This is a genomic window from Amycolatopsis sp. WAC 04197 (assembly GCF_003947475.1).
GTDB classification, from domain to species: Bacteria; Actinomycetota; Actinomycetes; order Mycobacteriales; family Pseudonocardiaceae; genus Amycolatopsis; species Amycolatopsis japonica.
Genome location: NZ_QHJK01000007.1, coordinates 111872 through 168442, shown reverse-complemented (window position 1 = coordinate 168442; position 56571 = coordinate 111872). Strand labels below are relative to the sequence as shown.

General features: G+C 69.7%; 53 protein-coding genes (2 of these 53 only partly in view). 21 read left to right on the top strand and 32 right to left on the bottom strand.

The window, feature by feature from the left end; all coding sequences use genetic code 11:
* Nucleotides 1–1327 carry the 3' portion of a cobyrinate a,c-diamide synthase gene (locus tag DMC64_RS24905; RefSeq protein ID WP_125735495.1) on the top strand. 8 nt of this gene lie to the left of the window's left edge, so the window shows 1327 of its 1335 coding nt (coding positions 9–1335); its start codon lies beyond the left edge, outside the window; it ends in the stop codon at nt 1325–1327.
* The gene (gene cobC / locus DMC64_RS24900; RefSeq protein WP_125735494.1) at nt 1320–2339 is read left to right on the top strand and encodes an Rv2231c family pyridoxal phosphate-dependent protein CobC; all 1020 of its coding nucleotides are present in this window, start codon (nt 1320–1322) and stop codon (nt 2337–2339) included. The genes DMC64_RS24905 and cobC overlap by 8 nt, the downstream gene beginning before the upstream one ends.
* Here cobC and DMC64_RS24895 read toward each other — a convergent pair.
* Entirely contained in the window at nt 2320–3204 is an 885-nt protein-coding gene (locus tag DMC64_RS24895; RefSeq protein WP_125735493.1) for an NAD(P)-dependent oxidoreductase, read from the bottom strand. The genes cobC and DMC64_RS24895 overlap by 20 nt on opposite strands.
* Before the next feature lie 64 nt (nt 3205–3268).
* Between DMC64_RS24895 and DMC64_RS24890 the strand changes: the two genes are divergently transcribed.
* Entirely contained in the window at nt 3269–3655 is a 387-nt protein-coding gene (locus tag DMC64_RS24890; protein WP_125735492.1) for a MerR family transcriptional regulator, read from the top strand.
* Nucleotides 3656–3737: 82 nt separating this feature from the next.
* Nucleotides 3738–4433, top strand: coding sequence for a hypothetical protein (locus DMC64_RS24885; protein WP_233629798.1), 696 nt, complete (start codon nt 3738–3740; stop codon nt 4431–4433).
* Here the strand turns inward: DMC64_RS24885 and DMC64_RS24880 are convergent.
* The 3 genes from DMC64_RS24880 to DMC64_RS24870 are packed head-to-tail and all read right to left on the bottom strand — an operon-like array spanning nt 4346 to nt 6717.
* The gene (locus tag DMC64_RS24880) at nt 4346–5092 is read right to left on the bottom strand and encodes an adenosylcobinamide-GDP ribazoletransferase (RefSeq protein ID WP_125735491.1); all 747 of its coding nucleotides are present in this window, start codon (nt 5090–5092) and stop codon (nt 4346–4348) included. The two genes, DMC64_RS24885 and DMC64_RS24880, sit on opposite strands and share 88 nt — an antisense overlap.
* Nucleotides 5089–6102 (bottom strand): nicotinate-nucleotide--dimethylbenzimidazole phosphoribosyltransferase, encoded by a 1014-nt coding sequence (cobT, locus tag DMC64_RS24875; RefSeq protein WP_125735490.1) that lies wholly within the window; start codon nt 6100–6102, stop codon nt 5089–5091. Before cobT ends, DMC64_RS24880 begins: the two co-directional genes overlap by 4 nt.
* Before the next feature lie 9 nt (nt 6103–6111).
* Nucleotides 6112–6717 (bottom strand): bifunctional adenosylcobinamide kinase/adenosylcobinamide-phosphate guanylyltransferase, encoded by a 606-nt coding sequence (locus DMC64_RS24870; protein ID WP_037346667.1) that lies wholly within the window; start codon nt 6715–6717, stop codon nt 6112–6114.
* Nucleotides 6718–6753: 36 nt separating this feature from the next.
* Between DMC64_RS24870 and DMC64_RS24865 the strand changes: the two genes are divergently transcribed.
* Together DMC64_RS24865 and DMC64_RS24860 are read left to right on the top strand one after the other, a co-directional pair.
* Nucleotides 6754–7686: a cobalamin biosynthesis protein gene (locus DMC64_RS24865; protein ID WP_125735489.1), complete on the top strand. Its 933-nt coding sequence runs from the start codon at nt 6754–6756 to the stop codon at nt 7684–7686.
* Nucleotides 7683–9143: a cobyric acid synthase gene (locus DMC64_RS24860; protein ID WP_125735488.1), complete on the top strand. Its 1461-nt coding sequence runs from the start codon at nt 7683–7685 to the stop codon at nt 9141–9143. The genes DMC64_RS24865 and DMC64_RS24860 overlap by 4 nt, the downstream gene beginning before the upstream one ends.
* Before the next feature lie 62 nt (nt 9144–9205).
* On the opposite strand, the gene DMC64_RS24855 is transcribed toward DMC64_RS24860, so the two are convergent.
* Together DMC64_RS24855 and DMC64_RS24850 are read right to left on the bottom strand one after the other, a co-directional pair.
* Complete coding sequence (locus tag DMC64_RS24855; RefSeq protein WP_125735487.1) at nt 9206–9970, bottom strand: CbtA family protein; 765 nt, start codon at nt 9968–9970, stop codon at nt 9206–9208.
* Between the two features lie 15 nt (nt 9971–9985).
* Nucleotides 9986–10192 (bottom strand): CbtB-domain containing protein, encoded by a 207-nt coding sequence (locus DMC64_RS24850; RefSeq protein WP_034312940.1) that lies wholly within the window; start codon nt 10190–10192, stop codon nt 9986–9988.
* 202 nt (nt 10193–10394) lie between these two features.
* On the opposite strand from DMC64_RS24850, the gene DMC64_RS24845 reads away from it, so the two are divergent.
* Nucleotides 10395–11288, top strand: a complete 894-nt coding sequence (locus DMC64_RS24845) for an ROK family protein (RefSeq protein WP_125735791.1) — start codon at nt 10395–10397, stop codon at nt 11286–11288.
* Here the strand turns inward: DMC64_RS24845 and DMC64_RS24840 are convergent.
* The 4 genes from DMC64_RS24840 to gltB form a co-directional block, all read right to left on the bottom strand.
* Nucleotides 11278–12063, bottom strand: coding sequence for a DeoR/GlpR family DNA-binding transcription regulator (locus DMC64_RS24840; RefSeq protein ID WP_125735486.1), 786 nt, complete (start codon nt 12061–12063; stop codon nt 11278–11280). The genes DMC64_RS24845 and DMC64_RS24840 overlap by 11 nt on opposite strands.
* Before the next feature lie 128 nt (nt 12064–12191).
* Nucleotides 12192–13604, bottom strand: coding sequence for a Dyp-type peroxidase (locus tag DMC64_RS24835; protein WP_125735485.1), 1413 nt, complete (start codon nt 13602–13604; stop codon nt 12192–12194).
* Nucleotides 13605–13921: 317 nt separating this feature from the next.
* The gene (locus tag DMC64_RS24830; RefSeq protein ID WP_125735484.1) at nt 13922–15373 is read right to left on the bottom strand and encodes a glutamate synthase subunit beta; all 1452 of its coding nucleotides are present in this window, start codon (nt 15371–15373) and stop codon (nt 13922–13924) included.
* Nucleotides 15366–19904, bottom strand: coding sequence for a glutamate synthase large subunit (gene gltB / locus DMC64_RS24825; protein ID WP_125735483.1), 4539 nt, complete (start codon nt 19902–19904; stop codon nt 15366–15368). The genes DMC64_RS24830 and gltB overlap by 8 nt, the downstream gene beginning before the upstream one ends.
* Before the next feature lie 551 nt (nt 19905–20455).
* Between gltB and DMC64_RS24820 the strand changes: the two genes are divergently transcribed.
* Entirely contained in the window at nt 20456–21091 is a 636-nt protein-coding gene (locus DMC64_RS24820) for a YigZ family protein (RefSeq protein ID WP_125735482.1), read from the top strand.
* Here DMC64_RS24820 and DMC64_RS24815 read toward each other — a convergent pair.
* From DMC64_RS24815 to DMC64_RS24805, 3 genes are all read right to left on the bottom strand, one after another.
* Nucleotides 21088–21666 (bottom strand): GNAT family N-acetyltransferase, encoded by a 579-nt coding sequence (locus DMC64_RS24815; protein ID WP_125735481.1) that lies wholly within the window; start codon nt 21664–21666, stop codon nt 21088–21090. The genes DMC64_RS24820 and DMC64_RS24815 overlap by 4 nt on opposite strands.
* A 41-nt stretch (nt 21667–21707) precedes the next feature.
* Complete coding sequence (locus DMC64_RS24810) at nt 21708–21977, bottom strand: hypothetical protein (protein WP_037346685.1); 270 nt, start codon at nt 21975–21977, stop codon at nt 21708–21710.
* A gap of 132 nt (nt 21978–22109) precedes the next feature.
* Entirely contained in the window at nt 22110–22589 is a 480-nt protein-coding gene (locus DMC64_RS24805) for an Lrp/AsnC family transcriptional regulator (protein WP_016332097.1), read from the bottom strand.
* 112 nt (nt 22590–22701) lie between these two features.
* Here DMC64_RS24805 and DMC64_RS24800 point away from each other — a divergent pair, with 112 nt between their 5' ends.
* A complete protein-coding gene (locus DMC64_RS24800) occupies nt 22702–23760 on the top strand; it encodes a Glu/Leu/Phe/Val dehydrogenase dimerization domain-containing protein (RefSeq protein ID WP_125735480.1) in 1059 nt (352 codons plus the stop codon).
* Here DMC64_RS24800 and DMC64_RS24795 read toward each other — a convergent pair.
* From DMC64_RS24795 to DMC64_RS24765, 7 genes are all read right to left on the bottom strand, one after another.
* A complete protein-coding gene (locus DMC64_RS24795) occupies nt 23702–24952 on the bottom strand; it encodes an ABC transporter substrate-binding protein (RefSeq protein ID WP_125735479.1) in 1251 nt (416 codons plus the stop codon). The two genes, DMC64_RS24800 and DMC64_RS24795, sit on opposite strands and share 59 nt — an antisense overlap.
* Nucleotides 24949–26106 carry a branched-chain amino acid ABC transporter permease gene (locus DMC64_RS24790; protein WP_125735478.1) on the bottom strand — a complete coding sequence of 386 codons (1158 nt, stop codon included), beginning with the start codon at nt 26104–26106 and terminating at the stop codon, nt 24949–24951. The genes DMC64_RS24795 and DMC64_RS24790 overlap by 4 nt, the downstream gene beginning before the upstream one ends.
* On the bottom strand, nt 26099–26977 hold the full coding sequence (locus tag DMC64_RS24785) for a branched-chain amino acid ABC transporter permease (protein ID WP_125735477.1): 879 nt from the start codon (nt 26975–26977) through the stop codon (nt 26099–26101). Before DMC64_RS24785 ends, DMC64_RS24790 begins: the two co-directional genes overlap by 8 nt.
* Complete coding sequence (locus DMC64_RS24780) at nt 26974–27750, bottom strand: ABC transporter ATP-binding protein (protein ID WP_199755084.1); 777 nt, start codon at nt 27748–27750, stop codon at nt 26974–26976. Before DMC64_RS24780 ends, DMC64_RS24785 begins: the two co-directional genes overlap by 4 nt.
* Nucleotides 27747–28556, bottom strand: a complete 810-nt coding sequence (locus DMC64_RS24775; protein WP_043848629.1) for an ABC transporter ATP-binding protein — start codon at nt 28554–28556, stop codon at nt 27747–27749. Before DMC64_RS24775 ends, DMC64_RS24780 begins: the two co-directional genes overlap by 4 nt.
* Before the next feature lie 179 nt (nt 28557–28735).
* Nucleotides 28736–29350, bottom strand: coding sequence for a response regulator (locus DMC64_RS24770; RefSeq protein ID WP_370324691.1), 615 nt, complete (start codon nt 29348–29350; stop codon nt 28736–28738).
* Nucleotides 29347–30525, bottom strand: a complete 1179-nt coding sequence (locus tag DMC64_RS24765; protein ID WP_125735475.1) for a GAF domain-containing protein — start codon at nt 30523–30525, stop codon at nt 29347–29349. Before DMC64_RS24765 ends, DMC64_RS24770 begins: the two co-directional genes overlap by 4 nt.
* Nucleotides 30526–30620: 95 nt before the next feature.
* Here DMC64_RS24765 and DMC64_RS24760 point away from each other — a divergent pair, with 95 nt between their 5' ends.
* Nucleotides 30621–33386 (top strand): FAD-binding and (Fe-S)-binding domain-containing protein, encoded by a 2766-nt coding sequence (locus DMC64_RS24760; protein WP_125735790.1) that lies wholly within the window; start codon nt 30621–30623, stop codon nt 33384–33386.
* On the opposite strand, the gene DMC64_RS24755 is transcribed toward DMC64_RS24760, so the two are convergent.
* On the bottom strand, nt 33366–33914 hold the full coding sequence (locus tag DMC64_RS24755; RefSeq protein WP_125735474.1) for a hypothetical protein: 549 nt from the start codon (nt 33912–33914) through the stop codon (nt 33366–33368). The two genes, DMC64_RS24760 and DMC64_RS24755, sit on opposite strands and share 21 nt — an antisense overlap.
* A 52-nt stretch (nt 33915–33966) precedes the next feature.
* Here DMC64_RS24755 and DMC64_RS24750 point away from each other — a divergent pair, with 52 nt between their 5' ends.
* Both DMC64_RS24750 and DMC64_RS24745 read left to right on the top strand, forming a co-directional pair.
* Nucleotides 33967–34518: a TetR/AcrR family transcriptional regulator gene (locus tag DMC64_RS24750; protein WP_158634254.1), complete on the top strand. Its 552-nt coding sequence runs from the start codon at nt 33967–33969 to the stop codon at nt 34516–34518.
* Between the two features lie 45 nt (nt 34519–34563).
* Nucleotides 34564–35766 (top strand): cytochrome P450, encoded by a 1203-nt coding sequence (locus DMC64_RS24745; protein ID WP_125735472.1) that lies wholly within the window; start codon nt 34564–34566, stop codon nt 35764–35766.
* On the opposite strand, the gene DMC64_RS24740 is transcribed toward DMC64_RS24745, so the two are convergent.
* Together DMC64_RS24740 and DMC64_RS24735 are read right to left on the bottom strand one after the other, a co-directional pair.
* Complete coding sequence (locus DMC64_RS24740; RefSeq protein WP_125735471.1) at nt 35747–36649, bottom strand: aminoglycoside phosphotransferase family protein; 903 nt, start codon at nt 36647–36649, stop codon at nt 35747–35749. The genes DMC64_RS24745 and DMC64_RS24740 overlap by 20 nt on opposite strands.
* Before the next feature lie 40 nt (nt 36650–36689).
* Nucleotides 36690–37256 carry a TetR/AcrR family transcriptional regulator gene (locus DMC64_RS24735; RefSeq protein ID WP_037346711.1) on the bottom strand — a complete coding sequence of 189 codons (567 nt, stop codon included), beginning with the start codon at nt 37254–37256 and terminating at the stop codon, nt 36690–36692.
* A gap of 112 nt (nt 37257–37368) precedes the next feature.
* On the opposite strand from DMC64_RS24735, the gene DMC64_RS24730 reads away from it, so the two are divergent.
* From DMC64_RS24730 to DMC64_RS24720, 3 genes are all read left to right on the top strand, one after another.
* The gene (locus DMC64_RS24730; protein WP_016332111.1) at nt 37369–38559 is read left to right on the top strand and encodes a cytochrome P450; all 1191 of its coding nucleotides are present in this window, start codon (nt 37369–37371) and stop codon (nt 38557–38559) included.
* Nucleotides 38560–38561: 2 nt separating this feature from the next.
* Entirely contained in the window at nt 38562–38777 is a 216-nt protein-coding gene (locus DMC64_RS24725; protein WP_016332112.1) for a ferredoxin, read from the top strand.
* 85 nt (nt 38778–38862) lie between these two features.
* Nucleotides 38863–40068: a GNAT family N-acetyltransferase gene (locus tag DMC64_RS24720; RefSeq protein WP_233629797.1), complete on the top strand. Its 1206-nt coding sequence runs from the start codon at nt 38863–38865 to the stop codon at nt 40066–40068.
* Here DMC64_RS24720 and mtnA read toward each other — a convergent pair.
* Nucleotides 40065–41030 (bottom strand): S-methyl-5-thioribose-1-phosphate isomerase, encoded by a 966-nt coding sequence (gene mtnA, locus DMC64_RS24715; RefSeq protein ID WP_125735469.1) that lies wholly within the window; start codon nt 41028–41030, stop codon nt 40065–40067. The genes DMC64_RS24720 and mtnA overlap by 4 nt on opposite strands.
* A gap of 57 nt (nt 41031–41087) precedes the next feature.
* Between mtnA and DMC64_RS24710 the strand changes: the two genes are divergently transcribed.
* Nucleotides 41088–41486, top strand: coding sequence for a RidA family protein (locus DMC64_RS24710; protein WP_037346722.1), 399 nt, complete (start codon nt 41088–41090; stop codon nt 41484–41486).
* A gap of 334 nt (nt 41487–41820) precedes the next feature.
* Here DMC64_RS24710 and DMC64_RS24705 read toward each other — a convergent pair whose 3' ends face one another.
* Nucleotides 41821–42615 (bottom strand): PIG-L family deacetylase, encoded by a 795-nt coding sequence (locus tag DMC64_RS24705; RefSeq protein WP_125735468.1) that lies wholly within the window; start codon nt 42613–42615, stop codon nt 41821–41823.
* A gap of 371 nt (nt 42616–42986) precedes the next feature.
* Here DMC64_RS24705 and DMC64_RS24700 point away from each other — a divergent pair, with 371 nt between their 5' ends.
* From DMC64_RS24700 to DMC64_RS24685, 4 genes are all read left to right on the top strand, one after another.
* Entirely contained in the window at nt 42987–44204 is a 1218-nt protein-coding gene (locus DMC64_RS24700) for an ROK family transcriptional regulator (RefSeq protein ID WP_125735467.1), read from the top strand.
* A 279-nt stretch (nt 44205–44483) separates the two neighbouring features.
* Nucleotides 44484–44669, top strand: coding sequence for a lasso RiPP family leader peptide-containing protein (locus DMC64_RS24695; protein ID WP_199755083.1), 186 nt, complete (start codon nt 44484–44486; stop codon nt 44667–44669).
* Nucleotides 44670–44675: 6 nt separating this feature from the next.
* Nucleotides 44676–46502 carry an albusnodin/ikarugamycin family macrolactam cyclase gene (locus DMC64_RS24690; protein WP_125735466.1) on the top strand — a complete coding sequence of 609 codons (1827 nt, stop codon included), beginning with the start codon at nt 44676–44678 and terminating at the stop codon, nt 46500–46502.
* Nucleotides 46499–47191, top strand: coding sequence for a lasso peptide biosynthesis B2 protein (locus tag DMC64_RS24685; protein WP_125735465.1), 693 nt, complete (start codon nt 46499–46501; stop codon nt 47189–47191). Before DMC64_RS24690 ends, DMC64_RS24685 begins: the two co-directional genes overlap by 4 nt.
* 51 nt (nt 47192–47242) lie before the next feature.
* Here DMC64_RS24685 and DMC64_RS42725 read toward each other — a convergent pair whose 3' ends face one another.
* The 3 genes from DMC64_RS42725 to DMC64_RS24675 form a co-directional block, all read right to left on the bottom strand.
* A complete protein-coding gene (locus DMC64_RS42725) occupies nt 47243–47383 on the bottom strand; it encodes a hypothetical protein (protein ID WP_158634253.1) in 141 nt (46 codons plus the stop codon).
* 526 nt (nt 47384–47909) lie between these two features.
* Nucleotides 47910–48599 (bottom strand): dienelactone hydrolase family protein, encoded by a 690-nt coding sequence (locus tag DMC64_RS24680; protein WP_125735464.1) that lies wholly within the window; start codon nt 48597–48599, stop codon nt 47910–47912.
* Nucleotides 48596–49480, bottom strand: coding sequence for an arginase family protein (locus tag DMC64_RS24675; RefSeq protein ID WP_125735463.1), 885 nt, complete (start codon nt 49478–49480; stop codon nt 48596–48598). Before DMC64_RS24675 ends, DMC64_RS24680 begins: the two co-directional genes overlap by 4 nt.
* A gap of 76 nt (nt 49481–49556) precedes the next feature.
* Between DMC64_RS24675 and DMC64_RS24670 the strand changes: the two genes are divergently transcribed.
* Nucleotides 49557–50909 carry a TrpB-like pyridoxal phosphate-dependent enzyme gene (locus DMC64_RS24670; RefSeq protein WP_125735462.1) on the top strand — a complete coding sequence of 451 codons (1353 nt, stop codon included), beginning with the start codon at nt 49557–49559 and terminating at the stop codon, nt 50907–50909.
* Between the two features lie 69 nt (nt 50910–50978).
* On the opposite strand, the gene DMC64_RS24665 is transcribed toward DMC64_RS24670, so the two are convergent.
* The 4 genes from DMC64_RS24665 to araD form a co-directional block, all read right to left on the bottom strand.
* Complete coding sequence (locus DMC64_RS24665; RefSeq protein WP_233629796.1) at nt 50979–52193, bottom strand: GGDEF domain-containing protein; 1215 nt, start codon at nt 52191–52193, stop codon at nt 50979–50981.
* Nucleotides 52194–52333: 140 nt separating this feature from the next.
* Nucleotides 52334–53545 carry an MFS transporter gene (locus tag DMC64_RS24660; protein WP_125735461.1) on the bottom strand — a complete coding sequence of 404 codons (1212 nt, stop codon included), beginning with the start codon at nt 53543–53545 and terminating at the stop codon, nt 52334–52336.
* An 85-nt stretch (nt 53546–53630) separates the two neighbouring features.
* Nucleotides 53631–55433 (bottom strand): VanW family protein, encoded by a 1803-nt coding sequence (locus DMC64_RS24655; RefSeq protein ID WP_125735460.1) that lies wholly within the window; start codon nt 55431–55433, stop codon nt 53631–53633.
* Nucleotides 55434–55582: 149 nt separating this feature from the next.
* Nucleotides 55583–56571: the 3' portion of an L-arabinonate dehydratase gene (gene araD, locus DMC64_RS24650; RefSeq protein WP_125735459.1), read on the bottom strand. It continues 730 nt past the right edge of the window; the window shows 989 of its 1719 coding nt (coding positions 731–1719); the start codon falls outside the window, past its right edge; it ends in the stop codon at nt 55583–55585.

Below are 56571 nucleotides of genomic sequence, written 5' to 3'. Positions count from 1 at the left end.
CCGCGTGGTCGTCGCCGCGCCCGGCTCCGGGCACGGCAAGACCACGATCGCCGCGGGTCTGATGGCGGCGTTGCGCGCGCGGGGGCTGAAGGTGTCCGGGCACAAGGTCGGGCCCGACTTCATCGACCCGAGCTACCACGCGCTGGCGACCGGGCGGCCGCCGCGCAACCTCGACCCGTTCCTCCAGGGCGAGGACCGGCTGATCCCGTTGCTGCGGCACGGTTCCGCCGGTGCCGACATCGCCGTCATCGAAGGCGTGATGGGCCTGTTCGACGGCGCGCTCGGCACCGAGGGGTACGCCTCGACCGCGCACGTCGCCCGGTTGCTGGACGCGCCGGTGGTGCTCGTCGTGGACGCGTCGGCCGCGTCGCGCAGTGTCGCCGCGACCGTGCTCGGGTTCGCGCAGTACGACACCCGTGTCCGGCTCGCCGGTGTCATCCTCAACAAGCTGGGCTCGCAACGGCACGCGGACGAGATCGTCACCGCGCTGGAGGCGACCGGCGTCCCGCTGCTGGGAACGTTGTACCGCAACGAAGAGATCCACGCGCCCAGCCGTCACCTCGGCCTGGTCCCGGCGGCGGAACGGGCGAGCGAGTCCGAACGTCTGCTGCCGGAGCTGGCCGCGTGGATCAGCGAAGGCGTGGATCTCGGCGCGATCGTGCAGGTGGCGCGCTCGGCTTCCCGCCTTTCGGGGGAGCCCTGGCGGCCGCCTTTCGCGGTCGAGGGGCGACGTTCGGTGGTCGCCGCGGCGGCGGGTCCGGCGTTCACCTTCCGCTACACCGAGGCCGTCGAACTGCTCGCCGCCGCCGGTGTCGACGTCGTCGATGTCGATCCCTTGCAGGACAAGGAACTCCCCGAAGGCTGCGCCGGGCTGTACTTCGGCGGCGGCTTCCCCGAGGTGCACGCCGAAGAGCTTTCGGCGAATCTCCCGCTGCGGACGGCGATCGCGCGAGCCGTCGGTGACGGAATGCCCGTCGTGGCGGAATGCGCGGGGCTGTTGTACCTGTGCCAGGACATCGACGGGACGCCGATGACCGGCGTCCTCGACGCGTCGGCCACCATGACGAAACGCGGGAAACTCGGGTACCGCAAGGCTTTCTCGCCCGCCGACAGTGTGCTCGCGGTCGCCGGGCAGCGCGTCACCGGGCACGAATTCCACCGCACGATCATCGAACCCGGCAGCGGCCCGACCCCGGCCTGGGGCTGGGACCGCACTCCGGACGGTTTCGCGTCGGCGTCCCTGCACGCGTCGTATCTGCACGTCCACTGGGCGGGCTACCCCGAACTCGCCGAGCGGTTCGCCGCCGCGGTGCGCGCCCATGGCTGACTACGACCTCTGGCATCACGGCGATCGCGAGGTCGGCGAGGGGCTCGTCGACCTCGCGGTCAACGTCCGCCTGCCGGCGCCGCCCGCCTGGCTGCGCGCCGAACTGGCGGCGGCACTGGACGATCTGGCCGCTTATCCGGACGTCACCGCCGCCACGGCCGCGGTCGCCGCCCGGCACTCGCTGCCCGAGTCCCGGGTCCTGGTGACCTCCGGCGCGGCCGAGGCGTTCACGTTGCTGGCCACGGCGTTGCGGCCGTCGTGCGCGGTGGTCGTGCACCCGCAGTTCACCGAACCCGAAGCCGCCCTGCGCGCGGCCGGCCATGCCGTGCACCGGGTGGTGCTGTCGCCCGACGACGGTTTCCGGCTGGGTGACGTCCCGGAGGAAGCCGATCTGGTCTTCGTCGGGAACCCCACGAACCCGACTTCCGTCCTGCATCCGGCCGCGGATCTGCTCGCGCTGGGCCGCCCCGATCGCTTGGTCGTCGTCGACGAGGCATTCCTCGACGCCGTCCCCGGTGAGACCGAAAGTGTTGCGGGGCAACCGGGTTTCGTCGTCCTCCGCAGCCTGACGAAGACGTGGGGGATCGCCGGGCTGCGTGCCGGGTACGTCCTGGCGGATGAGTCCATTGTGGACCGTTTGCGCGCGGTCCAGCCGCCGTGGTCGGTGTCGTCGCTGGCCGCCGTCGCCGTGGTGGCGTGCTGCCGTCCGGCGGCGTTGGAGGAAGCCGAGAAACTGGCCGTGGCGGCGGAAGCGGACCGGGAGTACCTGGTTTCGGGCTTGACCGCTTTGGGGGTCGAGGTGCTGGGGGAGCCCCGGGGGCCGTTCGTGCTCGTGCGGCTGCCGGGTGCCGACGACGTTCGGGAACGGTTGCGGGCGAATGGGTTCGCCGTCCGGCGTGGGGACACCTTCCCGGGGCTGGACGGGCGGTACCTGCGGATCGCGGTGCGGGACCGGGAGACGGTGGACCGCTTCCTGGCGGCGCTCGCGGCGGTCAGGCGGTTCCCCGCTTGAGGATCTCGATCACCGAGGAGTAGCCGCTCTTGCCGAACCCCGCGGCGACCGCCCGGTCCAGCAGTTCCTTGTTCCCAGCCGGGATCCCGGCGTCGACTCGCTGCTCGTCGCTGGTGCCGATGATGTGCTTCAGCGTCGTCACGTTCATTTCCAGGGAAGCGAGCTCGCCGGGATACTCACCCTTGTCGATGGTGGGCGCCTCGGCCTTGATGATCCCGCCGATCACCGAGGGCAGGAACCAGTCCACCGCGATCTCCGTGAACTCGGCCGCCCCGACCCCGGCACTGCCGACCAGCGCGGCGGCGTGCAGGAAACCGTTCAGGGACGAGTACATCATGCTCAGCAACGCGGTGTTGTACAGCACGGCGAGGCCCGGGTCCGTGCCGAGATGGGTCGGATCGCCCAGATCGGCCAGGGTCTCCTTGTGCGTCTCGAAAATCTCGGTGGGGCCGCTGTAGAGGAAGAGCGAGCCGGTGTGCCCGACCAGGGGCGGAGGAACCATGATCGCGCCGTCGAGGTAGCCGATTCCGTGTTCTTCCGCCCACTGGGCGGCCTCGCGTGCCTCCTTCGGCGTGCCGGAATTCAGGTTCACCACCACGCGGCCGCGCAAGGCTTCCCGCGCGGGGCCGAGCGCGGAGTAAAGCGCGTCATAGTCGGCGAGGCAGACCACGAGCAGACGGCTCGCGGACACCGCGTCCACGATGTCGTCCGCCTGCCGCGCGCCTTTCGCCACCAAGGGGGCGGCCTTGCCGGGGGAGCGGTTCCACACGGTCACGTCGTGACCGCGGTCGAGCAGGGCGGCGGCGAGCGCGGCGCCCATCGGGCCGAGCCCGACGACGGTCACCGGGAGGTTCTGATCGGTCATGGGGCAAGGCTAAAGTCTCTCATCGATGTGAGAGTCAACTCCTGATCGTGTAATGGTTGTTCTCATGCGGATCGGTGAGCTGGTGCGGCGGACGGGTGTGCGGGAACGGTTGCTCCGCTATTACGAGGAACAGGGCCTCCTGCATCCGGTGCGAAGGCCGAGTGGTTACCGCGAATATTCGGAAGCGGATGTCGCGCGGGTGCGCAACATCCGCACCCTGCTGTCCGCGGGGTTGGGCACCGCGACCATCGCCGGCGTGCTGCCGTGCATGGTCGATCTGGGGGACGGCCTGGCGCCCGCCTGCGTCGATCTGCTGCCCGAGCTGTACCGGGAGCGGGACCGGATCACCGCGGCGATCGACGAGATGACGGCGACGCGGAAGGTACTGGACGGCATCATCGCGGCGACCATCCCACACGCCGACGAAGTCGCCGAAGCCTTGGGCTCGTGAGTGGTAAGTGTCGTTAGAACGCGACTTACCACTCACGACCAACTCGGCCAAAGTGCACGGCGGCTTCTGGTTGGATAGGCGAGTGAACTTCGTGATCGGCGTCTTCGATCTCTTCGCCTACACCATCCCCGGCGCGCTGTACGTCGCGTTCTTCGGTTACCTCGGGGCGAAGCTCCACATCCTGACGGCGGCGAGCGTCGGCGGCGTGCCGACCGTGGTGCTGGTCGTCGTGATCGTGGTCCTGAGTTTCCTGTTGGGCTATTTGGCCTATCCCCTCGGGGAAACGCTGGAGCGGATCGTGCCGCGCAGGCGGGACCGGGACGCCGCCGTGGAGTTCGTGCGCCGGATGCCCGCGGCCAAGGACCGCGCGTTCCTGAAGGAGAGCCCGCATCTGCTGCTGTGCGCGCTGCAACTGCACGACAAGGAGGTCGCGGCCGACGTCACGCGGCTGCGCGCGTCCGGGCTGATGGTGCGCAACTGCGCGCCGCCGTTGCTGTTCGGCGCCGTCGCCGCGATCGTCGACATCTTCGCGGGCAAGCATCCGTTCATCGCCGCCGTGATCGCGGCGCTGCTGCTGTTCGCGTCGGTCACTTTGGTCTCCCAGGGCCGCAAACTCGGCTTGTGGGCCGGGATGAAGACCTTCGAGTTGTGCTTCTGGCTGCCGGAGATCGACGAGAAACTGACGGTTCCTCAGAACGACGAAGCCAGCAAAACCCCCGCGACGGAGACCTCGACACAAGCCCCGAGCACGTCCCCGGTGACCCCGCCCAGCCGCTGAACGCACCGCGCCAGCAGCGCGGACGCGGCCAGATATCCCAGCGCCACCGCGGCGAGCCCTTGCCACCACGGCAACGCCAGCGCCGCCGCGCCCGCCAGTACGGCGAAGACCGCGGCCGCCGCCCACACCGGCACCGAACCGGCGACGGTCGCGCCCAGCCCTTCCGGCCGGGCCGACGGGACACCACGCGCGCAGCACAGCGAGAGCACGCCGCGTCCGGCGACGACCGCGACGGCGGCCGCCGCGATCCCGTGCCCGGCCGAGATCGCCCCGGCCAGCGCGCCGACCTGGACGAGCAGCACCAGCACCAGGGTCGCGATCCCGGTCGGCCCGGAATCCCCGCGCCGCATGACCTCCAGCGCCCGAGCACGGTCGTAGGAAGCGCCGAGACCGTCGGCAGTGTCGGCGAGCCCGTCCAGATGGAGCCCGCGGCTGCCGAGCGCCACCGCGCCCAGCGCGAGCGCCGCCGACGCGAACGCGGGCAGACCGATCAGCCCACCCAGGAAGACGATCAGCGAAGCGACGGCCGCGAGCGGCACGACGGCCAGCGGGCCGAGCACCATCGCCCCGCCCGCCACCCGCCGGTCGATCACTCCCGGCGCCGGCACTCGGACGGTGGTCAGGGTGCCGACGGCCATTTTCAGCGCGTCGGCGATCAAGCCAGATCCGCCAGCAGACCCATGTCCGCGAGGATCGCCCGTGCCGCCCTCAGCACCGGTACCGCCTGCACGGCGCCGCTGCCCTCGCCGAGCCGCAGCCCGAGGTCGAGGATCGGCTCCAGGTCGAGCGCCTTCAACGCGTACGCCTGCGATGGTTCGGTCGAGCGGTGCCCGGCCAGCCACCACTGCTCGGCACCCGGCGCGATCTCGCGGGCGACGAGCGCCGCGGCCCCGGAGAACACGCCGTCGAGCAGCACCGGCACCCCGCGAACCGCCGCCTGCACGAGAAAGCCCGCCGTCGCGGCGAGACAGGCGCTGCCGAGCGCGGTCAGCAGTGCGAAGGGGTCTTTCGTCGCGCCGGCCCTGATCAACGCGGCCTCGACGACCGCGAGTTTCCGCGCGCGCCCGGCCTCGTCGATCCCGGTGCCCGTGCCGACGACGTCTTCCGGGAAGAGACCGAGCAGCGAGGCGACCACGGCCGCGCAGACCGTCGTGTTGCCGATCCCCATGTCACCGGGGATGAGCAGATCCGCGCCGCCGTCGATCTCCTCGTCCGCGATCGCCAGCCCGTGCTCGAACGCCGTCCGCGCCTCGCCCTCGGAGAGCGCGTCCTCGACGTCGATCGCGCCGGAACCCCGCCGGACCTTGTGCGCGGTGACCTCGGCGGGCACGTCCGCGCCGTCCCAGTCCACCGCGATGTCCAGCACCCGCACCTTCGCCCCGGCGAGCCCGGCCAGCACGCTGACCCCGCTCTTCCCGGCGAGGAACACCCGGACCATCGCCGCGGTGACCTCGCGCGGATACGCCGACATCCCGGAAACCCCGTGGTCCCCGGCGAAGACGACCACCCGGACGTCGTCGAGCGGCCGCGGCGGGACGACACCGTGCGCCGCGCTGAGCCACGCGGCCAGGTCTTCGAGCCGTCCGAGTGAACCGAGCGGTTTGACCAGTCCGTCCAGTCTGGCGCGCGCGGCGGTCGCGGCGGCGGCGTCCGGGGTGGCGATACGCATGGGGACTCCCTAGGGCAGGTCGAGCATCCGTCCGGCGACGACCAGCACGGTCCGGTCGGACACGGCGGACACCCGGTTGTTCAACGCGCCCAGCACATCACGGAACACGCGTCCGGACACCGTCGCGGGCACCACACCGCTGCCGACCTCGTTGCTGACCGCGATCACCGGCACGTCGGCCTGCGCCCACGCCGCCAGGAAATCCTCCAGCCGGTCGTCGAGCCGCCGCTCCCAGCCCTTGCGCTGGTCCCAGGCCCCGACCTCGTCGAGCACCCGGCTGATCCACGTGCCGAGACAGTCGATGAGCAGCGGATGCGTCGCCGTGCGCAGCACCGTGGCCAGATCGGTGGTCTCGACGGTCTTCCAGTGGCTCGGCCGCCGCGCGCGGTGCGCGGCCACCCGGGCGGCCCATTCGGGATCTTCGGCGCTCGGCGGCAGCCCGGGCGCGACGTAGGTGAGGTGCGGGTGGCGGGACGCGAGCCGCTCGGCGTGGTGTGATTTTCCAGAGCGGACGCCGCCCAGTATCAGCACCTTGCCGTCGTCGCGCGAATAGCGGCGAAGTGCCCGCGCGAGAGTCTCCAGAACCCTCGCGAGGCGATGCGTCAGCTTGGTCATACCCCGCATTCTCGTGCACGCGCTACCGTTCGCCACGTGCCACTCCGACAAGCCGCCACCGCAGCCGGACTCGTGACCGGTTACGTCGCCGACGCCGTGTTCGGAGATCCACGGAAGAGGCATCCGGTCGCGGGCTTCGGCCGCGCCGCGCAGGCCCTCGAACAGCGGGTTTACGCCGATTCGAAGGTACGGGGCGCCGCGTACACCGCGGTCTGCGCGGGCACCGTCACCGGATTGGGGGTCGCGGCCCAATTCTTGACGCGGAAGCGTCCTTTCGCGAGGTTCGCGCTCACCGCGGCGTCCACTTGGGTGGTTCTCGGCGGCAAGGCGCTCGCGGACGAGGGCACGCGCATGGCGCATCTGCTCGACGACGGCGACCTGCCCGGCGCCCGGCGGCGGCTTTCGCATCTGTGCGCCCGCGACGCCACCGGCCTCGACACCGAACAGCTGGCGCGCGCGACCACCGAGTCCATCGCCGAGAACACCTCCGACGCGGTCGTCGCGCCGCTGCTGTGGGGCGCGGTCGCCGGGATCCCCGGTCTGCTGGGTTACCGCGCGCTCAACACGCTCGACGCGATGGTCGGCTACCGATCGCCGAAATACGCCAACTTCGGCTGGGCGTCGGCGCGGACGGACGATCTGGCGAATCTGGTGCCGTCCCGGGTCGGCGCGGCGCTCACCGTGGCGTCGGCGCCGCTGGCGGGCGGCTTCGCCAGGCCCGCGTTCCGGATCTGGCGCCGCGACGGGAAGCACCATCCGAGTCCCAACGCGGGCCAGGTCGAGGCCGCCTTCGCCGGCGCGCTCGGGATCAAACTGGGCGGGACGAACAGCTACGGCGGCCGCACCGAACGCCGCGGTGTCCTCGGCGACGGCCGCGAACCGGAGCCGGTGGACGTGCGCCGCGCGGTCCGGCTGTCGAGGGCGGTCGGGCTGGCCGCGCTCGCCGTCGCGGTGGCGGTCGCGCGATGAGCGGCCTGCTCGTCGCGGGGACGACGTCGGACGCGGGCAAGAGCCTGGTCACCGCCGCGTTGTGCCGCTGGCTCGCGCGCCGGGGCGTGCGGGTCGCGCCGTTCAAGTCCCAGAACATGTCGAACAATTCGATGGTGTGCGCCGACGGCGCCGAGATCGGCCGCGCGCAATGGCTGCAGGCGCGGGCGGCCCGCGTCGAACCCGAAGCCGCGATGAACCCGGTACTGCTGAAACCCGGGAGCGATCGGCGCAGCCACGTCGTCGCGCTCGGGAAACCGTTCGGCACGCTGGAAGCGGGGGAGTACGCGACGGGCCGGGCCGGGCTCGCCGAGATCGCCTTCGACACGTTCTCTTCGCTGCGAAAGCGTTTCGACGTCGTGCTGTGCGAAGGTGCGGGAAGCCCGGCCGAGATCAACCTGCGCGAAGGCGACTACGTCAACATGGGGCTGGCTCGGCGCTTCGGCCTGCCTGTGGTCGTCGTCGGCGACATCGACCGCGGCGGGGTCATGGCCGCGATGTTCGGCACCCTCGCCCTCCTGTCCGCCGAGGACCAGGCGCTGGTTTCGGGCTGGCTGGTCAACAAGTTCCGCGGTGACGTGGGCCTGCTGCGGCCGGGGCTGGAGACGCTGGAAAAGCTCACCGGCCGCGAGGTCTTCGGCGTGCTGCCCTGGCTCGACCAGGTGTGGATCGACTCGGAGGACGCGCTGGCCGCCGCGGGCTGGGGCGCCTCCGGCGGGTCGCTTCGGGTCGCCGTCGTGCGTTTCCCGCGGGCCTCCAACGCGACCGACGTCGACGCGCTCGCCGCCGAGCCAGGGGTCTCGGTCGCGCTGACCGCCGACCCGGACACGGTCCGGTCCGCCGACGTGGTGATCCTGCCGGGTTCCCGCGCGACCGTGGACGATCTGGCGTGGCTGCGGGCGCGTGGCCTGGCCGACGCCGTGCGCGCGCGGGCCGAGGCGGGACGTCCGGTGCTGGGGATCTGCGGCGGCTATCAGATGCTGGCCGCCGAGATCGAGGACGACGTCGAATCCGGGGCGGGAACGGTCCCCGGTCTCGGTCTGCTGCCGACGCGGGTCTCGTTCAGCGCCGACAAGGTGCTGGCCAGGCCGACGGGTGCGTGGCGCGGTCAATCCGTGGAGGCGTACGAGATCCACCACGGCACCGTGACCGCCACCGGCCCCGCCGAGTCCTTTTTGGACGGATACCGGCGGGGCGCGGTGTGGGGCACGATGTGGCACGGCGCCTTCGAGAACGACGGCTTCCGGCGCGCCTGGCTGGGCGAGGTGGCGGACTGGTCACCGGCCGCCGGGGCACCGGGGTTCGGCGCACTGCGGGAGTCCATGCTGGATCGGCTCGCGGACGCCGTCGAAGAGCACGTCGACACCGAGGCTCTGCTGCGCCTGATCGAGAACGGTGCCGACGGCTCTCTGCCTTTCGTGCCGCCCGGCGTCCCCTGACGCATTTCGTCCTCTGAATGCGGTCCTTGCACACGCAACTACCGCATTCAGAGGATGAAACGCTAGCTTGCCCGCACGGTGTCCTTACGCCCCAATGCCTTCTCGGCCAAGGCGCCGAAGGCCAGCCCGAGCGCGGTCCAGAGCACCACCTGCGTGCCGACCGACGCCAGCCGGAAGGACCACAGCGTGGAACCGGGGAACCCGTCGGGGACCTCGTCGATCGACGGCAGCAGCGCCGCCGCCACCGAGATCAGCACGACGTACCCGCCCGCGGCGAGCAGACCGCCGCGCCAGGCGCCGAGTTTGTCGGCCAGCTTCCGCCCGAACGCCGCGGCGAGGATGCCGACCAGCAGCGAAAGCGCGACGAAACCGAAGTACAGCGAAGTCCGGCTCCCGATCGTGCCCGCCTGACCCACCGCGGGCGGATTGCCCGGGTACTTCAAGAACGGCACCAGGAACACGACCACGAAGGCGCCGCCGGCGAGCAGGGCCGCGGTCACCCGCGGTCGCAGCGTGCCGAGACGGCCGTAGGTGAAGGCGAACGCGAGCGAGAACAGCCCACCGACGGCGACGCCGTACAGGCCGACGCCGGTCAGCAGCCCGACGGTGCTCTGCACACCGCGGGTGACGAGCTCTTCCTCCGCCGCTTCGGCGTCGGCCGGGGCGTGTTCGTGGGCACCGGGCGCGCTGTGCGAATGCGCGGCGGTGCCTTCGAGACCGATGGCGGTGTCGACCGAAGGCTCACCGAAGAAGTACGCGAAAAGGGTCGCCAGGACACCGGCGACCAGGCCCGCGAGCATGCCGCGGACCAGCAAGGTCCTCATCATGGAGCGCTTGCCGCCCTAGTGACAGGGGAAGGCCAGCAGGTGCCGGCCGTCGTGGACGAACTCGTGGACGTACGAATTCGCGAACACCGACACCGCGCCCTGCTCGGCGCTGACGAAGTACAGCGTGATCAACGAAAGGAGGATGACGAGCACCGCCCAGGGCAGGATCTCGCGGACGGGGATCCGGACGGGGACGGGTACTGCGGCTACCGCTTCGGACATGGCGGTGGGACCTCCTCGGGCTAGCGCGGCCTCTTCAGGGGTGTCACGACGGCTCCGGGTCTGGCTTCCCCGATCGCTCGGGGTCACAGTGGCGCGACCGCGCGGATTCTCACCGCGTTCCGGGTGCCGTCGTCTGGCCGACCGAGCGTAGGTCGCGGTGAAGCCTCCGGTCAATGTGACAATCGTGGGTATGACACCTGCGGTGGCGGCACTCGATGTCGGCGGCACGTCCATCAAGGCGGCCCTGTACGACGCGGACCTGAAAGACCTCGCCAGCCTGCGCGAGCCGACGGCGCGCGGGGCGGACGGCGAAGCGCTCGCCGATCAGGTCGCGCGGATCGTGGAAACGCTGGGCAAGCAGGCTGGGACCGGTACGCCGGACGCCGTCGGCGTGGTCATCCCCGGCATCGTCGACGAGGTCGAGCGGGTGGCCCGGTTCTCGGCGAACCTCGACTTCCGGAACGTGCCGTTCGGCGAGATGCTCGACAGCAGGCTCGGCCTGCCGTTCGCGTTCGGGCACGACGTCCGCGCCGGCGGGCTCGCGGAGTTCCGCGTCGGCGCGGGCAAGGGCTGCACCGACGCCGCATTCATCCCGGTCGGCACCGGGATCGCGGCCGCGCTCCAGCTCGACGGGAGGCTGTACGCCGCGGGTGGGCAAGGCGGCGAAATCGGGCATATCGACGTCGGTCACCGGCTGCCGTGCGGTTGCGGCGCGACGGGATGCCTCGAAGCGATCTCCTCCGCGTCGGCCATCGCCCGCCGCTACAGCGAGCACACCGGGCGGCCCGCCGAAGGCGCCGAGCAGGTGGTCGACGCCGCCCGTCACGGTGACGAGGCCGCGATCTCCGTGGTCAACGACGCGCTCGAGGGGCTCGGCCACGGCATCAAGACCCTGGTGACCCTGCTCGCGCCCGAAGTCGTGGTCCTCGGCGGCGGTCTGTTCACCGCGGGCGACTACGTCCTCGAGCCGGTGCGGGCCTGGCTGGCGGCGAACCTGCAGTTCCAGCGGATGCCGGAACTGCGGATCGCGCGGCTCGGCGACGAGGCGGGCAGGCTCGGCGCGGCGCTGCTGGGCCTGGACCTGCTCAAGCCTTGACCACCCGCACGCCTTCCTCCTCGAAGGCGTGCACCCGCTCGGGATCGGCGCGGCCGTCGGTGACGAGCACGTCGACGTCGGCGGTCGCGCAGATCTTCGCGAAGGCGTGACCGCCGAGCTTTCCGCTGTCGGCGAGGACGACGACCCGCCGGGCGCGGGCCGCCATCAGCCGGTTCGTGCTCGCGTCGCCCTCGTGGTGCGCCTGCGCGCCGTGCACCGGGTCGAAGGCGTCGACGCCGAGGAACACCAGATCCAGCGAGATCTGGTCGAGGAACAGCTGGGACAGCGGCCCGGACAGGTCGAACGACTGCTGCCGCGCGACCCCGCCGGTCACCACGATCTTGATATTGGGCCGTACGGCGAGTTCGTGGGCGATGTTGAGCGCGTTCGTCACCACGGTGAGCGACGGCCCGCCGCTCGGCTCGCCCATGTCCGGCCGCGTCGCGAGCGCGCGGCCGACCTCGGTGCTGGTGGTGCCGCCGTTGAGACCGACCACCATGCCCGGATCGACCATCCTGGCCGCGGCGGCGGAAATCCGTTGCTGTTCCGGCGCGTTGCGCGCGGCCTTGTGCCGCAACGGAAGGTCGTAGGCGACGTTGCTCGCGACGGCGCCGCCGCGGGTGCGGACCACGAGATTGCGGCCCGCCAGGTGATCGAGGTCCCGGCGAATGGTCGCGGGGGAGACACCGAGTTCGCCCGCCGAAACCTCGACGTCGACTTTTTCCCGCTCTCCCACCATGTCCAATAAGGCCGTCAGCCGTTCATGCCGATTCATCACCAGCTCCCTCCCCGAAGCCCGATGTCGCTCACCGCACCGGACAAAGTACTACGCGTCGCGATACGGACCGAGAGAAGGGAGAAAGCGGGCGCCGGCCACCCCCAGCGTGACCGGCGCCCGCCGGATCAGTTCTTCCCGCCGAGCCCGCGCAGGAAGGCGAGTGACGGCATGAAGAAGTAGTCACCACCCTTCAGTGTCACCGCCTGCGGGATGGGATCCGCGGTCACCGTCCGCGTGCCCGCCCATTCCGCGGTGTAGACGGATTCCGGGCGCGGGCCCTGGCCGATGACCGGATCGAGGCCCGGCGGTTTGACCCCGACCGGGGGAATCGGGAACCCGGGGTTGTTCGACCAGGTCGCCTGCGTGAACTCGAACTGGTTGCCCAGCACCGAATTGAAGGCCATGAACAGCAGGCCGACCCCGCCGCTGGGCCGCGCGGACGGCGGCAGATCGGCGTTCGGATCGTCGGCCCGTTCGCCGTACGGCACGCCCCGTCGTGCCATCAGATGCAGACGTTCCTGTGGCGGTTGTTCCGCGCCGCCGCTGCCTCGCGGATTCGTCTTCCGGATATGCGCCTGGAACGGGCATTTGGCGCCGGTGATGTCGCTTCCGTAGTCGAAGTTGTTCGGTACCGGGCTTTCCGCGCCCTCTTCCCGTTGCGCGGTGACCGGCGTGCCGTCCTCGAACCGGCCGACGATCATCGCGCCCGCCCGTTCCCGGTCTTCGCCGACGAGCCCCAATTGATCCGCCAGCGCCTCTTCCGACTGCTTGAACCGCCGCACGTTCTGTTCCAATTTGCGGAAAACGAAGTAGCTGCCGAAATGCACTCCGGGATCGGGAGCCGCGTGATCCGGAACGAGCACCTGGCTCAGTGGGGCGCTCGGATCCCAGACGCTGATCCCGTCCGTTCCCGTCTTTTCCGCGTGGATGTCCTCGACCAGGAAGAGCGGCTGGCTCCGGCCGTCGACGTAGCCGAAATGCTCGATACCCTCACCGTTGGCGTTCACCCGGCCGAATCCGGTTTCCTCGGCGACGACGGAAACGGTCGACGGAATCAGTGCGAGAACCGCGTTCCGGCGGGCGGTCATCGGAGCGTCGGCGCCGTCGCCGATGACGACGACGGCGTGGATCTCGTCGTGGTATCCGCTGTCGAAGGTGGAGCGAGGCGGGTCGTTCAGCTTCTCCCGGGTCTCCTGCGTTCGCATGCCCAGGCGGAAGGATTCGTCTTGCGGCGCCTCGATTTTCAGGAATCGGTAGCCTGCCGAGGTCAGCCCGGTGCCGACGTAGGGCGTCCCCTTCACCCCTTCGGTTTTGAAGCGCTCGACCTCGGTCAGGTGGGTCTTCGCGGACTTCATCAGCGGGACGAGCGACGCGAGGAACTTCATCGCGCTCGCGGCCTCCGAAAAACGGAGGAAAAGTGCGGAAAAATGGTCTCGGGCGTGCGCTTTCAGGATGTTCGGCTGTAGTTCTTCGAGCATTTTCGCGGCATCGCCGGTGGCGGTCTTCCATTCCAAGGGCACGGTCAGATCGACGGACATATCAAGGAACCCCCTCCTTGGGATCCCGTCCGGCGGCCCCGGCAGGTCTTGCCGGTCCCCGCCGCCGCACGGGACTTACCCCCTTGATACAACCGATACCGAAACCTTGCTGTCATCACCCGCAAGTACACTCTTTCGGCGGTTCTTTCACTCGAAAGAACCAATGCCCCGATTACACCCCGCGTTTAGTCCTCTGCTTGCGGTGGTTGCCCGCGCAACTACCGCATTCAGAGGACTAAACGCGACGGGGGCAAGCGCGTGAAGGCCCCCGTCCCTCGGCTCAGCCGGGGGAAGGGGGCCTTCACGCGCAAAACGGCCTAGGTGAGCGGCCGGTCGGTCGGAGCGATCGGCGCGGGCAGCACGTCCCGGCCGGTGAGGAACGCGTCGACGCCGGCCGCGGCGGACCGGCCTTCGGCGATCGCCCACACGATGAGCGACTGGCCGCGGCCCATGTCGCCCGCCACGAACACGTTGTCGACGCTGGTCGTGAACGCCTTGTCGCGGGCGACATTGCCGCGCTGGTCCAGTTCGACGTCGAGCGACTCCAGCAGGCCTTCCCGCTCCGGGCCGACGAAGCCCATCGCCAGCAGCACCAGCTGCGCGGGCAGTTCGCGCTCGGTGCCTTCCACGGGGACGAACTTGCCGCCCTCGTTGCGCACCTCGACCAGCTTCAGCGCCCGCACCCGTCCGTCGGCGTCCGCGACGAACTCCTGGGTGTTGACCGAGTACAGCCGCTCGCCGCCCTCCTCGTGCGCGGACGAGACGCGGTAGATCATCGGGTACGTCGGCCACGGATGCGCGTCGGACCGCGAAAGCGGCGGCTTCGGCATGATCTCCAGCTGCGTCACCGATTTCGCGCCCTGGCGGTGCGAGGTCCCGACGCAGTCCGCGCCGGTGTCACCGCCGCCGATGACCACGACGTCGAGACCTTCGGCGCTGATCGGCGAGACGTCCAGTTCCCCGGCGGCGACGCGGTTCGCGTGCGGCAGGAACTCCATCGCCTGGTGGATACCGGCGTGCTCGCGGCCGGGGATCGGCAGATCCCGCCACGCGGTCGCGCCGCCGGCGAGGACCACGGCGTCGTAGGACGACTTCAGCTCCTCGACGGTGAGGTCGACGCCGACGTTCACCGAGGTCCGGAATTCCGTGCCCTCGGCACGCATCTGGTCGAGGCGCCGGTCGAGCCGGTGCTTCTCCATCTTGAACTCGGGGATGCCGTAGCGCAGCAGCCCGCCGATCTTGTCGGCCCGCTCGAAGACCACGACACTGTGGCCCGCGCGCGTGAGCTGCTGCGCCGCGGCGAGTCCCGACGGGCCGGATCCGACCACGGCCACCTTCTTGCCGGTGAGCGCCACCGGCTTCTGCGGCGTGACCCAGCCTTCTTCGAAGGCCCGGTCGATGATCGAGATCTCGACCCGCTTGATGGTGACGGGATCGTCGTTGATCCCGAGCACACACGCCGTCTCGCACGGCGCCGGGCAGAGGGTCCCGGTGAACTCCGGGAAATTGTTGGTCGCGTGCAGCCGCTCGGCCGCGTCGCGCCAATCGTCGCGCCAGGTCAGCGTGTTCCACTCGGGGATGAGGTTCCCCAGCGGGCAGCCCTGGTGACAGAACGGGATACCGCAGTCCATGCAGCGTCCGGCCTGCTTCTGCAGCTTCGACGTCGCGAAGTCCTCGTACACCTCGCGCCAGTCCATCAGGCGCAGGTCGACGGGACGGCTCTTGGGCGTCTCGCGAGTGGTGGTCAGAAAGCCCTTGGGGTCAGCCATGTGCGGCCTCCATGATCGCCTCGTTCACGTCACGCCCGTCGCGCTCGGCCTTCGCCTGCGCCGCGAGCACGCGCTTGTAGTCCTTCGGCATGACCTTGCCGAACCGGTCGACGGCGGCGTCCCAGTCGGCGAGCAGCGCACGCGCGACGGCGGACTCCGTTTCGTCGTAATGCTTTTCGAGTGCCTCGCGCAGGAAGTCCACATCGGACGAATCCAGCGGGTCGATGTCGACCATCTCCGGGTTGATCCGGTGCGCGGGCAGGTCCAGCACGTAGGCGACGCCGCCCGACATCCCGGCCGCGAAGTTGCGGCCCACACCGCCGAGCACGACGACCCGGCCACCGGTCATGTATTCGCAACCGTGGTCGCCGACGCCTTCGACGACGGCCAGCGCACCCGAGTTGCGCACGCAGAACCGCTCGCCGACCTTGCCGCGGATGAAGATCTCGCCGCTGGTCGCGCCGTAGCCGATCACGTTGCCCGCGATGATGTGCTCTTCGGCGTTGTACCTCGCCACCTTCGGCGGCCGCACGATGAGCCGTCCGCCGGACAGGCCCTTGCCGACGTAGTCGTTGCCGTCGCCGTAGAGCCGCAGCGTGATGCCCTTGGGCACGAACGCGCCGAACGACTGACCGGCGGTACCGGTGAAGGTCACGTCGATCGTGTTGTCCGGCAGGCCCTCGCCGCCCCATCGCTTGGTGAGCTCGTGGCCGAGCATGGTGCCGACGGTCCGGTTCACGTTGCGCACCGGCAGTTCCAGCCGCACCTTGTCCCCGGACGACAGCGCGCCCTCGGCCAGCTGGATCAGCGTGTTGTCGAGCGCCTTCTCCAGCCCGTGGTCCTGCACGGTCTGCTGGTGGCGCAGGCCGGCCGGGGCCATCTCGGGCACGTGGAAGATCGGCGTCAGGTCGAGACCCGCGGCCTTCCAGTGGTCGATCGCCTTGCGCTTGTCCAGCATCTCCGCGTGGCCGACGGCCTCGGCGATGGACCGGAAACCCAGCTCCGCCAGGTACTCCCGGACCTCCTGGGCGATGAACTCGAAGAAGTTCACCACGTACTCGGCCTTGCCGCTGAACTTCTCGCGCAGCTTCGGGTTCTGCGTCGCGACGCCGACCGGGCAGGTGTCGAGGTGACACACCCGCATCATGATGCAGCCGGACACCACCAGCGGCGCGGTCGCGAAACCGAACTCCTCGGCCCCGAGCAGCGCGGCGATGACGACGTCGCGGCCGGTCTTGAGCTGGCCGTCGGTCTGCACGACGATCCGGTCGCGCAACCGGTTGGCCAGCAACGTCTGCTGTGTCTCGGCGAGCCCGAGTTCCCACGGACCGCCCGCGTGCTTGATCGACGACAGTGGCGAAGCGCCCGTGCCGCCGTCGTGCCCGGAAATGAGCACGACGTCCGCGTGCGCCTTGGAAACCCCGGCCGCGACCGTGCCGACGCCGACCTCGGACACGAGCTTCACGTGGATGCGCGCGGCCGGGTTGGCGTTCTTGAGGTCGTGGATCAGCTGCGCCAGATCCTCGATCGAGTAGATGTCGTGGTGCGGCGGCGGAGAGATCAGCCCGACCCCCGGCGTGGAGTGCCGCGTCTTCGCGATCCACGGGTACACCTTCGCGCCGGGCAGCTGGCCGCCCTCGCCGGGCTTCGCGCCCTGCGCCATCTTGATCTGGATGTCGTCGGCGTTGACCAGGTACTCGCTCGTGACGCCGAACCGGCCGCTCGCGACCTGCTTGACCGCGCTGCGGCGCTCGGGGTCGTAGAGCCGTTCCGGATCCTCGCCGCCCTCACCGGTGTTCGACTTGCCGCCGAGCCGGTTCATCGCGATGGCCAGGGTTTCGTGCATCTCCGCCGAGATCGACCCGTAGGAGATCGCGCCGGTGGCGAACCGCTTGACGATCTCGGAGATCGGCTCGACCTCGTCGATCGGGACCGCGGGCCGCTCGCCGATCTTGAAGTCGAACAGCCCGCGCAGCGTGTACAGCTTCTGCGCCTGGTCGTCGACGGCCTTCGTGTACTCCTTGAAGACCTCGTACTTCCCGGCACGCGTGGAATGCTGCAGCTTGAACACCGTCTGCGGGTTGAACAGATGCGGCTCACCCTCGCGGCGCCACTGGTAGTCCGCGCCGGTCTCCAGCTCGCGGTGGTTCGCGCGGAACCCGTCGCGCGGGAACGCGCGGCGGTGCCGTTCGGCGACCTCCAGGGCGAGCGTGTCGAAGCCGACGCCGCCGAGCCGGGAAGTGGTGCCGGTGAAGCAGTTCTGGATGACCTCTTCGCCGAGCCCGACCGCTTCGAAGATCTGCGCGCCGGTGTAGGAGGCCACTGTGGACACACCCATCTTCGACATGGTCTTGCGGACGCCCTTGCCGAGCGCCTTGATCAGGTTCGCGGTCGCCTGCTTGGCGGTGGCACCGGCGATCAGGCCCTGCTCGGCCATCTCCTCGACGGTCGCCATCGCCAGGTACGGGTTCACCGCCGCGACGCCGTAGCCGATCAGCAGCGCGATGTGGTGCACCTCGCGCGCGTCGCCCGCCTCGACGATGAGGCCGACCTGCGTGCGGGTCTTCTCGCGCACCAGGTGGTGGTGCACCGCGCCGGTGAGCAGCAGCGACGGGATGGCCGCGTGGTCCTCGTCGATCCCGCGGTCGGACAGCACGATCAGCCGCGCGCCCTCGGCGATGGCCGCCGACACCTCGGCGCGGATCTCGTCGAGCCGCCGCACGAGCGCCTCGCCGCCGCCGTGGACGTCGTAGGTGCCCTGCACGGTGACCGCCTGGAACTCCGGCAGGTCGCCGTCGTCGTTGACGTGCACCAGCTTCGCGAACTCGTCGTTGTCCAGCACCGGGAACGGCAGCACGATCCGGCGGCACGACTTGGCGTCGGCCCGCAGGAGGTTCGGCTCCGCGCCGAGCTGGGTGCCCAGCGAGGTGACCAGTTCCTCGCGGATCGCGTCCAGCGGCGGATTGGTCACCTGGGCGAAGAGCTGGATGAAGTAGTCGAAGAGCAGCCGCGGGCGGCTGGACAGCGAGGCGATGGGGGAGTCGTTGCCCATCGAGCCGATCGGCTCCGCGCCGGTGCGGGCCATCGGTTCGAGCAGGACGTCGAGCTCCTCCTCGGTGTAGCCGAACGCCTGCTGACGGCGCACGAGCGCGGCGTGCGGCGGGATCTCGCGCTCCCGCGCGGGAAGCCCGTCGAGCGGGAGCAGGCCGTCCTCGACCCATTCGTCGTACGGGTGCTCGGTGGCGAGCTCGTTCTTGATCTCCTCGTCCTCGACGATCCGGCCGGCGGCCGTGTCCACGAGGAACATGCGGCCCGGCTCCAACCGTCCTTTGCGGACGATGGTGGACTGGTCCAGCTCCAGCACGCCGACCTCGCTGGCGAGGACGACGAGGCCGTCTTCGGTGACCCAGTACCGGGCGGGGCGCAGGCCGTTGCGGTCGAGGACCGCGCCGATCTGGGTGCCGTCGGTGAAGGAGACCAGCGCGGGGCCGTCCCACGGTTCCATCAGCGTCGAGTGGAACTCGTAGAACGCGCGGCGCGCGGGGTCCATCTCCTGATGGTTCTCCCAGGCCTCCGGGATCATCATCAGCACCGCGTGGGGCAGCGAACGGCCGCCGAGGTGGAGCAGCTCCAGCACCTCGTCGAAGGACGCCGAGTCGCTCGCGCCGCGGGTGATGATCGGGTGGATCCGCTTGAGGTCACCGGGGATCAGGTCGGATTCCAGCAGCGCCTCACGCGCGTCCATCCAGTTCCGGTTGCCGCGCAGCGTGTTGATCTCGCCGTTGTGGGCGACGTACCGGTACGGGTGCGCCAGCGGCCACGACGGGAAGGTGTTGGTGGAGAAGCGGGAGTGCACCAGGCCGATGGCGCTGGTGACGCGCTCGTCGGTGAGGTCGGCGAAGAACTTCTCGACCTGCGGCTCGGTGAGCATTCCTTTGTAGACGATCGTGCGCGAGGACAGGCTGGGGAAGTAGACGTCGTCCTCGACGAGCTCGTGCTCGGCGCGTTTGCGCACGACGAAGGCGGCGCGCTCCAGCGCCAGGCCCTCCAGCGCGTCGTTCCCGGCGAGGAACAACTGGCTGAAATGCGGCATGGTCTCGGCCGCGCCGGTGCCGACGTGGTCCGTGTCGACGGGAAGGTCACGCCAGCCGAGCACGCGCATGCCCTCTTCGGCGGCGACGCGCTCGATGGTCGTCATCGCCCGGCCGCGGGCCTTTTCGTCCTGCGGAAGGAAAGCGGTGCCGACGGCGTAGGCGCCGGCCGCGGGAAGGTCGAAGTCGACGACCTCGCGATAGAACTCGTCGGGGACCTGGATGAGGATCCCGGCGCCGTCGCCGGTCTCCGGGTCGGCGCCGCGGGCCCCGCGATGTTCCAGGTTCCGCAGCGCGATCAGCGCTTTGGCGACGATGCCGTGATCGCGTTTACCGGAGAGATCGGCGACGAACGCGACACCACAGGCGTCGTGTTCGAACTCCGGGTCGTACAGGCCTTCGGGGGCCTTGCTGCCCTTGTAGCTGGCATGGTGGGTCACGGCTGGCCGCCTCCCAAGGCGTCGGCGCGACCGGTAACACTCCGTTCGGGTGGTTCGGACGTGAACCAGTTAACGGAGTGGTCCGGGACCGCGATGGTCAGTCGAGAGGGAACGATCCCGCCCGCGGAAACGGGGGCAGGCCTCGTAGAGCCGCACTGCACTGGGCGGCCGATGCGCATATCGGTACTGCTGTGCACGTGGGTGCCGCCTGGCCGCTGTGGTGGGTGGCTGGCGGGTACACGTGTTACTCCCGGGTTCGCCGGTCTTATGACGATAGTGTGAAATCGCTGTTATCGACATACGTCGCTTGGTCGGGGTGGGAAATGCCACGCGGGCGTTGACTTCAAACATCATCTGCCCACGGGCTGGAATGACATGTCCACTGAGTGGAGCATCAGCGCGCTGACCTGCGATTATCGCTGCCCGACTCGTCCGAAAGTGTGACCTGGGTCGCGCGGAAGAGTGGGTTTCGCCGACGTCACGGTGACCTCGGGTGACCGGCGAATCGCCCGAACGGCAGAGCGAGCTGCCCGGTTTGAGAGGCTTGGCCGATGGCGGATCGTTATCTCACCGTGGCGGGTACCGGGGTCCACGAGATCGAAATCCGGCGGTCGCGCTTCCTCTGCGCGCTCGCGCCGGTCACCTCGGAGGAGGCCGCCCGTGAGGTGATCGCCGCCAGGAAGAAGGCCGATCCGGCGGCCCGGCACCACTGTCACGCGTTCGTGCTGGGCGCCGACGGCAGGACTCAACGTTCGAGTGATGACGGCGAGCCCGCGGGCACGGCGGGCACCCCGATGCTCGAGGTGCTCCGCCGCCGCGAGCTGACCGACACGGTCGCCGTGGTGACCCGGTACTTCGGCGGGGTGCTGCTCGGCGCCGGTGGCTTGATCCGGGCGTACGGGCAGGCCGTTTCGGAGGCCGTCGACGTCATCGGCGTGCGGGAGTACCGGCGGCTGCGGCTGGTGGAGGTCGTCGTCGACTACGACCGGGCCGGCCGCCTGGAGAACGACATCCGCTCGTCTCCGTACCTGCTGCACGCGACGCGCTTCGAGGACGTCGCGCACTTCGACGTCGGGCTCGCGCCGGACCAGGGGGACGCGTTCCACGCCTGGCTCGCCGACCTCACCGGCGGGGAGGCCCTGGCCGAGGAGATCGGCGAAACCTGGCTGCCCACCGGCCGCGTTTAGTCCTCTGAATGCGGTTCGGGCGTCGATCGCCACTCGTCCAGGGTGATGGCGTACTCGACCTCGCCCTCTTCCGTGCCGGGGATCGGGTGGTCGAAGTGCTGGTGGTAGGTCCGGACGTACCGCATCCCGATCTTCTCCATGACCCGCCGGGACCCCAGGTTCACCGCCATGGTCGCCGCCCAGATCCGCCGGGCGCCCAATTCGGTGAACCCCTTCTCCAGGAGCGCGAGCGAACCTTCGGTCGCGTATCCCTTGCCCCAGGCCGACCGGTTCAGCCGGTAACCCAGCTCGGGGTCATCCGTATGGTGCCCCTTCAGCGGGCGGAAATGGAACCACCCCAGGAAATCCCCGCTCGCTTTCTCGATCGCCGCCCAGAACCCGTAACCGGGGAAACGCTCGTAGTAACCGAGAAAGGCGGGAAGGTCCAGCTTTTCGATCTCCGCCCGGTCGGCGGGTTCGCCCCCATTGAGGTACCGCATGACTTCGGGATCGTCGTAGAGCGCGAACAGGTCGTCGACGTCGGCACCGGTGAACTGCCGCAGCACGAGCCGCTCGGTCTCCAGAAAGACACGCATCACGAGATCGTGGCGCTCCCCGCGCGCACCCGCAAACGTTTTTAAGCGGCGGCCAGCGGCGGGAACGCGCCTTCCAGCGCCACCGCCCCGGCCTCGGTGAGCAGGGCGGGAACCCGCTCGCCCCAGCGGCCGCCCCGCGCGGGCATCACCAGGCCGAGGTGGGCGAGGCGATGCGCGGTGTGCTGGTCGCAGCAGGCGAGACCGTCGACGAACAGGTCCGGCTCGCAGCTGCAGCTGATCTCGGCGTGGCCCTCGGCCACGGCTCTCAGGGTGGCCCGCTCACGATGGTTCAGGCCTGTCCGAACGTCCATGGCGCGCCTCCTTTCCGTTTCCGCTGTGAACAGTGAAACCCATACCCCCGACAGTTTCCGTCTCCTACGATGCGAAGTCTCGGATTTCGGGCGTACTTAGGGGTGGTGTGTCGGGTATTCCGGGGTGAAGACCTAGGGGGTGTCACCCGGTATTCGGCGCGGAAGGGGTTCCAGCTCGGTCTTGCGCAGATGCCGGAAAATGATCGAACTCCGGAAGCCGATGATCTCTTTGCGCTTCGCCAAACGATCCACCAGGAATGCGTGGAGCTGATCGACGTCCTGGGCGGCGACGTGGATCAGGAAATCGTCGCTGCCGGCGGTGACGAAAACGGAGAGGACCTCCGGCAATTCCGCGACCGAACGCTGGAAGGAATCGATCACCTCCCGGCTCAGCGGCCGCACCTGCGCCGAGACCATCGCCTGCACGCCGCGGTTGAGGCTGCGCAGGTCGATGTCCGCGTGATACCCGCGGATGACGCCGCGCTCCCGCAGCAGCCGCGTCCGTTCCAGGCAGGTCGACGGCGCGACGCCGACCTTGCGGGCGATGTCGCGGTTCGACTGCCGCGCATCCGCCTGGAGTTCCCGGATGATCGCCGAATCAAGTTCGTCCACGCCCACTCCTTCACCAGCCTTGCCGAATATCGTTCGGCAAGAGCTCCGTAGCCCTGTGCATCACCCTAACTTCGGCGCATTCAGTCGACTAAATGCGAAGGAGGGGAGCCAGATGTCCGTACAGGAGCTGGTCGTCCGGCGGGGGCGCCGGTCCGGGGTGACGACGATGGTGGCCGTGCATTCCAGCACGCTCGGCCCGGCCGTCGGGGGCTGCCGGTTCAAGGTCTATCCGCGCGTCCACGACGCGATCGACGACGTCCTGCGGTTGTCCGCGGCGATGACCCGCAAATGCGCGGTCGCGGGGCTGGACTTCGGCGGTGGGAAGAGTGTCGTCGCGCTCGACGGCGTGCCGTCCGCCGAACAGCGGCGCGAGATCCTGCTCGACCACGCGGACCTCATCGCGTCACTCGACGGTGCGTATCTCGCCGGACCCGACGTCGGAACCGGCCCGGACGACATGCTCGTGCTGCGCGAGCGGACCCCGCACGTCTTCTGCCTGCCCGAGGAGCACGGCGGCACCGGTTCTTCGAGCGGGCCGACCGCCGTCGGCGTGCTCGCCGCCCTGCGAGCGGGTGCGCGGGCGGTCTTCGGTGACGACGGGATGAACGGCCGCAAGGTGGTCGTCAGCGGCTACGGCTCGGTCGGTGCCCACCTCGCCGCGAACCTGGTCGAGCAGGGCGCCGAGGTCGTCGTGTCCGATGTGGACGAACGACGACTCGCCGCGGCCCGCGAACAAGGCCTGACCCTGGTCCAGCCGGAGAAGGTGCTCGGCGTCGAAGCCGACGTCCTGATCCCCGCGGCCGTTGGCGGGGTCTTCGGCCCCGGAACCGAGGTCGCCGCGCCACTCGTCGTCGGCCCGGCCAACAACCAGCTCACCGACGACACAGTGGCCGGCGACCTCGCCGCCCGGGGAGTCCTGTGGATCCCGGATTTCGTCGCGAGCGCCGGGGGAGTCGTCTACACCCTCGGCCGGGAGAAGGAGAACCTCACGCACGCCGAGGCGCTCACCCGCGTCGAGGCCCTGGAGAGGACCACGCAAGGGATCCTCGACGCCGCTTCGGCCAACGGCACCACGCCGTTGGCCGAAGCGGACGCGCTCGCCGAAGCGAGACTCACTTCTGGTGCGGGGCCACGTACTCCTTCGCCTCGGGAGCCTCGAACAGCGGCTTGACGTAGCGGACGCCGCCCTCGGCCGACGCGTCCGGTGTCGCCGCGTACACCTGACGTGTCGCCGGGGTGCCCGGCTTCGAGAAGTCCAGCGCCGCCACGAGATCCTCCGTGCTCGCCGACGTCGTCTGCTTCAGCGCCGCCGCGACGCCGTCGCGGGTGAGGTCCTTGTTCTCGCAGGCCTTCTTGAGCACCGCGCCCCACACCTCGCCGACCGCGTAACCGTAGGGGATCCCGCCGTTCGGGGTCTCCTTGTACGCCGCCTTGTACTTCGTCGCGACTTCCTTGGCCTTGGGGATGTCGGCGGAGAACGGGACGCTGCTGGCGACGATCGTCAGTTTGTCCAGCGCGTTAGCCGCGGGGCTCTTCAGCAGCACGGGGTCGAAGGTCGGGTTGTTCCCGAGCACCGGCACGTTCAGTCCGAGCGCCTTGTTCGCCGCGAGGGCGGAACCGGTCTGGGCCGGAGTGGTGGTGAGCACGATGGACTTCACCCCGTCGCCTTTGAGCCCGGTGATGATGTTGGTGAGGTCGTTGTCCGTGGAGGTGATCTTGACCTCCTTCACCGTCAGATTGTGCTTCTTGGCGTAGAACTGCGAGCCGCGCAGGCCGTTCTTGCCGTACTCGCCGTCGATGTAGACGTGCCCGATCGTGTCGCCGTCCTTCACCAGGCCCTTTTCCTGGAAGTACGACAGCCCGTCGATGATCTCCAGGTCGTAGGTCGTCCCGACGATCATCACGTACTGGTTGTCGAGCAGTTCCGAAGACCACGACGCGGGCGCGGCGACGGTCTTGTCCGAGGCGATGTTCTGCTTCAGCGCGGCCACCACCGGCGAGCCGAGCAGCTGCACGAAGCCGAGGACCTTCGGCTCGATCTGCGGATACAGCGTCTTCGCCGTGTCGGCCTTGTAGCCGTGGTCGACGGTCTCGAGTTTGACCTGACGGCCGCACACCCCGCCCGCGGCGTTGAAGTCCTTGGCCCACAACTCGTTCCCCTGCGTGATACCGAGCCCGAGGTTCTTGAACACCCCGGTCTTGTCGGTCATCACGCCGAGGGTGATCTCCGAGGCGGTCGCCCCTTTGCCGGTCTTGACGCCCGAACCGTCCGCCCCCGAGGACCCCGAGTCGCCCGCTTTCGTGCTGCACGCCGAAAGGGCGAGGACCGCCGCCAGCGCGACGGCCGGATAGATGCGCTTCATTTGTCTTGCTCCTCCGGGAGATGAGGTTTCCTGGCGGGTGTTATCCGTCGACCGATCGCGGCGAGTCCGCCCGGTTCGAAGAGCACCACGAGGATGATCGCGGCGCCGTAGACGAACGAACTGACCAGGATCGGGGTCAAGGCGCCGTCCCCGGTTCCGGAGAACCAGCCGAGATCGGCGGAATACAGCGAAAGCACCTGCGGCAGCCCGTTGACGATCAGCGCGCCCACCAGCGCGCCGGGCACCGAGCCGAGTCCCCCGATGATCACCATGGCCAGGAAGGCGATGGAGATGTTGATGCCGTACGTGCCGAATTCGCTCTCGTCGGGTTTGAGGATGTCGAACCACAGCACGGTCATCGCGCCCGCGAGCCCCGCGTACGCCGAGGAGACCGCGAACGCGCCCGCCTTGGCCCGCGTGACACTGACGCCCATCACGGACGCGGCGGCCTCGTTGTCCCGCACCGCCCGCCACGACCGGCCGACCCGGCTGCGCACCGCCGCCTTGGCGACGACGAACGCGAGCACGGTCAGCAGCAGGAACAGGTACCAGAGCCGTTCCGCCTGCCGGATCGGCACGCCCATCAGCTCGATCTCGGGGCCGCCGTTGGTGAACGGGAAGCCGAACAGCGAGAACGGCTCCGGGGTGCGCCCGGTCGACGTCCCACCGGTCAGCGTCTCGGCCGACTGTCCGAAGTAGAGCCCGAGGAACACCAGCGAAAGCGACGCGACACCGAGGTAGATCCCGCGCAACCGTCCGGAGACCGGCGCGAACGCCAGCCCCAGCAGCGCGGCGACGACCACAGCGCCGATCAGCGACAGCCCGGGATCGAGCCCGAGCCCGATCACGCGCTCGTCGTCGGACGGTCCGGAAAGGACGGTGTACCCGGTCGCGCCCGCCAGCAGGAAGAACGCGTGCGCCAGCGACAACTGCCCGGCCTGCCCGACCAGCAGCGTCAGCCCGATCGCGCCGACCCCGCCGATCATCATGTACTGCCCGGCCTTCAGCCAGGCGGCGTCGAGGTACAACGGGATCGCGAGCAGGACCACCAGCAGCGCGACCCAGGCCAAGGCCTTGAGCAGGCGTCCCCGATCGCGTTTCGGGGGCGGTGCCGTCGGGGCGGCGGCGGGGGTTTTCACGGCGGTGTCAGACACGGGTGCTCTCCCTCGTCCCGAACAACCCCGACGGCCGCACCACCAGGACCACGAGCATCACCAGGAAGACCGCGCTCTTGGAGAAGTCGAACGACACGTACTGCGCGGAAAGCGCCTCGACCAGTCCGACGACGAGGCCGCCCACCACCGCGCCCGCCGTCGAGTCCAGCCCGCCGAGGATGGCCGCGGGGAACGCGGCGAGCGCGATGGAGTGCGTGCCGCGGGACAGCCCCGCGCCGGAGAAGTCCTGCGTGGCGATGAAGAGCACCGCGACCCCGGCGAGTACGCCCGCGACCACCCAGGCGGTCGCCGTCACCCGGGAACTGCGGATGCCCATCAGCGCGGCGGCCTCGCGGTTCTCGGCTTGTGCCCGCATCGCGACGCCCCAGTTCGAGTACTTGAACGCCAGCGTGAACGCGGTGATCAGCACGGCGGCGACGAGCAGCGCCACCAGATGCGTGCGGAACAGCGTGATCCCGCCGAGCTGGAACGGTTTCGCGTCCCAGGCGTCGCCGAGGAACGGCAACGTGACGCCGAGCCGCCGCACGATCTCCTCGGTGATGATCACGTCGACGCCGATGGTCAGCAACGCCAGGCTGTTCGCGTCCGCGTGCCGCGAGCGGGACAGCAGGAACCGTTCCAGCAGAAGGGCGAGCAGACCAGCCGAAACGATGCCGACCAGCGAGGCACCCACCCAGCCGAGCGTTTCGCGGGTCACGACGACCAGGTAGCCGCCGAAGAGCACGAGCGAGCCGTGCGCGAAGTTGACCACCTCGGTGGCCTTGAAGATGATCACGAAACCCAGCGCCAGCAACGCGAACACCGCGCCCTTGCCGAGTCCGTTCACCACGAGTTGCAGGAATGTGTTCACGCCGTGGCCTCCGTGCCGAGATATGCCCTGATCACGTCCGGATCCGACTGGACCTCGGCCGGTGTGCCGTCGGCGATGCGTTTGCCGAAGTCCAGGACGGTGACCCGGTCCGCGATGCCCATCACCAGCCCCATGTCGTGTTCCACCAGCAGGATCGAGATGCCCAGTTCGTCGCGGACGTCGCGGATCGTCCCGGCCAGCTCGGCGGTCTCGGTCGCGTTCATGCCCGCCGCGGGTTCGTCGAGCAGCAGCAGGACCGGTTCGACGGCGAGCGCACGGGCGAGGTCGACGCGTTTCACCGCGCCGTAGGGCAGCGCGCCGACCGGGAGGTCCACCAGCGCGCCGATACCGAGGAAGTCGCAGATCTCCCGGACCCGTTCGGCATGGCGGCGTTCGGCCCGGACCGTCCACGGCAGACGGAGGCCGCAGGCGAGGAAACCGCCCTTGGTCAGCGCGTGACGGCCGAGCATGACGTTGTCGAGCACGGTCGAGCCGGGGGAGAGGGCGGCGTTCTGGAACGACCGGCCGACCCCGAGCCGGGCGAGCCGATGCGGCGGAAGTCCGGAAAGGACGGTGTCGCCGAGCCGGACATTTCCGGTGTTCGCCCGGTAGAGGCCGCTGATCACGTTGAAACAGCTGGACTTCCCGGCGCCGTTCGGGCCGATGAGCGCGTGCAGCGAACCGGAGCCGACGGTGAACGAGACGTCGTCCAGCGCCCGGATCCCGCCGAAGCGCAGGGTCACGTTCTCGACGTGCAACTCTGGCGGCGTCATCCGGCCCACCTCGACAGGCTCCGGCCCGCGAGGTGCTTGCGGGCGTCGGCGGCTTCGGCTTCGGCGGTGGCCTGCGATTCGGCGTGCCCGCCCAGGTAGAGGCGCTGGACCTCCTCGCTCGCGGCGAGTTCGGCCGTCGTCCCGGCCAGTGCGACCCGGCCGACCTCCAGGACGATCGCGTGATCGGCGACGCGCAACGCCATCACGGCGTTCTGCTCGACCAGGACCACGGCGGTGCCCTGTTCGTGGATCTCGCGGATGATGTCGCCGATCCGCTCGACGATCTTCGGCGCGAGACCGAGCGAAGGTTCGTCGAGCAGCAGGAGCCGCGGACCGGACATCAGCGCACGGCCGATCGCGAGCATCTGCTGCTCGCCGCCGGAAAGCAGGCCGGCGCGCTGTTTGGCGCGTTCGGACAGGACCGGGAAGAGCTCGTCGACGCGTTTGCGGGCGGCGGCGCGTTGCTCGGGGGAGCGGGCGCCGATCCCGCCGGCGCGCAGGTTCTCCTCGACCGTCATCCGCGCGAAGACCTGGCGGCCTTCGGGGACGCCGACCACGCCGAGACCGACGATGCGGGCCGGGTCCAATTTGGTCAGTGGTTTGCCGTCGTAGCGCACTTCGCCGGCGGAAACCGAGCCGCGGTGCATCCGCAGCGTGCCGGAGACGGTGCGCAGCAGCGTCGACTTCCCGGCCCCGTTGCTGCCGAGGACGGCCAGCACGCCATCAGGTGAAACGTCGAGGTCGACCCCGTGCAGCGCGGCCACCGACCGGCCGTACCGCACCTGGAGATCACGAACACTGAGCAAGCCGCCTCCTCCGTTCGTGTGACGCGAGTCACGATCGGTGGCGGTCATCCTGCGTGGGCACCCTCCGCCGCGTTACCCCCACCTGGAGACCCACCCGGACACAAAACGGACACGACGCAATTCGTCCTCTGAATGCGGTACTTGCGCGTGCAACTACCGCATTCAGAGGACGAAACGCGTCAGAGGAGGCCGGCTTCGGAGGCCTTGCCGATGGCTTCGACGCGGTTCCGGGCGCCGAGTTTGTGCAGTGCGGACTGCAGATAGGTCTTGACGGTGTTCCGCGCCAGCCCGGTCGATTCCGCGATCTCCGGATTCGTCTGGCCCTGCGCCGCGAGTCGTAAAACCTCGTACTCGCGCCGCGTCAGCCCGCTGCGGGCCAGCGCGTCGGAGCGCTGGCCGTCGTCGGGGAAGATCCGCGGATCGACGACGCGCTCACCCTTGAGCACCTGCCGCAACGCCGCCACCAGATCCGTCCCGGCGACGTCCTTGAGCAGGCAGCCGTGCGCCCCGGAATCCAGCGCGGCCCGCACACCCTGATGGTCGCCGTGCGCGGTGAACACCACGATCCGCCCGGCCGGGTGCACGCGCCGGAGTTCGGCGATGACCTCGGGCGCGAGCATGTCCGGCAGCCGCAGGTCCAGCAGGATCAGCACCGGTTTCAGCTCACCCGCCCGCCGGATCGCGGACCGGCCGGTCTCGGCCGAGCCGACCACGGTCATCGCCGGGTCGTAGCGCAGCAGCAGGCTCACCCCGTCGCGGACCACCGGATGGTCGTCCACGACGAGGACCGTCACCGGCGACGGCACGGTTCCGGCACCCAGGCGCGCAGCGTGCAACCGTCGTCTTCGTCGCGGACCAGGCTGACCCGGCCGCCGACCCGCGCGGCGCGTTCGGCCAGCGCGCGCAGCCCCATCCCGGTGCCGGGTCCGGGCTCGTCGGCGTCTTCGGCGCGGCGTCCGGTGCCGTCGTCGGCGACGACCACCTGCACGCCGTCCTCACTGGGCAGGAGACTCACCACGACGGACAGCGCTTCGGCGTGTTTCTCCACGTTGAGCAGGCCTTCCCGGACGGCCGCGACCAGGACGCCGGTGCGTTCGGCGTCCAGCCGCGGCACCGGGGCGAGCTGCACGAACCGCGCCGGGACACCGCAGCGCGCCTGGAACGAACGGCAGTGCTCGGCCAGTTCCACCGGCAGCGCGCGTTCCGGGCTCGACTCCGACAGCGCGAGCAGTGACTCGCGCAGCGCCCTCGACGCGGCCGACACGTCACCTTCCAGCCGCCGCAGCCGCGATTCGAGCGCCGGGTTGTCGCTGATGTCCTCGTGCAGATTCCGCACCTGGACCCCGATGGAGAACAGCAGCGCGCCGACCGAATCGTGCAGCGCGCTCTGCATCCGGAGCCGCTCGGCGGACAGCGCGGTCTCGCGGTCGGCTTCGGCGACCGACGCCAGTTTCAGCGCCCGGCCTGCCTCGGTGGCGATGTCCTCGAGGGACTGGACCGCGTCGTCGCCGAAGTCGCGGCGTTCGCGCATGGCGGCGTACGCGATGGCGACGGTCTCGGTTCCGCTGACGATCGGGACGGCGATCATCGCGGCGAGCCCCTCACCGCGGACCTGCGCGTCGAACTGGTGGGTGATACTCGGCGAGCTGACATAGTCGTTGACCCGCACGGGCCTGCCCAGCGCGAGCACCCGCCCGCCGATGCCCTGGCCGATCGGCACGGCGAGATCCTGCAGGGCGTCGGTGCGGGTGCCCGACATCCAGCGGATCACCGCCTGTTCGGGCCCGGCCAGCTCGGCGACGAAGCCGGAATGCGTGCCGATCGACTCGCGGATCAGCCGCGCGGTGCCGTTGAGGGCCGCGACCCGGTCGAGGGTCGCGAGCAGCTCTTCGCGCTCGCGAAGAAGCCCGCCGAGCACCGCGCTGTGCTCGGCGGCGAGCTCTTCAGCGGCGTGCCGTCTCGCCGTCACGCGCTCACGATCGCATATCGGACGTGGTTTCCGACACACCCGTCCGGAGAGGTTCACCGATGCGTTTCCGGCCGCGGTTGTCTTGAATGGACCCCGTGGAGATCCTGGCCGACGCCGCGACACTGGCGCTGTACACGACCGATGCCTCCAACTACCGGCACGTGCCGAAGGGTGTGGTGCTGCCGCGGAGTGTCGACGAGGTGATCGAGGCCGTCGCCGCCTGCCGCCGGGCCGGGCTGCCGGTGATCGCGCGCGGCGGCGGCACCAGCGTCGCGGGCAACTCGTGCGGGCCGGGCGTCGTGATCGACACATCGCGTCATCTCGGCGGGGTCCTCGACCTCGACCCGGCGGCGCGCACGGCGAGGGTCGCGCCGGGAACCGTTCTCGACGACCTCCAGCGGCTCGCCGCGCCGCACGGGCTCCGGTTCGGCCCCGACCCGTCGACGCATTCGCGCTGCACGATCGGCGGGATGATCGGCAACAACGCCTGCGGTTCGCATTCGGTCGCCTGGGGTCGCACGGTCGACGTCGTCCGGGAGCTGGACGTGCTGCTCTACGACGGCACGCGGCTGACCGTCGGGCCGACCTCACCGTCCGAAGTGGACGCTCGTGCGGCCAAGCCCGGCACCGAAGGGCGGGTCTTCTCCGAACTGCGCGCGCTGGTCCGGGACAACCTGGCGTCGCTGCGCACCGAACTGTCCTCCTTCAGCAGGCGGGTCTCCGGATACGGACTGGAACACCTGTTGCCGGAGAACGGTTTCGACGTCGCCAAGGCACTGGTCGGCAGTGAGGGCACCTGCGTCACCGTGTTGGAGGCGACGGTTTCGCTCGCCGAAGTGCCGGAACGCAAGGTACTCGCGGTGCTCGGCTTCGAATCCGACATCGCCGCGGCCGACGCCGTCCCGGCGATCCTGCCGTGGTCGCCCCTGACCGTCGAAGGCGTTGACGCGGACCTCGTCGCGCTGCTGGAGCCCGGTCGTGCCGACGGCCTGCCGCCCGGCGGCGCCTGGCTGTTCGTCGAAATGGCCGACCCGGACCAGGCGCGCGGGCTGATCGACGGGCTCCGCGGCGCGCTGACCGGATCCGCGCTGCTGGACGACGCGGCCGCGCAGAAGCGGCTGTGGCGGATCCGGGAGGAGGGCGCCGGTCTCGCGACCCGGCTCGCCGGGGGTGAGGAAGCCTGGCCCGGCTGGGAGGACGCGGCCGTGCCGCCCGAGCGGTTGGGCGCCTACCTTCGGGAGTTCAAGCAGCTCATGCGCGAGCACGGGCGCAAGAGCGTCGTCTACGGCCACTACGGCGAGGGCTGTCTGCATCTGCGGCTGGACTTCGATCTGCTTTCACCGCGAGGGATCGCCGGATTCCGGTCGTTCCTCGAAGAGGCGGCGGATCTGGTCGCCGCGCACGGCGGCTCGCTGTCGGGGGAGCACGGTGACGGCCAGGCGCGTTCGGAGCTGCTGTCCCGGATGTACAGTCCCGAGATGCTCGCGCTTTTCGCGCGGTTCAAGGGAATCTTCGATCCGGCGGGCATGATGAACCCCGGCATCCTGGTGAACCCCAGGCCGGTCGACGCCGATCTCCGCGTCCGCCGCGCGCCGCTGGAGCTCGAAGACGTCACCGCGCTCGCGTACCCGGAGGACAGGGGGAGCTTCGGGCAGGCGATGCGGCGTTGCGTCGGCGTCGGGAAATGCCGCAACACCACCGGGGCGGGCGTCATGTGCCCGAGCTATCGCGCCACGCGCGAGGAGAAGCATTCGACGCGGGGCCGCGCGCATCTGCTCGCCGAGATGGTGAACGGCGAGCTGATCACCGACGGCTGGCGCTCCGAAGAGGTCGCCGAGGCGCTGGATCTCTGCCTGTCGTGCAAGGGGTGCCTGTCCGATTGCCCGGTCGACGTCGACATGGCGACGTACAAGGCGGAGTTCCTGCACCAGCACCACAAAGGACGGATCCGCCCGGCGTCGCACTATTCGATGGGCTGGCTGCCGGTGTGGCTGCGCGCGGCGTCGCTCGCGCCGCGGCTGGCGAACACGCTGTCGCGCCGGTTCTCCGGACTGCTGAAGAAGTTCGGCGGGATCGCGCCGGAACGGGATCTGCCGACCTTCGCGACGGCGCCGTTCACCCGGCGTCGGACGGATCTCAAACGCTGGGCGACCGGTGCCCGGCCCGTGGTGCTGTGGCCCGACTCCTTCAACAACTACCTCACGCCGGACGTCCTCGACGCCGCGGCGGAGGTGCTGACCGCCGCGGGCTACGACGTCGTCCTGCCCGATCGCGGTGTCTGCTGCGGCCTCACCTGGGTGTCGACCGGGCAGCTCGACGTCGCGAAGAACGTGTTGCGCCGCACGCTTTCCGTGCTCGAACCGTACCTGCGGGCGGGGTATCTGGTGGCCGGGCTGGAGCCGAGCTGCACGGCGCTGTTCCGCGGCGACCTCCCGGCGCTGCTCCCCGGCGACCCGGTGGCAGAGCTGCTCGCCGAACGGACCAGGACCTTCGCGGAACTTGTCGAGGATTCGCCGCTCGAATTCCGCTCGCTGGACGTCGAGGCGCTCAGCCAGGTGCACTGCCACCAGCACGCCGTGCTCGGCTTCGACGCCGACGAGGCCGCCATGCGCGCCGCGGGTATCCACAATTCCACAATGGATTCCGGCTGCTGTGGATTGGCGGGCAACTTCGGTTTCGAGCGCGGGCACTACGACGTTTCCGTCGCCTGCGCCGAAGACCGCATGCTGCCCGCGATCCGCGCCGCGGCCGAGGGCACCGAAGTGGTCGCGGACGGCTTCAGCTGCCGGACGCAGATCGAGCAGCTCGACGGGCGGCGGGCTTTGCACCTGGCCGAGCTGTTAAGGCGCGCGCTGCCCTAGCCGCGCGTCGCGTTCGGCGTACTTCTTCAACCTCAGCAACTGTTTCCGCATCATGACCAGGTCGCCCCAGCCGAGCAGGAACTCCTTGAGGCGCCCGCCGAACCCCGCGGAGGTCACGACGATGCGGCACAGCATGCGACAGGACGTCTCGTCGATCGGCTCGACCGAATACGTGGCGGCCACCGGGCCGAACAGCTTTTCGGACTTGGCGAAGGTCCGCCCGGTGAGGCTGTGCCCGCGGTCGACCTCGGTCAGTTCGAACACGATCAGCGTGTCGCCGGGAGCGAGTTCGTCGGCGCCGGGGGTGAGGGTGCCGGGGCTGCGGCGCCCCCGGTTGTCGAGCAGGTCGTAGCTGTAGGGCGCGACCGAGATCTGACAGAGCCAGCGGTAGGCGAGCGCGGCGGGCGCCCGCACGGTGACCGCGCGGTCGAACCGCGCGACCGGGCCGTCGAGCAGGGTGTCCGCCGGCTGCGCGCGACGGCGTTCTTCCGTGGTCGCGCCCCAGTTCGCGGGTGATCCGAAGGGCATGTCCGCCTCCCGTACGGTGCCGTATGGTTTCCCATACGGTAGCGTATGCCGTGTGAAACGGAAGCTCGCGCGGGAGGATTGGGCGGACGCGGCGCTCGAAGCGCTGTGCGAGGGCGGCGTCGCCGCGATCGCCGTCGAGCCCATCGCGGCGAAACTCGGGACGACGAAAGGCAGTTTCTACTGGCATTTCGCGAATCGGGACGCGCTGGTCGAGGCCGCCGTGCGCCGGTGGGCCGAACAGCACACCGAGGCGCTCATCACGTTGCTGGACGGAATCGCGGATCCGGCCCGGAGGCTGCGTGAACTCTTCGAACTCGTCTTCGGCGCGAAGGACGAGCGGGCCGAGCTGGCCCTGCTCGCCCACGCGGACGACCCCGTGATCGGCCCGCTGCTCGCCGACGTCACCGCGCGGCGCGTCGAGTTCATCGTCCGCTGTTTCCGTGAGATGGACTGCCCGGAAGCCGAGGCCCGCCATCGCGCTTTGCTGGCGTACACGGCGTTCGTCGGGTTGATCCAGGCGCAGCGGGCGAGCGGCGGCACCCTGCTGTCCGCCACGGAACGCCCGGCCTATCTGGAGTTCCTGCGCGGGATTATCACCCGGTGAGAAGGGCCTTCCGGCCGCGCGCCGCGCCGCTCATCATCATGCTCCATGACAGCCACCTATCCCGCGGCGAAGGACGACCCCGCGACCCCGATGGGCGCGATCTACGCCGAATACCCGCCGATGTCCCGGGTCGTCTTCCCCAGCGGCTGCGAAGGCTGGCTGGTGACCCGGTACGAAGACGTCCGCCTGATCTTCTCGGACACGCGGTTCTCCCGGAACCTGCTCGCGCCGGGCGCGCCGTGTCTCATCGAACCGGGTGACTTCTCCACCGGCGAGCACAGCATCCTCAACATGGATCCGCCGGATCACACGCGCCTGCGGAAGCTCACGGCGCAGGCCTTCACCGTCCGCCGGATCGCCGGGCTCCGGCCGCGGATCCAGCAGATCGCCGACACGCTCCTGCGGGCGATGGTCGAGCACGGCCCGCCGGTGGATCTCGTGGAGACGTTCGCCTTCCCGCTGCCCACCGCGGTCATGTGCGAGATCCTCGGCGTCCCTTACGAGGGCAGGGAACGGTTCCGCCAATGGTCGCGCGTGATCGTCACGCCGATGGCGTACAGCCCGGCGGAAGTGGCGCAGGCCCGGCGTGACGGGGCGGACGACATGGCGGCGCTCGTCGCCGTCAAACGGGAGGCGCCGGGGGACGACCTGCTGAGCGTCCTCGTGCACGCTCGCGACGAGGACGGCGACCGGCTCACCGAGGCCGAGCTGATCGATCTCGCCACCCAGCTCTTGCTCGCCGGGCACGAGACCACGGTCAGCCTGATCGCGACCGGGATCGTGCTGCTGACAGGACATCCGGATCAGCTCGCCGCGCTGCGCTCCGATCCGAGCCTGACGGAGGGGGCCGTCGAGGAGATCATGCGGTTCGACGGACCGGCCGACGCGTCGCTGCTCCGGGTCGCGCTGGAAGACGTCGAGCTGAGCGCCGGCCCGGTCCGGCGCGGTGAGGCGGTGCTGGCGCACACCGGCGCGGCGAACCGCGACGAAGCCGCCTTTCCCGGCGCGTCCCGGTTCGACATCCGGCGGCGGAACGCGCCGCAACTCGGCTTCGGGCACGGCCTCCACTTCTGTCTCGGCGCGGCACTGGCCCGCCTCGAAGGGGAGATCGCGTTCCGGACCCTGCTCGACGGGCTCCCGGGACTGGATCTCGCGGTTTCCGCCTCGGCCATCACCTGGCGTCCGCCGCTTTCGATCCGAGGCCCGGAGGCGGTGCCCGTGACCTGGGCTACCACCAAGCGCGGCTGAGGCTTTCCAGCGTCGGTTCCTCCGGCGCGGGGAGAATCCCGAGGTACCAGGTGAAGTTGCTGTAGACGTGCAAAAGCGCGTACGCCAGGCAACGCCGGGAGAAGCCTTCGTCCGGCTCGATGCCGTACCCGGTGAGCAGCCGCTGCAGGAAATCCTTGTCCCCGCCGGAAACGAACAGGCCCACGGCGACGAAGTCGTACTCGGCCGCGCCCCGCATGGCCGGTTCGAAATCGAAGAGCCCGGTCAGCCTCGGGCGGCCGCCGTCGTGGCTGACCATGAGGTGGTCGCGCATGAATTCGGTGTGCAGCGGGACGGCCGGCGGGCTGCCCAGCGCGACGGAATCGAGGAACGCCGGAACTTGCGCGATCCATTTTTCGTCGAGCCCGGTCCGCCGGTGATGCTCGACGACCTTCGCGCGCTGTTCGGCGACGAACGTGGCCCAGTCCGGCGGGCCGAGGACGTCGAGCCGGGGGTCGCGCAGCGAATGCAGGGCGGCCAGCGCCTCACCGAGTTCGGGCGCGAGCCGGTGTTTGTCCTCTGTGGACAGACTCGGCCAGGCGTCCTTCAGGGTTTCGCCGCGCAGGCGCTCCATGAGCACGTAACCCCAGCCGTCCCGCTCGCCGGCGTCGTGCACGGCGGGGGTCGGGATCGGCAACTTCCCGTGCAGGACTTCGAGCATCGTCCGCTCGGTGGGGAATTCGCCGAGATGCACCGGCGGGAACAGCTTGAGGACCAGATCGTCGCCGACCGCGTAGACCGGCAGGGAGCCCTCGGTGAACGGGACGGCTTCGCCGAAGCCGAGCGACCTCACGGCGGGGAGCAGGTCTTGCCTGGTCAGCGCGTCGAACTCGGCTTCGGTGCCGGCGGGCGGGAACGTGATCACGGCCCGACCGTAGAACAGCGCGCCGGGGACGGCGACGCAATTACCCGCTGCGTTCCAGCAGGGTCCTCGCCGCGCCGAGCACCAGACGGCAGACGTCATCGGGATCCGCGCTGGCCAGCGGTTCCTTGCCGGTGATGTCGCGGACCAGGCCGATCCCGAGCAGCCAGGCGAGGACGAGGTCGGCCCGCAGTTCCGCGTCGTCGGCGTCGCTCAACGTGGCGAGCACCTTCGCGTACTCCTCGCCGAGTTGCCGCCGGACCGCGGCCGCGGCGCTGTCGTGCCCGGTCGAGCGCAGGTACGCGTCGAGGGTGCGGTCGCGGCCGGTGTCGGATTCCAGCATGCTGCGCAACGCCGTCCCGAGCAGTTCGTCCGGTGGGGTGGTGGCGATCTGCTCGCGCCCGCCGCGCGCCAGGACCTCCTCGAACAGGGCGTCCTTCGATCCGAAGTAGCGGAACAGCAGGGCCTGGTTGACTCCGGCGAGTTTCGCGATGTCGCGCACGGTCGTCCGGTCGAAGCCGCGCTCGGCGAAGAGAGCCGCCGCCGCGTCGAGCAGGGCCGCCCTGGTCGCGGCCGCGTCGCGCTTGCGGACCTGCGGTTCTTCCGTCATCGGCAAAGGCTAGCCGGGCGTCGCACGGTAGGCGCATTGACGCTCAGCGTGATCATGGTTAGCGTTGTAAGCAGTTGCTTACAAACCGCCGAGCCGGGGGGTTTCCGGACAAATGACCACCACAGACACCGAATTCGTCGCCTATCCCTTCAACGAGGACGCCGGCCTCGAACTCAACGAGGCGTACGCGGCGGCACGCGCCACCAAGGGCATGCTCCGCGTCCGGCTTCCGCACGGTGAGCCGGCCTGGCTCGCCACCCGGTACGCCGACGCGCGGTTCGTGCTGGGCGACCGGCGGTTCTCCCGGGCGATGGCGGCGGAGAAGGACGAGCCGCGGATGGCGCCCGGCAGGCGTCCCGGCGGGATCCTGAGCATGGACCCGCCGGATCACACCCGGTTGCGCACGCTGGTCGCGAAGGCGTTCACCATGCGCCGCGTCGAACTGCTGCGCCCGCGTGTCGCCGAGCTGGCGGCCGGGCTGATCGAGGACATGAAGGCCAAGGGACAGCCCGCGGATCTGGTCGAGGACTACGCGCTGCCGATCCCGGTCGCGGTGATCTGCGAACTGCTCGGTGTCCCCGTCGAGGACCGGCCGAAGTTCCGCGTGTGGAGCGACGCCGCGCTGTCGACCAGCCCGCTGACCACCGAAGAGATGATGGCCAACCAGGACGAGCTGCGGGCGTACATGCACGTGCTCGTCGAGCAGCACCGCGCCGAGCCGCAGGACGATCTGATGACCGCGCTGATCGAGGCGCGCGACGTCCGCGACCGGCTGAGCGAGCTGGAACTGGTCGACATGTGCATCGGCATCCTGATCGCCGGGCACGAGACCACCGCCAGCCAGATCCCCAACTTCGTCTACGCCCTGCTCGAACAGCCGGAGCAGCTCGCCCGCCTGCGTGCGGACCTGGACCTGATCCCGGCCGCGGTGGAGGAACTGCTGCGGTTCGTCCCGCTGGGCGCCGGAGCCGGGTTCGCCCGCTACGCCACCGAAGACATCCAGGTGGGTGACGTGCTGGTGAAGGAGGGCGAGCCGGTGATGGTCGCGATCGGCGCCGCCAACCGGGACGGGCTCCAGTTCACCTCGGCGGAAACCCTCGAATTCGGCAGGGAAGCCAATCCCCATCTCGGTTTCGGGCACGGCGTGCACCACTGCCTCGGCGCTCCGCTGGCCAGGCTCGAACTGCAGGAGGCCCTGAAGGCGTTGCTGCGCGATCTCCCCGGGCTGCACCTCGACGGCGATATCGTGTGGAAGACCCAGATGCTGGTGCGGGGCCCCCGCTCCATGCCGATCGGATGGTGAGCATGAGCTGGAAAGTCGAGGTCGATGGCAACACGTGCATCGGCTCGGGGATGTGCGCGGCGCTGATGCCGGAGGTCTTCGAACTCGAAGGCGCCGTGGCGACAGTGGTCAAGGGGGAGGTGGATCCGGACGAGACGGTGCTCGACGCGGCGGATTCCTGCCCCGCGATGGCCATCGAGGTGACGGAAAAGGGTGAGGTGATCGGGCCGAGGCCCTGAACGCCGCCCTTCTGTGCTTGCTTCGAAAAAGGCGTGGCGGTCGTCGGTGAAGGGGCGTAGTACGAACAGGGTGAGCGATGACGGCTTGACCCTCCGCACCCTGACCACCGACGACCTGCCCGCACTTTCGGACATGCTGGCGCGTGCTTTCCTCGCCGATCCTTCGGAAGGGTTCCAGTACCGCGAAGGGCTGGTGTTCGAACCCGAGCGTTCACACGGCGTCTTCGACGGCGACGAACTGATCGGGATGGGGGAGATCCTCACCCGGAAGATCACCGTTCCCGGTGCGGGGCCGACGCCGTTCGCGGCGATCACTTCGGTCGGCGTCGCGCCGGGGCATCGGCGGCGGGGCGCGCTCACCCGGGTCATGCGGGCGCAGCTGCACGGCCTGCACGACGACGGCGGCGAGCCGATCGCCGCGTTGTGGGCGTCCGAGGCCGTCATCTATCCCCGCTTCGGCTACGGGCTCGCGGCGCAGTTCTACCGCGCGAAGATCCGCGCGAAATCCGCGTTCCGGCCCGGTGTCGAACTCGAAACCGAGCGGGTGCGGGAAATCGGCCGCGAGCAGGCGATCCCGCTGATCAAGGCGATCTACGAAAAGGAAGCGCCCCAACGGGTCGGCGCGCTGGACCGGCCAGGGGCGACGTGGGAGTTCAACCTCGACGACCCGGAGCGGCGGAGGAACGGCGCGACCGCGATGAGGTTCGCCGTCCTGCCCGACGGTTACGTGATCTACCGGCTGAAGAACGACTGGAACGACGACGGCCCGCGAGGAATCCTGAGCGTGCAGGAGCTGGTCGCGACCACGCCGGAGGCGTACGCGACGCTGTACCGCTTCCTGCTCGACTACGACCTCGTCTTCACGGTGGAGGTGTCGGCCGCCCTCGACGAACCGCTCATCCACCTGCTCGCCGACCCCCGCGCCATGACCCGGACCGGCGGCGATTCCCTGTGGCTGCGCATCGTCGACGTCGATCGCGGCCTGACCACCCGGCGCTACAACGCCCCGGTGGACCTCGTGTTCGGCGTACGCGACGACTTCTGCCCGTGGAACGCCGGGAACTGGCGGCTCGTCACCGACGCCGACGGCCAAGCGGAAGTGACGCGCGTGGAGGACGCGCCGGATCTCGAACTGGACATCACCGACCTCGGCGCCGTCTTCCTCGGCGGGACCAGGCCCAGCACCCTGGCCGCGGCGGGCCGGATCAAGGAGCGGACCGCCGGCGCGGTTTCGCGGGCGACGGCGGCGTTCGCCACCGACCGCGAGCCGTCCTGCCTGGAATCCTTCTAGGGTTTCAGGATCCCGTGCTCGGTCACCACCGCGGTGATCAGCTCGTGCGGCGTCACGTCGAAGGCGGGGTTGAACACTTCCGCGCCTTCGGGTGCGACCTTCGTGCCGCCGAAGGCCAGGATCTCGCCGGGATCGCGTTCCTCGATCACGATCCTGGTGCCGTCCGGCATCGCGGTGTCCACAGTGGACGACGGGGCGACGACCACGAACGGGATGCCGTGGTGCTTCGCCGCGATCGCCAGGCCGTAGGTGCCGATCTTGTTGGCGACGTCGCCGTTGGCGGCGATCCGGTCGGCGCCGACGAGGACGCAGTCGACCAGGCCCCGGCTCATCGCCGCGGCGGCCGCGCCGTCGGGCTGGATCCGGTACGGGACACCGGCTTCGGCCAGTTCCCAAGCGGTCAGGCGGGCACCCTGCAGCAGCGGCCGGGTCTCGTCGACGAGCACGGACTCGACCAGGCCGCGGGCCTGCAGATGCCAGACGACGCCGAGCGCGCTGCCCCACGCGACCGTCGCGAGATGGCCGGCGTTGCAGTGGCTCAGCAGCCGCACCGGCCGCCGCCCGCAGTGCTCGATCACCACGTCGGCCGCCAGCCGGGAGGCCTCGTGGTTGATCCGCTCGTCCTCGTCGAGGATCGCCAGGGCTTCCGCGAGAACGGCTTCCGGCCCCTCCGGGAGCTTCGCGAGGGCGCGGGAAACGCCCCAGCTCAGGTTGACCGCCGTCGGCCGCGCCTGGGCGACACGGCGCGCCTCGGCCTCGACGTCGCCCTGCGCGCGGGTGGCGAGCACGACGCCGAGCGCCCCCGCCGCGCCGAGCGCCGGCGCCCCGCGCACCGCGAGCCGCTGGATGGCGGCGACGAGTTCGCCGACCGTGCGCAGTTCGAGCACGCGATACTCGGCGGGCAGGACGGTCTGGTCGATGATCGTGACCGCGTCACCGGTCCAGTCGATCGTCCTGCGCATGGCTCCCCCGTGAAATCCGGTTGTCCCGTCGCGGCCGCCTCGGTGAGGATGCGGCTCGTGACCATTGAACGCCACCATCCGCCCGGTCTGCACCCCACGCCCACCTACCACCACGTGACCATCGTCGAAGGCCGGAGGGACGTGCACCTCGCCGGCCAATGCCCGCTCGCCGAAGACGGCAAGGTCGTCGAAGGCGACGTGCTCGCCCAGGTCGACCAGGTCGTCGCGAACACCGCCGCCGCGCTCGCCTTCGCCAAGGCGACCCCGGCGGACGTCGTGCGCACGGTGATCTACGTGGTGACGCCGGACGCGGACGTCCTCTCGGCGGTGTGGGACCGCTTCGTCGAGTCGGAGATCGGGGAGGCCTTCACCACCGCGAGCACCCTGCTCGGCGTCGCGCAGCTCGGCTACCCCGGGCAGCTCGTCGAACTCGACGTCACCGCCGCCACCGCCTGAAGCTGAGGTACATGAAGGCCCCCTTCCTGTACCTAGGCGCAAGGATGGGGGCCTTCATGTACTTGGGAAGGTGTCCTTCACGCGCAGCCGCTGTGACTGCTGGTGTGCTTGGGTCGAGTGTGGCGATCGTCGGGTCCGTGAAGGCCTCCTTCACTACCTTCAGGGTAGGTAAGGAGGCCTTCACGGACCTGGCCCGCGATCAAGCCGCACCCGAAAGCCAGTAGTGGCCGCGGCGCCCGTCGCCGCCGGCTTCCCCCAGCGAAAGTCCCGCCCAGTACCGCTCGGGCTTCTCGCTCAGTTCGCGCGATTCATCGGATACGCACACGCCTGTCGGTCAGAGACCGGCCATGAGGTCGGTCTCCGTGATGCCCGGCCCCTGCCCGGCCCGGATGAACCACTCGACGCCGAACGCCTGCGCGAAAGCCTCGTCGGGCATCGCCAGGAAGAACGAGTCCTCACTGATCTGACTGGCGTGCGCGCGCATCGCGGCCCGCTTGGCAGGCAGGTACGCGGTGACGTCGACCCTCGCCGTCAGGATCGCCTCCGGTTTGCCGAATTCGGAACCGTTCTCGAAATCGGGAAGGTCCTCGGCCTTCATCTGCCCGGTCCGCACCGCCTCCTCCATGCCGCGGCGCATCTCGTCGCTGTTGCTGGTCGCCTCGTAGACCCGCGGCGTGCCCGCCAGCTCGGCCGCGCGCATCCCGACGCGGTGCACCTGGATGTGGTCCGGATGCCCGTAGCCGCCGTTGTCGTCGTAGACGGTCAGGACGTCGGCCTGCTCCTCGCGCAGGATGGCGGCGAGCCGCTGCGCGGCCTCCTCGACGTCGGCTTGCCAGAACGTGCCAGGCTCGTCGTTGCGCGGCTCGCCCATCATGCCGGAATCGGTGTACCCCAGGAACTCCACGCGTTTGGCCCCCAGGACCTCGGCGGATGCGTGCGTCTCCTGCACGCGGCGCTGCCACAACTCCTCTCCGTCGTCGAGGAACCCGTCCGGCACCTCGCCGACCTCCCCCCTGGTCGCGACGACGAGCACGACACGGTGACCTTCCTCGAAGGCCTTGCGCATGACGCCTCCCGCGACGATGCACTCGTCGTCGGGGTGGGCGTGAAAACTCACCAATGTGGCCATGGTGGGGAAACTACCGGGAGGCACCGACATATTCCGCCGGTCGGCCGAGCCTGCCGGGCCGGTGCGCGGCGGGCCCCGCGCCGGGGAGGCACGAGCGGGGTCGACAGGGAGGCGGACGGAATTGAATCCGTTGTCGAATAAGCGGCTGGGCCATTCGGGTTGTGTTGGAACTCGACAGACTTTCGCACGCCTGCGACTGAAGTCGGGACTTTTCCGGCTCGATCATCCCTATTCGGCGCTTCGCCAACAAGGGATTTCGGCGAACTGGCCCGAATCGTTAAGAGCGGTCTCCTTAAACTTGAAGTCCTCTCTGTTAGCGTGCATTGCTTCGGCTTAACTTTTCGGGTCGCGCGACGGGGACGAGGGGTTCGATGCTTGAGGCGCGGGAACTGCTCGGTCCGACGAGTGGCACGAAGGAGCAGAACCGCCGGAAATTGATCATCGAAATCATGATCAAGGCGGATCAGCAGTCGCGTCTCGCGCAACGGCTCGGAGTTTCCGGGGCGTCGGTGTCCACTGCCGTCGCCGACCTGGCCGCGGAGGGAACGGTTGAGGTCGAAACCGGCCGCAAGGGCGGCGTCGTACGGTTGCCCGAGACCAGAGGGGTCGCGCTGGGCATAGATCTCGGGTTCCGGCGGGTGGCGGTCATCGCCCGGCCGGTGGACCGGGCGTTCGACTCGGTCGACCCGCAGATCGAGATCGAGGGGGCCAATCACGGATTTCCCCGGCTACTTCCCCAATTGGAGAGCATGATCCGGGCCGCCGTGCGCTCGACCGGGCAAGAGCTGGAGGACGTCGTCTCCGCGGGCCTGGCCGTGCCCAGGATGATCGACCCCCGCAGCGGCCGGTTCACCACTCCGGTCCTGCCGCCGTGGTCCGACGTCGACGACCCCGCCGCCAGTCTGGGCAGGCTGCTCGGAGTCCGGGTGGCGGTGGACAACGACGCCAACCTCGGCGCGATGGCCGAGCAGACCTACGGCCTGGACAAACCGTTGGAAACGGTGGTGTACATCAAAGCGTCCACGGGGGTGGGCGCGGGGATCATGATCGGCGACAAGCTGTTGCGCGGCGAGCGGGGGATGGCGGGCGAAATCGGCCACCTGACCATCGAGCGAGACGGTCAGGTCTGCCTGTGCGGTGGCCGCGGCTGCCTCGACACCCTCGTCGGCGCCGAAGCCCTGACCGGGCAGGTGCGCCGCGCGGGGCGGCGGGACTACCGGCCGCCCGACAGTCTTGGCCTGCTGATCGGCTTGGCGCAGCAGGGCGACGCGGCGTGCCGCCGGATCCTCAACGACGCCGGTCGGACGCTGGGGTTCGCGCTGGCCCAGCTGTGCAATCTGGTCAATCCCCGCCTGGTGGTGCTCGGTGGGGAGCTCGCCGGCGCGCAGGAAATCGTCATCGATCCCTGCCGTCAGGAACTGGAGCGCTTCGCCCTCGCCGGGACGGTCACGGACGGCACCCGGTTCGAGTTGCGGACCAGCGGGCTGAACGCGCTCGCCGAGGCGCACGGCGCGCTCATTCTGGGGCTGCGCGCCCGGCAGCAGGACCATCCCGGTGACGGTGCCTCGGGTGGCGTCGTTTCGAATTGAACAAAGGGAAGGTGCGCTTCCGGCGGCACGGTTGAATTCTGTCCGGGAAGTATGTCGATTAAGACGACTCACTCAGACGTGTGATTCTTGCCGGGGCCGCGAGCGCACTTCTTCCGGACCGCTCTGTCACGCTGGTCTTTCGCACCGGACTTCCCGTGGGGCCGACCAAGGCAGACAATCGACTCCCGTTACGATCCTGCCTTCCCTGGCGATTCGACAAGTCGGGGGATGCTTCTTCTCCTGTCGACCAGGAGACAGCCGGACTCGAAGGTGCTGATCATGAAACTGCTTGCCGTGCCACGTCCGTCGCCCGCGCGCGACGCCGCCGACGCGATGACGGAGCCACCCACGGATGAGGCGGGCTACGAGCCGCCTTTGCTCTTCGACCTCGGGCACGTGCGGGAGCTGACCCTGGGCAGCTCCTCCAGCGGCAGTGCCGACTCCAATTCACAGTATTACTGGTGATGCACCGTGAACGCCGACGTGCCAGGCCTGCTGGGTGCCGTTCCCGGACCCGCGCCGGCGACCGCCGGACTTCTCCGCGTACCCGCGGAACCGGTGTGGCCGGAAGAGCCCTCGTGGGCGTCGTTCGGGCGATGGCGGCCCCGCGAATTGCGCGCCGTGACCTGCCCGGGAGGGAAACTGGCGCTGGTCGGCCAGTGTTTCGCGACCGATGCGGAGATCCGCCGGGATTTCAGGCGTGCGCTCGAGAATGACCGGCTTGCCGAGGTCACCCGGTGGCCGGGCAGCTACCTGGCGGTGGTGATCCGGCCCGGCGACGTGACCGCGTTCGCCGATCTGGCGGGGCAGTACCCGCTCTACTTCCACACGACACCGGAACGGACCGTGCTCGGTACGAGGGCGCGAGTCACCGCGCGAGCCGCCGGGCTGCCGATGGAACCGGACGTGACCGCGCTGGCCGCCGAGATGTTCTGCCCGGGCGTTCCCCTCCCGACCGGAAACCGCTCCGTCTACCGGGGGCTCGGTCGGCTGGCCGGTGGCCAGGCCATCCGAGCCGGACGTGACGGCCGGTGCAGGACATGGACCTACGAGACACTCGCGCCGGACCGGGACCGGTCGCCCGCGGACGCAGCGCTGGCGTTGCGAGTCGCCCTCGAAAACGCCGTCGGCGCGCGCGCCGCCCAGCCGTTGACCGCCGACTTCAGCGGTGGTTTCGATTCGACGTCGATAGCCTTCCTCGCCGCCCGGTACCGGGACGAACCACTGCCGGTGTTCACCTACCACCATCCGGACGCGCCGGCGGACGACCTGGCCCACGCGGAGCGCTATCTGCGGTTCGATCGGCGACTGCGTTCCACGGTGGTCACCGGCACCCCTTCTTCCCTTTCCTACCAAGGACTCGACATGGCCACCGCCACCGATCTCCCCGATCCCGGCGCGGTCACCCAGGTCCGGACGAGGTTGCGGTTGAGGCATGTCGCGGCCGAGGGCGGCGGGGTGCACCTCGGTGGCGAAGGGGCGGACGCGCTGCTCGTGGCGGCGCCCGGGTATCTGGGAGACCTCGCGAAGGAAGGGGCGTTGCGGCGGCTGGGGCGTGAATGCCGTCAGCTGGCCAGACAGCGCCGGGTCGCGCCCGCGCGGGTGCTGGCGCGATCCGCGGAGCTTTCGATGACCTCGCTCGGCCGGGCGCTGCGCCTGCTGGCGAAACGCTTCGAGAGGCCATCGGAACGAAACATCGAGTGGCTCGACGCGATCGCCTGGTGGCCGGCTCCCGGCACCGAGACCACTTGGCTGTCCCCGTCCATGCGGCTGGGACTGGCCGAACTGGCGCGGGTGGGTGCGGGTGAACTCGCGCCTCCGGACGGAGCGGGCGTCGGCGACCGCATGGCGGTGGCGGAGGTCCGGGCCTCCGGAGCGGTCCAGCGTCAGCTGGACGAACGTGCGCGACCGTGGGGGGTGTGGCCGCAGGCGCCGTTCTTGGACAACGACGTCATCCGGGCCTGTCTTTCCCTGCCCGCCCATCGGCGTGCCGATCCGACGACCACCAAACCCCTGCTTCGCCGGGCCCTCTCCGGTCTCGTCCCCGACGCGGTCTTTTCCCGGAATACCAAGGGGAACTACACCGGCGAGGACTACAAGGGGATACGGCTGGCCTCGGCGGAACTGAGTGCCCGGGTGTCCCGCACGAGGCTCGCGGACCTCGGTGTGATCGAGCCGGCCAAGGTGAAAACGGTCTTCTCGCGTGCCGAAGCGGGCCTTCAGGCGCCGTTTCCCGCGCTCAACCGGTTGCTCGCGGCGGACTTGTGGCTACGAGGGCTGGAGAGGGGTGAGGTATGACCGGGGCTTCGAAGGTGGTCCATCTCGAAGGCGCGGCCCACGAGGGGGGTGTGGTGCTGAACCTGCGCAATGGCCGCTGGTACGCGCTCAACTCCACCGCCACCTTGCTGTGCCGTGAACTCCGCACCGGCGGGCTCGAAACCGCGGTCCGCGCCATCGGTGATCGCTATCCGGCGGTGGACGAACACCGCGTCCGCCGGGACGCGGGCGAACTGCTCAAGACGCTCGCCGATCGGGATCTGGTCGTGTTCGAACCTCCGGTGATCACGGAGGCGGGCGCCGCCGGTCCGCCGATCGTCGCCCGCTCCGGGACGCGCCGTTACCGGCTCCGCGCCGGGCTGGCGGTGGCGGTCGCGGTGATCATGCTGAGCCTGCCGTTTCGCTGGACCCTGTGGGTCGCGTCCGTTCTGCGTGCCCGCGACGTCTCCGAGGCGACGACGGAAGAAGCGGTGGCGATGGTGGCGATGGTGGCCACGGTCGCGGAGCGGTACCCGTGCCGGGCCGCCTGCCTGGAGCAGTCACTGGCCGCGGTGCTCACGGCGGCCTTGTCACGCCGGAGGCTCCGCTGGGTCATGGGGGTCGCCGAAGATCCGTATCGATTCCACGCCTGGGTGGAGGCTCGCGGCGTACCGGTTCTTCCATCGGAGGAACCCGACTTCTCCGAATATCGCCGGGTGCTGAGCCGGTGAACGCGGAAAAGGCGACCGCGCCGGACCGCGATCGCCTTTCCGTGCCACCGCTCAGTGGAGCGGCAACGTGATCAACTCACCCAATTCGTAAGACGGTACGAGAAAGATCACCACGACGATGATGATCAACCAGCGGACCGTGCGGAAGGACGGTGCGGCGCAACGACCTTCCAGTGTGAAACGGAACTTCATTCCTTCACCTCACCCGAATAATCACCCGCCCCGCCCATGTCTGCCGTGCCGGAGCGGGGATGACTTCGAGTCTTACACGCTTTACGGAGTCGGGTCCCCTTGCTTTCGCGGCATTGATCGCACGTTCCGCACGAAACGGTTTTCGGCTTGAGTGCCGATTCCCGTCAAATGTGCCTGGGATCGTTTTCGAAAAGAAGACCGATCATCGAAAAGAACGCGTGCCCGGCCTGAATTGAAGGAGGGGGCGGGTTTCGACGGTCGGTGCGCCGTCTTCGGTCGATTCAGGCCGCGGCTCGCCGGTCGTGGCGATCGACGAGCCGCGGCCACGCTCAACGCGGTCCCGGAATCCGCGCCTGGCGAACCCCGGCCCCTCCGGGCGGCGGTCCGCCCGACGATTTGAACGTCGTCCGAGCCGTTCGGGTGCGGGGAAGATAATCCCGAAGCCGGGTTCCGGTTGCCGGAACCCGGCGCGCGATCGAGCCGGACCGCGGTAACGGTCCGGGCAAATCACCCGTTCGGGCTAGGTTCAGGCCGGGTAGGTCCGCCCCAAGAACTCCAACGTCAGCGCCCAGGCGGCCGCGGCCGGCTCCGGCTGATGGAACATCGGCGCCACGTGGTTGTGGAACGCGTGCCCCGCGCCCTCGTGGATGTGGATCTCCGCGCCGTCGTGGGAGGCGACGGCGTCGGCAAGGCGACTCACCCCCTCGGCGGGGATGTAGGGGTCCGCGCCGCCGAACTGGAACTGGATCGGGCAAGTGATCTTGTCCAGCAAGGGAAGTTGCTCGGGAACGCGGGAGCCGTAGTACGAGACCGCGACGTCCGGGTCGCCTTCGGCTGCGGCCGCGTAGGCCATCGAGCCGCCGAGGCAGAAGCCGAAGACGCCCGCGCGGCCGCCGGTTTCGGGCAGCGCGCGCAGTGTCGCCAGGGTCGCGAGCACGTCGGTGACGGCGCTCGCCGGGTCCAACTGGCCGGCGACCGCCATCGAAGCCGAGACACCGGCTTCGTCGTGCGTGGCCGACCAGCCGGGGGAGATCTGCCAGAACAGTTCGGGCACCGCGACGACGTAGCCGAGGGTGGCCAGGTCGGCGGCGACCGACTTGAGGTAGTCGTCGAGACCGAAGATCTCCTGGATCAGCACCAGCCCCGGGCCGGAGCCGGATTCGGGCAGCCAGAGCGGGGCGTCGAACGAGCCGTCGGCGACGGTCACCTTGGTCATCGGGGTCCTTCCAGTGCGCGTACGAGGCAGTCCGTCACGAGGGCGGCCTGCGTGCCGTCGGGGTCGAGGTCGGGATCGAAGATGGTCAGCTCCAGCCCGGCGGCGCCGGGGATCGCGAGCAGACCCCGGAGTAGCTCGACGAGCTTGTCCGGGCTGAGCCCGCCGGGGTCGGGACTGTCCACGGCGGACACGAATTCCGGGTCGAGGGTGTCGATGTCGATGTGGATCCAGAAACCGTCCAGTGGCGCGAAAATCTCCCGGGCGGCGGCGAGCGCGCCGTCGGTGCCGGACGCCATGATCTCCTGGCTGGTCACGATCCGGAGCCCGGCGTCCCGTGCCTCGGCGGACTCCTCCGCGCGCACGCCGAGCACGAGGACGTCCTCGTCGCGGACATAGGGCTTCATACCGTCCACATCGGCCAGTTCGGGTTGGCCGCGACCGGTGACGACGGCGAGAGCCTCGCCGCCCACGTTGGCGACGTAGTCGGAATTGCCGAGATGCCGGAAGTCGTCGTGCCCGTCGAAGTAGACGATGCCGTAGCGGCCTTCGCGACGCAGCGTCAGCATCGCGGCGAGCGCGATCGAGCAGTCGCCGCCGAGGACCACCGGGAAGCCGTCGTCCGCGCGGATCTTCGCGAGACGTGCGGCGAGGGCCTCGGTGTAGGCCGCGATCCCGGCCGCGTTCCGCACACCGCCATCGGGTGACCAGGCGGGCAGATAGCGCGGCGGGGTGACGACGCCGCCGTCGGCCGCCCCCAACCGGGTGAGCAGGCCGTGGTCACGCAGCGCGCCCGGTGCCTTGTAACAGCCGGGGACCACGCCTTCGGCGGGCGGGCGCAGCCCGAGATTGGACGGTGCGTCGAGCAGTACGAGATTCCCCATGGTCACACCGTAGTAGCGATGTCTGGTGCCGCGCCGTCCGTCCCTTTAGGTTGATGGGACGGACGGAGGAGGCTCAATGGCGGAGCGGACCAAATACATCCTCGACGAAGCGGACATGCCGACCAGGTGGTACAACGTCGTCCCGGATCTGCCGGAGCCGCCGCCACCGCCCTTGCATCCCGGCACCCGCGAGCCGGTCGGCCCGGACGATCTCGCGCCGCTGTTCCCGCAGGCGCTCATCGCCCAGGAGGTCAGCACCGAGCGGTACATCGACATCCCGGAAGAGGTCCTCGACGTCTACCGGCTCTGGCGTCCGTCGCCGTTGTTCCGGGCGAGGCGGCTGGAGAAGGCGCTCGGCACGCCCGCCCGCATCTACTACAAGTACGAGGGTGTCAGCCCGGTCGGCTCGCACAAGCCCAACACCGCCGTACCGCAGGCGTTCTACAACGCGGCGGAGGGCGTCACCAGGCTGACCACCGAGACCGGCGCCGGCCAGTGGGGGAGCGCGCTCGCGTTCGCCTCAGCCACCTTCGGGCTCGAGTGCGAGGTGTGGCAGGTCCGCGCTTCCTACGACCAGAAGCCGTATCGCAAGCTGATGATGGAGACGTTCGGCGCGACGGTGCACCCGAGCCCGTCCGAACTGACCGAATCCGGCCGCGCGATCCTGGCCGCCGATCCGGATTCGACCGGCAGCCTCGGCATCGCGATCAGCGAGGCGGTCGAGCAGGCGGCGCAGGCGGAGAACACCCGCTACGCGCTCGGCAGCGTGCTCAACCATGTGCTGCTGCACCAGACGATCATCGGCGAAGAGGCGCTCAAGCAGTTCGAGCTGGCCGGGGACACCCCGGACGTCCTCGTCGGCTGCACCGGCGGTGGATCCAACTTCGGCGGACTCGCCTTCCCGTTCCTGCGCGAGAAACTCGCGGGCCGGATGGACCCGGTCATCCGCGCGGTCGAACCGGCGGCCTGCCCGACGCTCACCCGCGGGAAGTACGCGTACGACTTCGGGGACACCGCGGGGTTGACGCCGTTGCTGAAGATGCACACGCTCGGTCACGACTTCATCCCCGACCCCATCCACGCCGGTGGCCTGCGCTATCACGGGATGTCCCCGCTGATCTCGCATATCTACGAACTCGGGCTGATCGACGCGATCGCCATCGGGCAGGAGGACTGCTTCGCCGCGGGCGTGCGGTTCGCGCGCACGGAGGGCATCATCCCCGCGCCGGAGCCGACGCACGCGCTCGCCGCGTGTATCCAGGAAGCGTTGCGGTGCAAGGAAACCGGGGAGGAGAAGGTGATCCTGACCGCGCTGTGCGGGCACGCGCACCTCGACCTCCCGGCGTACGGCGCGTACCTGGCGGGGAACATCTCCGATCACGCGCTCCCGGATGAGGCCCTCGAGAAGTCCCTCGCCGGCCTCCCCTGAGCGCGTTTAGTCCTCTGGATGCGGTACTTGCGCACGCAAGTACCGCATCCAGAGGACGAAACGCGGGGGTCAGCCGGTCACCTGGTAGCCCGAAGTCCGGTTCCGCCCGGTGTTCTTGGCCTCGTACAGCGCCCGGTCCGCGACGGCGATCACCGTGTCCAGATCGGCGACGCCCGGCCGGTCGGCGAGCCCGATCGACACGGTGACGTGCTCGGGCAGGTCATCGGCGCGCGACGCCACGCTCGACCGGATCCGTTCCGCGATCGCGTGGGCGTGCACGGCGGGCGTGCCGGGCAGCAGGACGACGAACTCCTCGCCACCGAAGCGCCCGACCAGATCCGTGCCGCGCACCTCGGTACGCAGCGTTTCCGCGATCGCCGCCAGATACCGGTCGCCGACCAGATGCCCGTGCCGGTCGTTGATCAGTTTGAACCGGTCGACGTCGACCATCAGCAGGCTGGTGTGCCGTCCCGCGCGCCGCGCGCGGTCGAGTTCGTCGGTCGCGGCCTCGCGCCACGCCTTCGCGTTGAGCAGCCCGGTCTTGGCGTCGCTGCGTGCCTGCCGTTTCAGTTGCCGCAGCAGGACACCGCGATGCAGCACCAGCGTGATCCCGACGACCAGCAGCAGCACCACCGGCCAGTCCCGCAGCGCCCACGCGACGATGACGCCGAGCGCGATCGTCGCCGCTTCGAGCGCGTACTCGAACGGCTTCGCCAGGGCGTCCCGCAGGCGTTCGTGCGGCGTGCCGTAGTACACCGCGATCGTCATCAGCACGGTGTTGACCAGCAGGAAGACCCCGCCCGCCGCGACAACCGAGCCGAACGACGACGCGTCGCGGGGGAGCACGTCGAACGGCACCGCGTACCGGGACAGGTAAGCGGCCGCCGCGAACCCCGAGAGCACGGTCGCCGAGGTGGAGAACACCCGGCGGAACAACGGGTTCGGTTGCCCGCGGAACCAGCGGTAGAAGAACGACACGGCGATGACCAGCGCGGCGAGCGCCGGATGCACCAGCAGCACGGCGGCGAAGGTCCACACGCTGTCGAGGGAGATGTGCGGCGTACCGGCGAACCGTTCCCGCACCCGCTCCACCGGACGCGACAATTCCGTGTACAGCACCGAGCTGAGGATCAGGATCGCGAAGGGGAGCGCGTCGCCCTCGGTGAAGGGGACGCGGAGAAAAGACCAGGCGGATCCGGCGATCGCCGCGACGTCCACCAGGAGGACGAAGCCGATCAAACCACGGTTGGGTAGCCGCCACAGCGCCCAATTCGTTAGCGCCACGGAGACGAACGTAATCGGTTGGATACTAGGTGTCACTACGCTGTATGGGTAGGCGTGGGTGCACCACGCGTGACCGGAACGGGGAAGCGGAGGGGGTGAGCCCTATGCGCGGGCAGAACTGGTGAGTACCGGGTTCCGGTCTAAAGGGGGTGCGGTGGGGCCACGTGGCGCCAAGCCCGGGTGGCCGGAACAGCCACTACGAGACCGGCGAGTGCGATGACCGAGACCGTCGTCGCCGGTGAACCGAGCACGCCGACGAGCAGGCCGCCGGCGATCAGCCCGATTCCCTGCACGGCGATGAGCCCCGACCCGGCGAGGCCGAAGGCCTGGCCTCGTTCGGTGTCGGGTACCAGCCGCATGAACGTGGTGCTCGCGGTGACCTGGTAGGCCGCGCACATCCCGGACAGCACGAGCAGTCCGGCGGCGTAGGGGAGCGACGGCCGGAACCAGAACGCCGCGAGCGGCACGATCGCGCCGAGCGCCAGCGCGCCGACCAGGCGCAACCGGATCTCGGGCCGCACGAGGCGGCCCAGCGCGAACACCCCGAGCACGATCCCCGCGGGATGCGCCGCGAGCAGCAGGCCCGCGGTCACCGCCCCGCCGCCGATCTCCGCGGCGTACGGCACGGCGAGCCCTTCCGGCACGATCACGAAACCCGCCAGCCACGCCAGGCCGACCAGCGCGCGCAACCGGCGGTCACGCCAGATCGTCCGGGCGCCCGCCGAAAGCCGCCGCAGGGTCGACGTCGCGGGGCCTTCGGCGCCCGTCGCGGGCCGCGCCCGCACACCCAGCCGCAGGACGACCGCCGAGACGGCGAACGTCACCGCGTCCAGCGCCAGCCCGCGGCCCGGCCCGATCGCGGCGATCACCGCGCCACCCAGCGCGAATCCGGCCAGCTGGCCGATCTGGTTGGTGATCTTCAGCAGGGACTGGCCGAGCACGTAGGAATCCCCGCTGAGCACCGACGGGAGGACCGCGGCCTGCGCGGCGGTGAACGGCGCGTTGGCCAGCTGCACCACCACCAGCACGGCGGCGAGCACGGGCAACGGGATACCGGGCACGGCGAGCACCGCGACCAGGAGCGCGCGGACGACGTCGGAGCAGACCATCACCGCGCGGCGCGGGTACCGGTCGGCCAGGCCACCGAGCAACGGCCCGCCGATCAGATCGGGGAGGTAGGTGAGGGCGTACGTCAGCGCGGGCCACGTCGCCGAGCCGGTGCGCTGGAACACCAGCACCGACAGGGCGACCCTGGCCACCTGGTCGCCGAGGATGGACTGGAGTTCCGCGAACCAGATCGCGCGCAGTTCACCGACCGCGAGGATCTGCCGGAAGGTCGCCTTGGCTTCCACGAGGTGACCACCCCCGCCCGGTCGAGTGAGTCACTCAGCGTACCGCTCCGGACGCGGGTGGTGAACCCTAAAAGCGCGTGAAGCGCTACTCCGTGCCGCAGGTGATCTTCGGCTGCGGGTTGTAGTGCACGTTCCGGGTGTGGCGCCGGATCTCGCGGCCGGTCGCGGCGTCCTTGATGACCCGCGTGTCCGACGTGGTGAAACCGGGCGCGCCGTTGCTGGGCTTGCAGTTCTCGGCGGGGCCGGGTTTCGTCGGCGGGTCGGACGGGTTGGTGCGGCCGCCCGGGATCGACTCGACGGTGTACTTCTTGGTGCCCCACAGCCGGATCGTGATGTCCGACGGCGTCCAGATGGTCTGGATCGCGACGCCGGTGTCCCCGTCGTTGGTGAACTTCAGGTCGATCACGCTGCCGCCGTTGTGGTTCTGGAACACGGTCGCCTCGCGGGCGGCCGGGTAACGGCTGATGTAGTAGCTGTGTTCCTTGTGCTCGGTGTCCTTCATGCCGGCGAAGTACGACGCGTTGTACAGCGTGGTCGCGAACTGCGAGATCCCGCCGCCGACCTCGCGGCCGGGTGCGCCGTCCTTGATGACGCCGGCCTCGACGTAGCCCTGCGCGGCACCGCGCGGCCCGGTGAACCCGTTGAGGCTGAACGTCTCGTTCGGCTTCACGATGGCGCCGTTGACCTTCTGCGCGACGACCCGGATGTTCGTCCCCGAGTCCGGCGCGAAGCCGCCGGTCTTGAACTCGCTGACGACCTCCTTGATGCCGAGCTGGTTCGCCTGCTCGGTGGTCACCTTGGCCGGGGTCTTCTTGTAGGTCACCGGCAGCTCGCGCGGCGCGGCGCGCTTGAGCACGTCGAGCACCGGCTTGAGGCTGGGTTCCCAGTCGACGACGTTGGCGTCCTCGGACGGCTGGACGGTCGGCTTGCCGCCTTCGAAGACGATCTGCGCGTCCTTGCCCTCCTTCTCGGTGGACTTCAGCTGCGGACCCGCGGCCTCGATGATCTTGTTGTTGTCCACCTTCGGGTTCAGCACGCCGCCGTCGACGGGCTCGAAGGTCAGCGCGCCCGCGATGTCCTCGGGTTTGACGACGGCGTCCTTGCCCTCGCCCTTGATGACCATCGGCGCCGAAACGGCGGGCTTCGCGATCTGCTCGAGGGCGGCGTGGACGGCCTCCGGCGAGACCTTGACCGGCGTCTGGGTGACCGCGAGGTTCAGCTGCTCGCCACTGGCCCAGCGCTCCAGGATGGTCTTCTTGGCGGCTTCGAGGTCGAGCTTCTGCCCGGTCTTCGGCTCGACGGCGACCGGCTTGGCCTCCTCGAAGCGCACGGTGCCTTCGACGGGGTCGCGGTCGACCTTGTCGCGCAGGTTCTCCAGCGCGCCGGTGAGCTTGGCGTCGTCGGTCTGGGTGACGACGCCGACCTCTGTGGTCGAGAAGAACGACGCGATCCGCGTGAACGGGTTCAGCGGCTGGTCGCCCGCCTGGTCCAGGGTGGCGGGCCAGTCGAGGCGGAGGCCGGCGTTGTTCGGCGCCAGCGACTCCTCGGCATCGCCCGCGACGATCTTCACCGGCCGGGTCAGCCGCGGTTCGATGCCGCCCCGGAGCTCCTTCTCGGCCGCGGTGCGGTCCATCCCGCCGACGTCGACCCCGGCGACGGTGACGCCGCGGGGGACGCTGCCCTGGGAGACCAGCACGTCGAGGGCGTACGCGACGACCAGGAGGCCGAACACGCCGCCGCCGATGAAGGCGGCCTTGCGATAGCTGCGACGGCGTTTCGGTGGCGTGGGCTCCTGCGGCGTGGCAGACTCCGCGAACCCGGGCGTGACGACCGGGAGAATGTCCGTCTGCTCAGCGTGGGACTCGGGCCAGCGCGGTTCCTGCGGCAACTCTCCACCCTCCACGGTCCGGCGAGTGCCGGGCTTCGTGATCGAACATCCGGGCTTCCACACGTTCCGGACGTAGGTTCAAGATACGGGGCGCGTTTTGTGGGCCTGCAACTCGCCCGGTTGGGTGAGCGGGTCACTCCGTCGGGTGGTCACTGGGCGTCAGGTTCCGGGTTTTCGCCCACCCGTGCGAGAAAATCGAAGTCACAGCCTTCATCAGCTTGCGTGATGTGTTCGGCGTACAACGCGCCGTAACCCCGTTCGTACCGCGGGGCGGGCGTGGTCCACTCCGCCCGGCGACGTTGCAATTCCGCATCATCGACGTCGAGGCTCAGCCGTCGCGAAGGGACGTCCAAGGTGATCGGGTCGCCGTCGCGGACGAGCGCTAGCGGACCGCCCACATGGGACTCCGGTGCGACGTGCAGCACGCAGGCGCCGTAGCTGGTGCCGCTCATCCGGGCGTCGGACACGCGCACCATGTCGCGGACCCCCTTGGCCAGCAGGTGATCCGGCAGCGGCAGCATCCCGTACTCGGGCATGCCGGGGCCGCCGAGCGGGCCGGATCCGCGCAGCACCAGCACCGAATCCTCGGTGATGCCGAGCGACGGGTCGTTGATGCGCTTCTTCAAGTCCCGGTAGTCGTCGAAGACCACGGCGGGTCCAGTGTGGACGAGCAGCCGCGGTTCGGCGGCGATGTGCTTGATCACCGCGCCCGACGGCGCGAGATTCCCGCGCAGCACCGCGACTCCTCCTTCGGTGGCGACGGGATTTTCACGCGTGCGGATGACGTCGTCGTCGTGCACCCGCGCCGAAGCCAGGTTCTCGCCGAGGGTCCGGCCGGTGACCGTGACGCGATCGGTGTGCAGCAGGTCGGTCAGCCGGGAGAGCAGACCGGGAAGCCCGCCGGCGTAGTAGAAGTCCTCCATCAGCCAGTCGCCGCCGGGACGGATGTTCGCCAGCACCGGGACCCGGCGCGCGATCGCGTCGAAATCGTCGACGGACAACGGGATCCGCCCGCGTCCGGCCATCGCGATCAGGTGGATGACGGCATTGGTGGAGCCGCCGAGCGCCAGCACGGTGGTGATCGCGTCGGCGTACGCGCGCTCGTCGAGGATCTTCGTGATGGTGAGGTCCTCCCACA

Coding starts and splice junctions, on each gene's coding strand:
- cobC (WP_125735494.1), top strand. CDS start 1,320: ATGGCTGACTACGACCTCTGGCATCACGGCGATCGCGAGGTCGGCGAG.
- DMC64_RS24895 (WP_125735493.1), bottom strand. CDS start 3,204: ATGACCGATCAGAACCTCCCGGTGACCGTCGTCGGGCTCGGCCCGATG.
- DMC64_RS24890 (WP_125735492.1), top strand. CDS start 3,269: ATGCGGATCGGTGAGCTGGTGCGGCGGACGGGTGTGCGGGAACGGTTG.
- cobT (WP_125735490.1), bottom strand. CDS start 6,102: ATGCGTATCGCCACCCCGGACGCCGCCGCCGCGACCGCCGCGCGCGCC.
- DMC64_RS24870 (WP_037346667.1), bottom strand. CDS start 6,717: ATGACCAAGCTGACGCATCGCCTCGCGAGGGTTCTGGAGACTCTCGCG.
- DMC64_RS24860 (WP_125735488.1), top strand. CDS start 7,683: ATGAGCGGCCTGCTCGTCGCGGGGACGACGTCGGACGCGGGCAAGAGC.
- DMC64_RS24855 (WP_125735487.1), bottom strand. CDS start 9,970: ATGATGAGGACCTTGCTGGTCCGCGGCATGCTCGCGGGCCTGGTCGCC.
- DMC64_RS24850 (WP_034312940.1), bottom strand. CDS start 10,192: ATGTCCGAAGCGGTAGCCGCAGTACCCGTCCCCGTCCGGATCCCCGTC.
- DMC64_RS24840 (WP_125735486.1), bottom strand. CDS start 12,063: ATGAATCGGCATGAACGGCTGACGGCCTTATTGGACATGGTGGGAGAG.
- DMC64_RS24835 (WP_125735485.1), bottom strand. CDS start 13,604: ATGTCCGTCGATCTGACCGTGCCCTTGGAATGGAAGACCGCCACCGGC.
- DMC64_RS24830 (WP_125735484.1), bottom strand. CDS start 15,373: ATGGCTGACCCCAAGGGCTTTCTGACCACCACTCGCGAGACGCCCAAG.
- DMC64_RS24820 (WP_125735482.1), top strand. CDS start 20,456: ATGGCGGATCGTTATCTCACCGTGGCGGGTACCGGGGTCCACGAGATC.
- DMC64_RS24815 (WP_125735481.1), bottom strand. CDS start 21,666: ATGCGTGTCTTTCTGGAGACCGAGCGGCTCGTGCTGCGGCAGTTCACC.
- DMC64_RS24810 (WP_037346685.1), bottom strand. CDS start 21,977: ATGGACGTTCGGACAGGCCTGAACCATCGTGAGCGGGCCACCCTGAGA.
- DMC64_RS24800 (WP_125735480.1), top strand. CDS start 22,702: ATGTCCGTACAGGAGCTGGTCGTCCGGCGGGGGCGCCGGTCCGGGGTG.
- DMC64_RS24795 (WP_125735479.1), bottom strand. CDS start 24,952: ATGAAGCGCATCTATCCGGCCGTCGCGCTGGCGGCGGTCCTCGCCCTT.
- DMC64_RS24780 (WP_199755084.1), bottom strand. CDS start 27,750: ATGACGCCGCCAGAGTTGCACGTCGAGAACGTGACCCTGCGCTTCGGC.
- DMC64_RS24755 (WP_125735474.1), bottom strand. CDS start 33,914: ATGCCCTTCGGATCACCCGCGAACTGGGGCGCGACCACGGAAGAACGC.
- DMC64_RS24745 (WP_125735472.1), top strand. CDS start 34,564: ATGACAGCCACCTATCCCGCGGCGAAGGACGACCCCGCGACCCCGATG.
- DMC64_RS24735 (WP_037346711.1), bottom strand. CDS start 37,256: ATGACGGAAGAACCGCAGGTCCGCAAGCGCGACGCGGCCGCGACCAGG.
- DMC64_RS24730 (WP_016332111.1), top strand. CDS start 37,369: ATGACCACCACAGACACCGAATTCGTCGCCTATCCCTTCAACGAGGAC.
- DMC64_RS24725 (WP_016332112.1), top strand. CDS start 38,562: ATGAGCTGGAAAGTCGAGGTCGATGGCAACACGTGCATCGGCTCGGGG.
- mtnA (WP_125735469.1), bottom strand. CDS start 41,030: ATGCGCAGGACGATCGACTGGACCGGTGACGCGGTCACGATCATCGAC.
- DMC64_RS24705 (WP_125735468.1), bottom strand. CDS start 42,615: ATGGCCACATTGGTGAGTTTTCACGCCCACCCCGACGACGAGTGCATC.
- DMC64_RS24700 (WP_125735467.1), top strand. CDS start 42,987: ATGCTTGAGGCGCGGGAACTGCTCGGTCCGACGAGTGGCACGAAGGAG.
- DMC64_RS24695 (WP_199755083.1), top strand. CDS start 44,484: ATGAAACTGCTTGCCGTGCCACGTCCGTCGCCCGCGCGCGACGCCGCC.
- DMC64_RS24685 (WP_125735465.1), top strand. CDS start 46,499: ATGACCGGGGCTTCGAAGGTGGTCCATCTCGAAGGCGCGGCCCACGAG.
- DMC64_RS42725 (WP_158634253.1), bottom strand. CDS start 47,383: ATGAAGTTCCGTTTCACACTGGAAGGTCGTTGCGCCGCACCGTCCTTC.
- DMC64_RS24680 (WP_125735464.1), bottom strand. CDS start 48,599: ATGACCAAGGTGACCGTCGCCGACGGCTCGTTCGACGCCCCGCTCTGG.
- DMC64_RS24675 (WP_125735463.1), bottom strand. CDS start 49,480: ATGGGGAATCTCGTACTGCTCGACGCACCGTCCAATCTCGGGCTGCGC.
- DMC64_RS24670 (WP_125735462.1), top strand. CDS start 49,557: ATGGCGGAGCGGACCAAATACATCCTCGACGAAGCGGACATGCCGACC.